The organism is Streptomyces sp. NPDC048275, from assembly GCF_040652275.1.
In the GTDB taxonomy this organism is placed as follows: Bacteria; Actinomycetota; Actinomycetes; order Streptomycetales; family Streptomycetaceae; genus Streptomyces.
Window position 1 is genome coordinate 57,672 of sequence record NZ_JBEZLR010000028.1, and the last position, 42,051, is coordinate 99,722.

The 42,051-nt window shown below is 70.2% G+C and carries 38 protein-coding genes and 1 riboswitch (1 of these 39 cut by a window edge); of the genes, 24 read left to right on the plus strand and 14 right to left on the minus strand.

Going from position 1 to position 42,051, the window contains the following annotated elements:
• Positions 1 to 431 carry the 3' portion of a DUF485 domain-containing protein gene (locus tag AB0D57_RS18820; protein WP_362073494.1) on the plus strand. Its footprint begins 58 nt before the window's first position, so the window shows 431 of its 489 coding nt (coding positions 59-489); the start codon falls outside the window, past its left edge; its stop codon occupies positions 429 to 431.
• Complete coding sequence (locus tag AB0D57_RS18825; protein WP_362073497.1) at positions 428 to 2,020, plus strand: cation acetate symporter; 1,593 nt, start codon at positions 428 to 430, stop codon at positions 2,018 to 2,020. The genes AB0D57_RS18820 and AB0D57_RS18825 overlap by 4 nt, the downstream gene beginning before the upstream one ends.
• Before the next feature lie 146 nt (positions 2,021 to 2,166).
• Here the strand turns inward: AB0D57_RS18825 and AB0D57_RS18830 are convergent, their stop codons facing one another.
• From AB0D57_RS18830 to AB0D57_RS18845, 4 genes are all read right to left on the minus strand, one after another.
• Positions 2,167 to 2,847 (minus strand): response regulator, encoded by a 681-nt coding sequence (locus AB0D57_RS18830; RefSeq protein ID WP_362073500.1) that lies wholly within the window; start codon positions 2,845 to 2,847, stop codon positions 2,167 to 2,169.
• Positions 2,844 to 4,664 carry a sensor histidine kinase gene (locus AB0D57_RS18835; RefSeq protein WP_362073503.1) on the minus strand — a complete coding sequence of 607 codons (1,821 nt, stop codon included), beginning with the start codon at positions 4,662 to 4,664 and terminating at the stop codon, positions 2,844 to 2,846. Before AB0D57_RS18835 ends, AB0D57_RS18830 begins: the two co-directional genes overlap by 4 nt.
• A gap of 204 nt (positions 4,665 to 4,868) precedes the next feature.
• Entirely contained in the window at positions 4,869 to 5,813 is a 945-nt protein-coding gene (locus AB0D57_RS18840; protein WP_362073506.1) for a sucrase ferredoxin, read from the minus strand.
• A 108-nt stretch (positions 5,814 to 5,921) separates the two neighbouring features.
• Entirely contained in the window at positions 5,922 to 7,181 is a 1,260-nt protein-coding gene (locus AB0D57_RS18845) for a citrate synthase (RefSeq protein ID WP_362073509.1), read from the minus strand.
• Positions 7,182 to 7,279: 98 nt separating this feature from the next.
• Between AB0D57_RS18845 and AB0D57_RS18850 the strand changes: the two genes are divergently transcribed.
• Complete coding sequence (locus tag AB0D57_RS18850) at positions 7,280 to 8,455, plus strand: citrate synthase/methylcitrate synthase (protein WP_362073512.1); 1,176 nt, start codon at positions 7,280 to 7,282, stop codon at positions 8,453 to 8,455.
• A gap of 252 nt (positions 8,456 to 8,707) precedes the next feature.
• Here the strand turns inward: AB0D57_RS18850 and AB0D57_RS18855 are convergent, their stop codons facing one another.
• Both AB0D57_RS18855 and AB0D57_RS18860 read right to left on the minus strand, forming a co-directional pair.
• Complete coding sequence (locus tag AB0D57_RS18855; protein ID WP_362073515.1) at positions 8,708 to 8,944, minus strand: hypothetical protein; 237 nt, start codon at positions 8,942 to 8,944, stop codon at positions 8,708 to 8,710.
• Positions 8,945 to 9,159: 215 nt separating this feature from the next.
• Complete coding sequence (locus AB0D57_RS18860; RefSeq protein WP_362073518.1) at positions 9,160 to 9,705, minus strand: DUF6082 family protein; 546 nt, start codon at positions 9,703 to 9,705, stop codon at positions 9,160 to 9,162.
• Positions 9,706 to 10,058: 353 nt separating this feature from the next.
• Here AB0D57_RS18860 and AB0D57_RS18865 point away from each other — a divergent pair, with 353 nt between their 5' ends.
• Positions 10,059 to 11,105 carry a GTP-binding protein gene (locus tag AB0D57_RS18865; RefSeq protein ID WP_362073521.1) on the plus strand — a complete coding sequence of 349 codons (1,047 nt, stop codon included), beginning with the start codon at positions 10,059 to 10,061 and terminating at the stop codon, positions 11,103 to 11,105.
• A gap of 1 nt (position 11,106) precedes the next feature.
• On the opposite strand, the gene AB0D57_RS18870 is transcribed toward AB0D57_RS18865, so the two are convergent.
• Entirely contained in the window at positions 11,107 to 13,566 is a 2,460-nt protein-coding gene (locus AB0D57_RS18870; protein WP_362073524.1) for a DNA topoisomerase IV subunit A, read from the minus strand.
• A 349-nt stretch (positions 13,567 to 13,915) separates the two neighbouring features.
• Between AB0D57_RS18870 and AB0D57_RS18875 the strand changes: the two genes are divergently transcribed.
• The 4 genes from AB0D57_RS18875 (at position 13,916) to AB0D57_RS18890 (ending at position 18,674) form a co-directional block, all read left to right on the plus strand.
• The gene (locus AB0D57_RS18875; RefSeq protein ID WP_362073527.1) at positions 13,916 to 15,262 is read left to right on the plus strand and encodes a pitrilysin family protein; all 1,347 of its coding nucleotides are present in this window, start codon (positions 13,916 to 13,918) and stop codon (positions 15,260 to 15,262) included.
• Entirely contained in the window at positions 15,259 to 16,662 is a 1,404-nt protein-coding gene (locus AB0D57_RS18880) for a pitrilysin family protein (protein ID WP_362073530.1), read from the plus strand. Before AB0D57_RS18875 ends, AB0D57_RS18880 begins: the two co-directional genes overlap by 4 nt.
• Before the next feature lie 192 nt (positions 16,663 to 16,854).
• Positions 16,855 to 17,020, plus strand: a riboswitch (cyclic di-AMP (ydaO/yuaA leader).
• A gap of 12 nt (positions 17,021 to 17,032) precedes the next feature.
• Positions 17,033 to 17,797 carry a M23 family metallopeptidase gene (locus AB0D57_RS18885; protein ID WP_362073533.1) on the plus strand — a complete coding sequence of 255 codons (765 nt, stop codon included), beginning with the start codon at positions 17,033 to 17,035 and terminating at the stop codon, positions 17,795 to 17,797.
• A gap of 181 nt (positions 17,798 to 17,978) precedes the next feature.
• Positions 17,979 to 18,674, plus strand: coding sequence for a GntR family transcriptional regulator (locus AB0D57_RS18890; protein WP_362073536.1), 696 nt, complete (start codon positions 17,979 to 17,981; stop codon positions 18,672 to 18,674).
• Between the two features lie 191 nt (positions 18,675 to 18,865).
• On the opposite strand, the gene AB0D57_RS18895 is transcribed toward AB0D57_RS18890, so the two are convergent.
• Positions 18,866 to 19,147: an HPr family phosphocarrier protein gene (locus tag AB0D57_RS18895; RefSeq protein ID WP_362073539.1), complete on the minus strand. Its 282-nt coding sequence runs from the start codon at positions 19,145 to 19,147 to the stop codon at positions 18,866 to 18,868.
• A gap of 176 nt (positions 19,148 to 19,323) precedes the next feature.
• Here AB0D57_RS18895 and AB0D57_RS18900 point away from each other — a divergent pair, with 176 nt between their 5' ends.
• The 4 genes from AB0D57_RS18900 (at position 19,324) to AB0D57_RS18915 (ending at position 24,773) form a co-directional block, all read left to right on the plus strand.
• The gene (locus tag AB0D57_RS18900; protein WP_362073542.1) at positions 19,324 to 22,146 is read left to right on the plus strand and encodes a GNAT family N-acetyltransferase; all 2,823 of its coding nucleotides are present in this window, start codon (positions 19,324 to 19,326) and stop codon (positions 22,144 to 22,146) included.
• A 149-nt stretch (positions 22,147 to 22,295) separates the two neighbouring features.
• On the plus strand, positions 22,296 to 22,883 hold the full coding sequence (locus AB0D57_RS18905; protein ID WP_362073545.1) for a DUF5998 family protein: 588 nt from the start codon (positions 22,296 to 22,298) through the stop codon (positions 22,881 to 22,883).
• On the plus strand, positions 22,883 to 24,070 hold the full coding sequence (locus AB0D57_RS18910; protein ID WP_362073548.1) for a nucleotide pyrophosphatase/phosphodiesterase family protein: 1,188 nt from the start codon (positions 22,883 to 22,885) through the stop codon (positions 24,068 to 24,070). The genes AB0D57_RS18905 and AB0D57_RS18910 overlap by 1 nt, the downstream gene beginning before the upstream one ends.
• A 55-nt stretch (positions 24,071 to 24,125) precedes the next feature.
• On the plus strand, positions 24,126 to 24,773 hold the full coding sequence (locus AB0D57_RS18915; RefSeq protein WP_362073551.1) for a thymidine kinase: 648 nt from the start codon (positions 24,126 to 24,128) through the stop codon (positions 24,771 to 24,773).
• Positions 24,774 to 24,797: 24 nt separating this feature from the next.
• Here AB0D57_RS18915 and AB0D57_RS18920 read toward each other — a convergent pair whose 3' ends face one another.
• Positions 24,798 to 25,601, minus strand: a complete 804-nt coding sequence (locus tag AB0D57_RS18920; RefSeq protein WP_362073554.1) for a VOC family protein — start codon at positions 25,599 to 25,601, stop codon at positions 24,798 to 24,800.
• Positions 25,602 to 25,924: 323 nt separating this feature from the next.
• On the opposite strand from AB0D57_RS18920, the gene AB0D57_RS18925 reads away from it, so the two are divergent.
• Entirely contained in the window at positions 25,925 to 26,776 is an 852-nt protein-coding gene (locus AB0D57_RS18925) for a sulfurtransferase (protein WP_362073557.1), read from the plus strand.
• Positions 26,777 to 26,977: 201 nt separating this feature from the next.
• Here AB0D57_RS18925 and sepH read toward each other — a convergent pair whose 3' ends face one another.
• Positions 26,978 to 28,030 carry a septation protein SepH gene (gene sepH, locus AB0D57_RS18930; protein ID WP_362073560.1) on the minus strand — a complete coding sequence of 351 codons (1,053 nt, stop codon included), beginning with the start codon at positions 28,028 to 28,030 and terminating at the stop codon, positions 26,978 to 26,980.
• A gap of 472 nt (positions 28,031 to 28,502) precedes the next feature.
• Between sepH and AB0D57_RS18935 the strand changes: the two genes are divergently transcribed.
• The gene (locus AB0D57_RS18935) at positions 28,503 to 29,258 is read left to right on the plus strand and encodes a hypothetical protein (protein ID WP_362073563.1); all 756 of its coding nucleotides are present in this window, start codon (positions 28,503 to 28,505) and stop codon (positions 29,256 to 29,258) included.
• On the opposite strand, the gene AB0D57_RS18940 is transcribed toward AB0D57_RS18935, so the two are convergent.
• Entirely contained in the window at positions 29,182 to 30,501 is a 1,320-nt protein-coding gene (locus AB0D57_RS18940) for a D-arabinono-1,4-lactone oxidase (protein ID WP_362073566.1), read from the minus strand. The two genes, AB0D57_RS18935 and AB0D57_RS18940, sit on opposite strands and share 77 nt — an antisense overlap.
• Positions 30,461 to 31,699 carry an MFS transporter gene (locus tag AB0D57_RS18945; protein WP_362073569.1) on the minus strand — a complete coding sequence of 413 codons (1,239 nt, stop codon included), beginning with the start codon at positions 31,697 to 31,699 and terminating at the stop codon, positions 30,461 to 30,463. Before AB0D57_RS18945 ends, AB0D57_RS18940 begins: the two co-directional genes overlap by 41 nt.
• Before the next feature lie 167 nt (positions 31,700 to 31,866).
• Between AB0D57_RS18945 and AB0D57_RS18950 the strand changes: the two genes are divergently transcribed.
• Together AB0D57_RS18950 and AB0D57_RS18955 are read left to right on the plus strand one after the other, a co-directional pair.
• Complete coding sequence (locus tag AB0D57_RS18950; protein ID WP_362073572.1) at positions 31,867 to 32,994, plus strand: ferrochelatase; 1,128 nt, start codon at positions 31,867 to 31,869, stop codon at positions 32,992 to 32,994.
• A gap of 8 nt (positions 32,995 to 33,002) precedes the next feature.
• A complete protein-coding gene (locus tag AB0D57_RS18955) occupies positions 33,003 to 33,818 on the plus strand; it encodes an inositol monophosphatase family protein (protein ID WP_362073575.1) in 816 nt (271 codons plus the stop codon).
• Between the two features lie 118 nt (positions 33,819 to 33,936).
• Here AB0D57_RS18955 and AB0D57_RS18960 read toward each other — a convergent pair whose 3' ends face one another.
• The gene (locus tag AB0D57_RS18960; RefSeq protein ID WP_362073577.1) at positions 33,937 to 34,107 is read right to left on the minus strand and encodes a hypothetical protein; all 171 of its coding nucleotides are present in this window, start codon (positions 34,105 to 34,107) and stop codon (positions 33,937 to 33,939) included.
• 426 nt (positions 34,108 to 34,533) lie between these two features.
• Between AB0D57_RS18960 and AB0D57_RS18965 the strand changes: the two genes are divergently transcribed.
• From AB0D57_RS18965 to AB0D57_RS18980, 4 genes are all read left to right on the plus strand, one after another.
• A complete protein-coding gene (locus AB0D57_RS18965; RefSeq protein ID WP_010983842.1) occupies positions 34,534 to 35,187 on the plus strand; it encodes a response regulator transcription factor in 654 nt (217 codons plus the stop codon).
• Between the two features lie 6 nt (positions 35,188 to 35,193).
• Positions 35,194 to 36,441 (plus strand): HAMP domain-containing sensor histidine kinase, encoded by a 1,248-nt coding sequence (locus tag AB0D57_RS18970; protein ID WP_362073579.1) that lies wholly within the window; start codon positions 35,194 to 35,196, stop codon positions 36,439 to 36,441.
• Positions 36,442 to 36,832: 391 nt separating this feature from the next.
• On the plus strand, positions 36,833 to 37,129 hold the full coding sequence (locus tag AB0D57_RS18975; RefSeq protein WP_003997302.1) for a DUF4193 domain-containing protein: 297 nt from the start codon (positions 36,833 to 36,835) through the stop codon (positions 37,127 to 37,129).
• 13 nt (positions 37,130 to 37,142) lie between these two features.
• Positions 37,143 to 38,126: a hypothetical protein gene (locus AB0D57_RS18980; protein ID WP_362073582.1), complete on the plus strand. Its 984-nt coding sequence runs from the start codon at positions 37,143 to 37,145 to the stop codon at positions 38,124 to 38,126.
• A 17-nt stretch (positions 38,127 to 38,143) separates the two neighbouring features.
• On the opposite strand, the gene AB0D57_RS18985 is transcribed toward AB0D57_RS18980, so the two are convergent.
• The gene (locus AB0D57_RS18985) at positions 38,144 to 38,605 is read right to left on the minus strand and encodes a DUF3093 domain-containing protein (protein WP_362073585.1); all 462 of its coding nucleotides are present in this window, start codon (positions 38,603 to 38,605) and stop codon (positions 38,144 to 38,146) included.
• Positions 38,606 to 38,663: 58 nt separating this feature from the next.
• Between AB0D57_RS18985 and AB0D57_RS18990 the strand changes: the two genes are divergently transcribed.
• The 4 genes from AB0D57_RS18990 to AB0D57_RS19005 all read left to right on the plus strand — a co-directional run bounded on the left by AB0D57_RS18990 (position 38,664) and on the right by AB0D57_RS19005 (position 41,902).
• On the plus strand, positions 38,664 to 39,248 hold the full coding sequence (locus AB0D57_RS18990; RefSeq protein ID WP_362073588.1) for a PaaI family thioesterase: 585 nt from the start codon (positions 38,664 to 38,666) through the stop codon (positions 39,246 to 39,248).
• Positions 39,245 to 39,760, plus strand: a complete 516-nt coding sequence (dut, locus tag AB0D57_RS18995) for a dUTP diphosphatase (RefSeq protein WP_362073591.1) — start codon at positions 39,245 to 39,247, stop codon at positions 39,758 to 39,760. The genes AB0D57_RS18990 and dut overlap by 4 nt, the downstream gene beginning before the upstream one ends.
• 1 nt (position 39,761) lies before the next feature.
• Positions 39,762 to 40,532 (plus strand): DUF3710 domain-containing protein, encoded by a 771-nt coding sequence (locus tag AB0D57_RS19000; RefSeq protein ID WP_362073594.1) that lies wholly within the window; start codon positions 39,762 to 39,764, stop codon positions 40,530 to 40,532.
• A 155-nt stretch (positions 40,533 to 40,687) separates the two neighbouring features.
• A complete protein-coding gene (locus AB0D57_RS19005) occupies positions 40,688 to 41,902 on the plus strand; it encodes an alginate lyase family protein (protein WP_362073597.1) in 1,215 nt (404 codons plus the stop codon).
• Positions 41,903 to 42,051 lie beyond the last annotated feature (149 nt).

Sequence of the window (42,051 nt, forward strand, 5' to 3'; positions counted from 1 at the left end):
ACGCGCTCGCCTCCGGCTGGGGCGAGTTGGACGGCACGGGAGCGGTTGCTCCCGCTGTGCCGTCCGCGCGCACGGAGCACGACGGCCGGGCGGGCGGGACGGCCGACGTCTATCTGGAGGTGCAGCGTAGCGCGGCGTTTCAGGAGGTGCGCAGCCGGTACCGGAGGTTCGTGGTCCCGGGCGTCGTTGTGTTCTTCACGTGGTACGTGGGCTATGTGGTGACCGCCACGACGGCACCTGCGTTGATGGCCCGGCCTGTCGCCGGCGCCGTGAACGTGGCGATGGTGGCGGGGCTCGGGCAGTTCCTCACCACGTTCCTGTTCACCTGGGCGTACGCACGGCATGCGCGGCTGCGCAGGGACCGGGCCGCGCTCGATCTGCGCTGGGACACCCAGGAGCTGACACGAAGTGTCAGAGGTGGTGAGCTGTGACCGGCAACCATCAGACGCTGGCCCTGCTGCTGTTCAGCGCATTCGTGGCGGTGACGCTGGCGATCACGACGTGGGTGAGCCGCAACCGGCATGGTTCGGCGGAGGAGTTCTATGCAGGTGGGCGGCTCTTCTCTCCGATGGAGAATGGGTTTGCCATCTCGGGTGACTACATGTCGGCGGCGTCCTTCCTCGGAGTCACGGGACTCATCTCGCTCTACGGCTACGACGGGTTGTTGTATGTCGTCGGGTTTCTGGTCGCTTGGCTGGTCGTCCTGTTCCTGGTCGCCGAACTGGTGCGCAACTGCGGCCGGTTCACGCTCGCCGACGTCATCGCTGCCCGAATGAGCGAGCGACCGGTGCGGATCGCGGCGGGAACTTCCTCGGTGACTGTGTCCGTTCTGTATTTGGTGGCGCAGATGGTGGGTGCGGGCAGCCTCGTCGCGCTGCTCCTAGGGGGTACGAGCGAGGCGGCGCGGAACTGGACGGTGGTCGGCGTCGGCGCCCTGATGGTGATCTATGTGTCGTTGGGAGGGATGCGGGCCACCACCTGGATTCAGATCGTCAAGGCGGTCCTGCTGCTGGGCGGCGCCATCGCCCTGACGGTGCTCGTCCTGGTGCGGTTCCACGGGGATGTCAATCAGCTGCTGCGTTCGGCGGCGGAGCGCAGCGGGCACGGCGACGCGTTCCTTGCGCCGGGGCTGAAGTACGGCGGAGACTGGACCGCGCGCTTCGACTTCATCAGCCTGGGCCTCGCGCTGGTGCTCGGCACGGCCGGGTTGCCGCACATCCTGTCGCGTTTCTACACCGTGCCGACCGCGCGGGCGGCACGGCGGTCGGTGGTCTGGTCGATCGGGCTCATCGGAAGCTTCTACCTGATGACGATCGTGCTGGGCTTCGGGGCGGCCGCGATCGTCGGTCCACAGGCGGTGCGCGGGTCGAACGCGGCGGGGAACACGGCGGTTCCACTGCTCGCGCTCGATCTGGGCGGCGGTGCCAATTCAACCGGAGGAACGGTTCTCTTCGCGATTGTCGCGGCCATCGCCTTCGCCACGATCCTCGCGGTCGTCGCCGGCATCACCCTGGCGTCCTCGGCGTCCGTGGCCCACGACCTCTATGCCTCGCTGCGACGCCGACGTGCGAAGCCGCGCAGCGAGGTCGCCGTGGCGCGTACCGCGGCGGTGGGCGTCGGCGTGGTCGCGATCGCGCTCGGGCTGCTCGCCCGCGATCTCAATGTGGCCTTCCTGGTAGGCCTCGCCTTCGCGGTCGCCGCGTCCGCGAACCTGCCGGTGCTGTTGTACTCGTTGTTCTGGCGGAGTTTCACGACGCGCGGCGCGGTGTGGGCGGTATACGGGGGTCTGGTGCCCGCGTTGCTGCTGGTGTTGCTGTCGCCGGTGGTGTCGGGGAGCCCCGAATCGCTGTTCCCGGGTGTGGACTTGCAGTACTTCCCGCTGCAGAATCCCGGCCTGGTGTCGATCCCGCTCGGCTTCCTCGCGGGCTGGCTGGGCACGGTCACCTCGGCCGAACCGCCGGACGAGGCCAAGCACGCGGAGACCGAGGTGCGGTCGCTGACGGGTGCCGGGGCGGTCTGAGGGCGCCTGTCGCGACGTAGGCGATCGCCCCTCAGGGCGTGACCCACGTGTACCGATGCTCCGGTCGCCCCGTGTCCTCGCACTACGGCGTGATGCCCGTGGACAGCCCTGGGACGGTCCTCAAGGCGGTAACGACAACCGTGCCCTCAGGCGCGGGTCACCCAGATGTAGCGGTGCTCCGGGCGGCCCGCGTCTCCGTACTTGAGGGTCAGCCTGGCCCGCCCCGTGCGCTCCAGGAACTTCAGATAGCGCTGGGCGGTCTGCCGGCTCAGTCCGGTCCGCTCCGCGATCTCCTGGGCCGACAGCGGCCCATCGGCGTTCACCAGGACGCGGCGCACGAGCTCCGCGGTCGTGGGGGAGTGCCCTTTGGGCAGGTCCGGCTCCGCACTCGCGGACAGGGCGCCGAAGATCCGGTCGACCTCGGCCTGTTCGGCCTCGCCGCCGCCGTCGAGGGTACGGCGCAGGTTCGCGTACGCCTCCAGCTTGGCGCGCAGGCCCGCGAAGGCGAACGGCTTGACCAGGTACTGCAGCGCGCCCTGCCGCATCGCAGCCTGGACGGTCGAGATGTCACGGGCCGCCGTCACCATGATGACGTCGGTCTGATGACCGCGACGGCGCATCTCCTGGACGACGGCGAGACCCGTGTCGTCGGGCAGATAGTGGTCCATGAGGACCAGGTCCAGGTGCGGCAGCGCCTCCAACCGGCGCAGCGCCTCCGCGGCGCTGTGCGCCTGGCCCGCGACATGGAAGCCGGGCATCTTCTCCACGTACGCGGCGTTGACCCGCGCGACCCGGGTGTCGTCGTCCACGACCAGGACCTCGATCATCGCGACTCCTCCTTGAGGGTCGTCCTGGTGGTGGTTTCCAGGGACGAGGTCGGCTCCGGCCGGCGTTGGGTTTCGGAGGTGGGGACGAGTGCGCCCCGCGGCCCCGGGGCGAGACCTGCCTCCACGGCGACGCCCCTGTCCGACGCGACGCCCGTGTCCGAGGCGAGTTCTGCCTCCGGAGCGGGACCTGCCTGTGGTGCGAGAGCCGCCTCCGTAAGCGCCTCCGGCAGGACGACCATGAACTCCGCGCCGCCGCCGTTCGCCTCGGTGACCTCGGCGCTGCCTCCTTGCCGCTCGGCCAGTCGGCGCACCAAGGAGAGTCCGATTCCGCGCTTGCCGTGTGCCGGCGGCTTCTTGGTCGACCATCCGTCGGTGAAGATCAACTCCCGCCGGTCCGCCGGTATCCCGGGCCCGGTGTCGCGCACCCGCAGCACGGCCGTACGCCCCTCGGCGCGCAATTCGACTTCTACGCGCGCGTGCGGCGTGCCCGCGACGGCGTCGAACGCGTTGTCGACCAGGTTGCCGACCACCGTGACCAGTCCGCGCGGGTCGACCACCCGGTCGGGCAGCAGGGTCCGGTCCGAGATCCACAGGGCCACGCCGCGCTCGGCCGCGACCGTGGCCTTGCCGACCAGCAGGGCGGCGAGCAGCGGATCGTGGATCTTCTCGGTGACCTGCTCCGCGGTGACCCGGTGGTCGCCGACCACCTCGTCGACGAACTCCACGGCGTCGTCGAACATCTCCAGCTCGAGCAGCCCCAGGAGCGTGTGCATGCGGTTGGCGTGTTCGTGGTCCTGCGCGCGCAGGGCGTCGATCAGACCGCGCGTGGAGTCAAGTTCGCGGCCGAGCTGCTCCAGCTCGGTGCGGTCGCGCAGGGTGGCCACGGCGCCGCCGTCGTCGGTCGGCATGCGGTTGGCGATCAGGACACGCTGACCGCGTACCGTCAGTAGATCCGTGCCGGTGACCCGCCCGGTCAGCACATCGGTCGTCCGGCCTGGCCCGAGCACGTCGTCGAGCGGCTGTCCGATGGCCTCCGCGTCGAGTCCCAGCAGGCGCTGCGCCTCGTCGTTGAGGAGGCGTACGCGGCCGACGCGGTCCAGCGCGATGACGCCCTCCCGAATGCCGTGCAGCATCGCCTCGCGCTCTGCGAGCAGCGCCGAGATATCGGAGAAGGCCAGGTCACGGGTCTGCCGCTGGACCCGCCGGGAGAGCAGATACGCGGCGAACGTGCCGACGGCCAGGGCCCCGCCGGCGTACGCGAAGAGCCCAGGGATGGCGTGGATCAACCGGGCGCGCACACTGTCGTACTCGATGCCCACCGAGACCGCGCCGATGATGCGGCCGTCGGTGTCGCGCAGCGGTACCTTGCCGCGGGCCGAGCGTCCCAACGTGCCGTCGTCGATCTGCATGACGTCCTTGCCGGCCAGGGCCTGGCTGGGATCGGTCGAGACGACTCCGCCGATCTGCGTGGTGTCCTTGTGCGACCAGCGCACGCCGTTCATGTTCATCACCACGACGTACTCGGCCCCGCTGGCCTTGCGGATGCGCTCGGCCTCGATCTGTACGGGGCCGTTGACCGACGGCCGCGAAGATTGCAGATCCTCGGCTATCTGTGGCTGGGCCGCCGTGGTCTGCGCGATCGCGAGCGCCCGGCGCATGGCCTGGTCGTCGAGCTGCGCGCTGAGCGGGGCCAGGAACAGCCCGGTGGCGAGCACGGCGACTCCGGCGGCGATCGCCACCTGCATCAGCAATACCTGCGAGAACACCCGCCGCGGCAGACCGAGGCGCAGTCGTCGTGCGGGGGGAGTGGGGCTCATACCCATGACGGTACGGGGGAGGGCGCGCCGCGTCGTGGTTGGTGTGGCGCGGATCTCTTGAACGCGATGTGTGGGAGCTGCGGCAGGCGGGGCGCAGGGGTGCGCGGAGCGGATCTGCGGTCAGCCGCGTACGGGGCCTCTGGGCATGGGTCTGTGGTCAGCTGCGCGTCGGCTCGGCCGCAGGCCCCCGTACAAGCCCCGAGTTCAGCAGGGCACGGGAAGAGTCACCCGGGGGAGCTCCCGTACGGCCACCACGTCCATCCGGGCCGGGGAACCCAGCGCCGAGCCGCAGCTCTCCTGGCGGGGTGGCAGCGAGGCGCCCCGCGCGACGATGACGCGCCAGAGGCGCCCGTCGGTGTGGGCGACGGTCACCTCCCAGCGCGGCGCCGTGCCGTCCGTGCGGACGACGCTGAGGGCGTCCGCTGTGTGTTCCCCTGCGGCTGTGCGCACGGCCAGCTCGGCCGCCTGAGCGGGGCGCTCCCACGTGGAGCGCCCGCGGCACCCCTCGGTGACGACACGCCCCTCCTGGACGCCCTGGAGGATCTCCTTGACGGCGTGGGCCTCGGCCCGCCCGTACGCGTATCCGTACGGCAGGACGAGCAGCGTGGGCGAGAAACGGTGACCGCCGAGGTGGGTCACCTCCCACGCGCCCTCCACAGCGGAGGCGGCGAGCTCGGCGGCGAGGGGCCGACCGAGGAGGGCGCAGCAGCGGTCCCGCTTGCCGTTGGTGCAGACGAGGGCGAGCGGGTCGCCCGTATGGGGCCGACCCCCGAGAGCCGCGTCGAAGGTATGAGGGTCACCCATGCCGAGCGCCGTGAAGTCGAGGTTGAGCAGCTGCTCGGGGTCGTTCGTCATGGCGCTGTGCAGCCAGACGTTTCCCGGCGTGGTGTGGGCCGCGTACACATGGCGTTCGGAGGGCGCTCCGCAGTCGGCGTGCCGTCCGGGGCGGCGGATGAGCGCGATCCGTACGCCGGTGTCCTGGGCGGCCGCTTCGAGCGCACGGCCGAGCGTGGGGTCCAGGTGGCTCGACGTGAGCGCTTTGACGCCCCATGGCCCGGGCTGTTCAAGGAGCAGCCATGTCCTCGCGGTCGCCGCGGTCCCCGCGAGGGGCTCGTCGAGGTCCCGGGACGCGGTCGTGCAGGTACTCACAGAGGTGAGCCTAACCTGACTTCGGCGGGGCGACTTCCAGCTGCTCCTACGGGGGCGCACTTTGGGCGCATTCGGCGCGCGGTGGGGGCGTGGGGAGCGTGGGGGCGCTCACTCTGGCAGTGGCTGCGGCGGCCGCAGCCCTACGTACTGACCGCTCGGGCGCATGCGCAAGGGGCGCTCCCCGTACTCCTCCAAGGCGTGGGCGATCCACCCCGCCGTGCGGGCGACGGCGAAGACCGTCTCTCCGGCGGAGGAGGACATGCCGGAGGATGCCGTGAGCACGGCCAACGCGAGGTCGACATTGGCGTGCAGGGGGGTGTGACGGGCGGTGGTGTCCACGATGTCCCGGGCCGCGGCCAGGGCGGGCGCCGCGCTGGGAACCTCCTCCAGTAGGGCGAACAGGGCACGCGCGCGTGGGTCCTCGCCGGGGTAGAGCCGATGGCCCAGCCCCGGGACTTGGCGCCCGGCGCGCAGTTCGTCGGCGACCACAGGGGCCGCGGTGCCTCGGTCCAGGACGTCGAGGAGCAGTCGGTGGGCCAGCCCGCTGGCCGCGCCGTGCAGGGGCCCTTCGAGCACGCCGAGGCCCGCGGACACAGCGGCGTACGCGTGCGCCCGGGCCGACGCGGCGACCCGGACCGCGAGCGTCGAGGCGGCCAGGTCGTGGTCGACGAGCAGACCTAGTGCCGTGTCCAGCGCGCGCAGTGACGCCTCGTCGGGGGTCCGGCCGGTGAGCCGCGCCCACAGGCGGTGCGCCAGTGGGCCCTCGTCGCGGTGGTCGTACCGCATGGGTGGGAGGGCCGTGACGAGGGTGGGGATGAGGGTGCGCGCGGTGCCGAGGACGGCGTTCTCCGAGAGGTCGAAACGCAGCGGGTCGGCGGCCGACGCGGCGATCGTCGCGACGCGCAGCCGGTCCGTCGGCCCGCTGTGCTCGGGCAGCGAGTCGACCGCTCGGCGGGCGGCGGCGACCGACTCCCGCGGAGCCGTGAACGTGACACCAGGGCGCAGCTCCCCGGTCCACAGCCACTCGGCGATCTCTTCGTAGGAGTGGCGCGCGGCCAGTTCGGTCGCGTCGACGCCGCGGAAGTAGTACCGGTCCTTGTCGATCAGAGTGATGCGCGTACGGACGGACAGCTCACCGGTGGTGCTCGAACTCCCGCCGGAATCGCGCCTGTTGCGCCGTACGAGTGCCTCCACCTCGTTGGCGTCGAAGGTGCTGCCGCGACCGCCGGGGTTGCGGCGGCTGCTGAGCTGGCCGCGGCTCACATACGCGTACACGGTCTCGGGCTTCACGCCGAGCAGCTCGGCGGTCTCCCTGGTGCTGAGCCGTCGGCCCTCGTGTGCTCCCACTGCCGGTTCTTGATCCCTCATGGACGCCACCGTATCCGTGTATCGGCATATTGATCGAATCAATATTGACAGAGATTGAGTCAAGCATGGACAGTTGAATCAAGTTCAGGGAGGAAAGCATGTCGAACAATCGGGCCGCAACCGCGTCCACCGCCCCCGTTGACGTGCCGCGAGGACTCGCGGGCGTCGTCGTCACCGATACCGCGCTGGGTGACGTGAGGGGTTTGGAGGGTTTCTATCACTACCGCCAGTACTCGGCCGTCGAGCTCGCGCAGAGCCGCGGGTTCGAGGACGTCTGGTACCTGCTGGTCCACGGTGAGCTGCCGGACGCGGTTCAAGGCGCCGCCTTCGCCGCGCGGACCGCGGCGCTGCGCAGGCTGCCGGACGAGGTGCGCGCCGCGCTGCCCGTGATCGCTGCGGCGACCGGGCTGTCCGGGCCGCTCGCCGGACTGCGCACCGCGTTGTCGCTGCTGGGCGCGTCGTCGGGCTTCCGGCCGGTGTACGACATCGGCGCCGACCGGCGCCGTGCGGACACGCTCGCGGTGTGCGCGGCCGTGCCGACGCTGCTCACCGCGCTGTACCGGCTCGGACAGGGGCTGGAGCCGGTGGAGCCGCGCGATGACCTTCCGCACGCTGCGAACTACCTCTACATGTTGACAGGTTCGGAGCCGGACGCCGAGCGGGCCCGCGCGGTCGAGCAGTATTTGATATCAACCATTGACCATGGATTCAATGCGTCAACGTTCACTGCGCGGGTGATCGCGTCGACTGGAGCGGACGTGGCCGCATGCCTGGTGGGAGCGGTGGGGGCACTGTCGGGTCCTCTTCACGGCGGTGCGCCGAGTCGTGCCCTGGACACCCTCGATGCGATCGGCGGCCCCGACCGTATCGACAGCTGGATCCGCGAACGTGTCCTCGCGGGTGACCGCATCATGGGCTTCGGTCACCCCGTCTACCGCACCGAGGATCCCCGTTCCCGCATGCTCCGTGGCATCGCCCGGCAATTCGGTGGCCCTCTGGTCGACTTCGCCGTCGAGGTCGAACGCCAGGTGGAAGCGATCCTGGCCGAGCTCAAGCCCGGCCGCGAGCTCCACACCAATGTCGAGTTCTATGCCGGCGTGGTCATGGAGCTGTGCGGTCTGCCGCGCGAGATGTTCACCCCCACGTTCGCCGCGGCCCGCGTCGTCGGCTGGAGCGCCAACATCCTGGAGCAAGCGGAGGACCCGAAGATCATCCGCCCGGCGGCGCGGTATGTCGGGCCGGTTCCGCCGGTGGCGGTGCCGGCGATGGCCTGAGAGGTTGCGTGAGGTCCGGTGTCGGTCCGGCTCCGGACCTCACGAAAGCAGTGGTCGAGCGTCGTTGGGCACGGTGAGCGCCTGGCTGCTCGGAGTGGCCCCGTGGCATCAATGGGTCGTGCACGGGGCGAAGGCGGTTTCATGGTGGCACGGACGTGCTGGGCGCCGCTTCCGGAGGTCGAGCCTCAACGGGGGTGACCGGGTTGACCTCAACGGTTGACGGAGCAGTCCATGTGTTGTCGTGCGGTGGTGTTACATGTCGGGAATGTCGGCCTTGGCGCGCAGGAGTGTCTCTCTGCTGACGATGACGATGCGTTCGTAGTCGGCTCGGGCTGCGTCCGAGGGGAGCTCCTTGTCGAGCGCCGCCGTGGCTTCGGTCCCGATGACGGCGAAATTGCCGTCGCTGAGCTCGAAGATGTCCGGGCATGAATCGCCGGACATGCTGCCTCGTTCGCGTGGGGACGCACCGATCCGACGCACGATTTTCAAGATCCCTGTCCTCGTTTCTAGACGATGAAGGACCCCGGGGCCTCACGTCTGAACGGTCGAGGGCGGGGTCATTGTAGCCCGTTGAGGGCGGGGTCAGGGTATCCACAGTTTGTTGCCGGGACTGTCATTGTTGACTGTGCCGAGTGGGTCTGTTGACCGGACGATGCAGCTCTCTTGACTGTGGTGACAGGAGGTACGCGGCGGATCAACCGTCTCTACTCGTGGGGTGGTTCACCCACCACCCACCACTCTTCCGTGTCGGCCTCGTCCAGATCGCGGATCAGGCCATCCACCATTCGGCCCACACGTGCTTCCGTCGAGTTGCCTTCGAGGCTCGCGCGATGAGGGCGGTGGGCGTCCCAGTAGGCGCGAAAGATCGGGTTCTGGCAGAACATCCGAAGGTGACCGTGCAGTTCCTCCCAGCTGACGACGCCGACGCGGTAGGCGAGGAGGGCATTGGTGTACATGGCGTTCGCGAAGAGGTACTGGCGCTGCCGCGTGGGCGAGTCCACCTGGACCGTGCTGTACACCGCGGCCAGGTCCGCGTCCTCCATGGCCTTGCTCAGCAGATACTGCTGGGCGCGCTGCTGGTCGAGTATGGCCCGTTGTTCGTCTCCCCGCTCCACCTCGGCGACCCGCAGGCGCAGTTCCTTGTGGCGTCGTTGCTGGGCGGCCAGGGCGACCAGTGCCCCCGCCGTGAAGGCGAGCCCCGCGACGGTCGCGGAACCCCACCTCCGTACCCCAAATTTCAGTGTGACCATGTCAACCCCCGAATCAGGCGACCGTTCAGCCGGCCGTCGGGTGTGGGGCGACAGGGAGCGGACCGGCGAGCGGTGGGCGGCGCGCTTGCCGTCTCCCAGTCTTGCCGAGCGGCTCTGATCGGCAGGGAGGCGGAGAAGAGGCGCACGGAGGGAAGTGCGGGTCGCGTTTCCCGGCGCCATGCCCAACGTGTGCCCCGTGAGCGCCGCTAACAATCGTTCACTTCGGGGTGTTTCCTCCCCCTCGTATCCTGGGTCGGCAGTCATATGGCGTGCGAGCGCCGGTCCACGAGCCGCCCTCGCACAAGAGCCGGTGCACGCGCCGGCGCACGTACAGGTTTTGGAGAGGGCGCACGTTGAGTCAGTCGAGTCCGCAGCAGATTCCGGTCGTCGTGCTTGCCGGCTTCCTGGGATCCGGCAAGACCACTCTGCTCAATCACCTCCTGCACCGCAGCGGCGGCAGCCGTATCGGGGCTGTCGTCAACGACTTCGGGGCGATCGAGATCGACGCGATGGCGGTGGCGGGCGCGCTCGGGGACTCCACCGTGTCGCTCGGGAACGGATGCCTGTGCTGCGCCGTCGACGCCAGTGAGCTCGACATCTATCTCGAGCGGCTCGCCCGGCCCTCGGCCGGCATCGACGTGATCGTCATCGAGGCGAGCGGCCTCGCCGAGCCTCAGGAACTCGTGCGGATGGTGCTCGCCAGTGAGCATCCGCGGATCGTCTACGGCGGCCTGGTCGAGGTCGTCGATGCCGCAGAATTCGACGCCGCGCGCGAGAAGCACCCCGAGATCGAGCGGCATCTCGCCCTCGCCGACCTCGTCGTCGTCAACAAGATCGACCGGGCCGATGACGGTGAGCGGGTGCTCCGCGCGGTACGGGATCTCGTCGACCGGGCTGCCGTGGTGCCCGCCACCTACGGCAGTGTCGACCCCGAGTTCCTCTTCGACTGCAGGCCGACCGAGGAGCGGATCGGACAGCTGTCCTTCGACGACCTCCACCGGCACGAGGGGAGTGATCACCACGACCACCTGCACGCCGCCTACGAATCCCTCTCCTTCACCGCCGAAGTCCCCCTCGGCCCGCGGCGGTTGATGGACTTCCTCGACAGCAGGCCCGAGGGGCTCTACCGCATCAAGGGGTACGTCGACTTCGGTGCCCACGACCGCGGCAATCGCTACGCCGTGCACGCCGTCGGGCGTTTTCTGCGGTTCTACCCGCAGCCCTGGGCAGCCGCCGACGAGCGCCTCACCCAGCTCGTGCTGATCGGCTCGGACATCGACACCGGCGCCCTCGGGAAGGAACTGGAGGCGTGCAAAGAGGACGCCCCACACGCCGATGAGCACAGCATGTGGGGCGTCCTTCGATACGCACAACAGCCGGAGCCCGAAGAAACCGGCTGAGCTACACGGGGCCCGCCACCACCGAGACCGTCTTTGCCAGGGACACGCCCGAACCGTCGCGGCGCGGGTCGATCTCCGGCAGTTCGGCCGGTGTGCCGTTCTTCTGGGCGGCCCGTGCCGGAACCGCGCCCGCCCAGGCCAGCGCGAGGCAGTCCTCGCCCTTCAGGAACCGCTGGCAGCGCACGCCACCCGTGGCGCGTCCCTTGCGCGGGTACTGGTCGAAGGGGGTCAGTTTGGCCGTGGTCTGGACGGAGTCGTCCAGTGTGCCGCGTGAGCCCGCCACCGTGAACACCACCGCGTCCACCGCCGGGTCGACCGCGTTGAAGGAGATCACCTTCGCACCGTCGGTGAGTTTGATGCCCGCCATGCCGCCCGCCGCGCGGCCCTGCGGACGGACCTGCGAGGCCTGGTAGCGCAGCAACTGGGCGTCGTCCGTGATGAAGACCAGGTCCTCCTCGCCGGTGCGCAGCTCGATCGCGCCGACGATCCGGTCGCCGTCCTTGAGGGTGATGACCTCCAACTCCTCCTTGTTCGAAGGGTAGTCGGGGACGACACGCTTCACGACGCCCTGCTCGGTGCCGATCGCCAGGCCGGGCGACGACTCGTCGAGCGTCGTCAGGCAGACGACCGTCTCGTCCGCCTCCAGGGAGGACAGGAACTCCGAAATCGGCGCGCCCCCGGAGAGGTTGGGCGCCGCCGCCGTCTCCGGCAGCTGCGGCAGATCGATCACACTCAGGCGGAGCAGGCGGCCCGCGGACGTGACCGCGCCGACCTCGCCACGGGCCGTGGCCGGCACCGCGGAGACGATCAGGTCGTGCTTGGTGCGCCTGCCCTCCTCGGCCTCCCCGAAGGGCTCGCCGTTGGCCGTACGGGCGAGGAGGCCCGTCGAGGACAGCAGCACCCGGCACGGGTCGTCGGCCACCTGGAGCGGGACCGTCGCGGCGACGGTGCCCGCGGACTCCAGGAGCACCGTGCGCCGGTCGGTGCCGAACTTCTTGGCCACCGCGGCCAGTTCGCCGGAGACCAGCTTGCGCAGCTCCGTGTCCGAGTCCAGGATTCCGGTCAGCTCGTCGATCTCGCCGTTGAGCCGGTCGCGCTCCGACTCCAGCTCGATGCGGTCGAACTTGGTGAGGCGGCGCAGCGGCGTGTCCAGGATGTACTGCGTCTGGATCTCGGAGAGGGAGAAGCGCTCGATCAGGCGCTCCTTGGCCTGAGCCGAGTTCTCGCTGGAGCGGATGAGGCGGATGACCTCGTCGATGTCCAGCAGGGCGACGAGAAGGCCCTCGACCAGGTGCAGCCGGTCCCGCTTCTTGCCGCGGCGGAACTCGCTGCGGCGGCGTACGACGTCGAAGCGGTGGTCGAGATAGACCTCCAGGAGCTCCTTGAGGCCCAGGGTGAGCGGCTGCCCGTCCACCAGCGCCACGTTGTTGATACCGAAGGACTCCTCCATCGGCGTCAGCTTGTAGAGCTGCTCCAGGACCGCTTCCGGCACGAAACCGTTCTTGATCTCGATGACCAGGCGCAGGCCGTGCGAGCGGTCGGTGAGGTCCTTCACATCGGCGATGCCCTGGAGCTTCTTCGAGCCGACCAGGTCCTTGATCTTCGCGATCACCTTCTCCGGGCCGACGGTGAAGGGCAGTTCGGTGACGACGAGGCCCTTGCGGCGCGCGGTCACATTGTCGACGGTGACGGTGGCGCGGATCTTGAAGGTGCCGCGGCCGTTCTCGTACGCGTCCCTGATCCCCGTGAGGCCGACGATCCGGCCGCCGGTGGGCAGGTCGGGGCCCGGGATGTACCTCATCAGGGTGTCGAGGTCGGCGCCCGGGTACCGGATGAGGTGGCGGGCGGCGGCGATGACTTCGCCGAGGTTGTGCGGCGGCATGTTCGTCGCCATGCCGACGGCGATGCCCGACGAGCCGTTGACCAGGAGATTCGGGTACGCGGCCGGGAGGACGTCCGGTTCCTGCTCCTGGCCGTCGTAGTTCGGCGCGAATTCGACGGTGTTCTCGTCGATCGACTCCGTCATCAGTGACGTGGCGTCGGCCATCCGGCACTCGGTGTAACGCATGGCGGCCGGCGGGTCGTCATTGCCGAGAGAGCCGAAGTTGCCATGGCCGTCCACCAGGGGCAGGCGCATGGAGAACGGCTGGGCCAGGCGCACCAGCGCGTCGTAGATCGACGCGTCGCCGTGCGGGTGGAGCTTACCCATGACCTCGCCGACGACGCGGGCGCACTTCACATAGCCGCGGTCGGGGCGCAGCCCCATCTCGTTCATCTGGTAGACGATGCGGCGATGCACGGGTTTGAGGCCGTCTCGGGCATCCGGCAGGGCTCGCGAGTAGATGACCGAGTACGCGTATTCGAGGAAGGAGCCCTGCATCTCGTCCACGACGTCGATGTCGAGGATCTTCTCCTCGTACGAGTCGTCGGGCGGCGGGGTCTTCGTGCTGCGGCGGGCCATCGCTGCTGCGGCTCCTTCACAGTCTCTGCCGGGGCATGAACGGGATCTGACGCGGACCATTGTGGACCGCCCCACTGACAACGCCGACCGCGACCCGTCCGTACGGGCCTCGCGGAGCCCGTTTCCGATCGCTCTCGGCGAACGGAAACCAGGCCTTCCCGCCTACGGAAGTCCGGGTTTCCCGGCTTACGGAAGTCACGCCTCCCGGCCCGCGGAGCCCGGTCTCCCGTCCACGTGATTCTCGCTCTCGGCGTACGAGGTGCGGGAACTTCGCCAGCTGTCGGCACGCTTGCATACAGTGGCAGGACAGGCAGGGAATTCTGCATTTTCCGCGATCGAAGGGACGTACATGCCCATGGGTCACACGGCCACAGCTGAGGCAGGCTCCGGCGGCCTGACAGCGACCGAGCACCGCCTGGCCAACGGCCTGCGCGTGGTGCTCTCCGAGGACCACCTGACCCCGGTCGCGGCGGTGTGCCTCTGGTACGACGTCGGCTCGCGCCACGAGGTCAAGGACCGTACCGGACTTGCCCACCTCTTCGAGCACCTGATGTTCCAGGGTTCGGGTCAGGTGAAGGGCAACGGTCACTTCGAACTGGTGCAGGGCGCGGGCGGATCGCTCAACGGCACGACCAGCTTCGAGCGCACCAACTACTTCGAGACGATGCCCGCCCACCAGCTGGAGCTCGCTCTCTGGCTGGAGGCCGACCGCATGGGCTCGCTGCTCTCCGCGCTCGACGACGAGTCCATGGAGAACCAGCGGGACGTCGTCAAGAACGAGCGTCGCCAGCGCTACGACAACGTCCCCTATGGCACGGCTTTCGAGAAGCTGACCGCCCTCGCCTACCCCGAGGGCCACCCGTACCACCACACCCCGATCGGGTCGATGGCGGACCTGGACGCGGCGACCCTGGAGGACGCCCGCGCCTTTTTCCGGACGTACTACGCGCCCAACAACGCCGTGCTGTCGGTCGTCGGCGACATCGACCCGGAGCAGACGCTCGCCTGGATCGAGAAGTACTTCGGTTCCATCCCCGGGCACGACGGGAAGCCCGCGCCGCGTAGCGGCGCCCTGCCCGACATCATCGGCGAGCAGCTGCGCGAGGTCGTCGAGGAAGAGGTCCCGGCACGCGCCCTGATGGCTGCCTACCGGCTCCCGGAGGACGGCACGCGCGCGTGCGACGCGGCCGACCTAGCCCTGACGGTCCTCGGTGGCGGCGAGTCCTCCCGGCTCTACAACCGGCTCGTACGCCGCGACCGCACCGCCGTCGCGGCCGGGTTCGGCCTGCTGCGGCTCGCCGGAGCGCCCTCCCTGGGGTGGCTGGACGTGAAGACGTCCGGCGACGTCGAGGTCCCGGTGATCGAGGCCGCCGTCGACGAGGAGCTCGCCCGGTTCGCCGAGGAGGGCCCCACCGCCGAGGAAATGGAGCGCGCCCAGGCCCAGTTGGAGCGCGAGTGGCTGGACCGGCTCGGCACCGTCGCGGGCCGCGCCGACGAACTGTGCCGGTACGCCGTCCTGTTCGGCGACCCGCAGCTCGCCCTGACCGCCGTGCAGCGCGTCCTCGACATCACCGCCGACGAGGTCCAGGAGGCCGCCAAGTCCCGCCTGCGCCCCGACAACCGGGCGGTGCTCGTGTACGAGCCGGTCGCCGACGCCGCTGCCACCACCGATGACGACGAGGAGGCGGCGAAATGACCGAGCTCGCCACCATGGACTTTCACCAGCAGCCCCAGGCCGGCAAGGCCAAGCCGTGGGCCTTCCCCGCCCCCGGGCGCGGCGCCCTCGACAACGGCCTGACCGTGCTGCACTGCCATCGCCCCGGCCAGCAGGTCGTCGCCGTCGAGGTGCTGCTCGCCGCGCCGCTGGAGGCCGAGCCCGCGGGCCTCGACGGCGTTGCCACGATCATGGCGCGCGCCTTCTCCGAGGGCACCGACAAGCTCTCCGCCGAGGAGTTCGCCGCCGAGCTGGAGCGCTGCGGCGCCACGCTCGACGCGCACGCCGACCATCCCGGTGTGCGGCTGTCGCTCGAGGTGCCCGTGTCGCGGCTGCCCAAGGCGCTCGGTCTGCTCGCCGACGCTCTCAGGGCACCGGCGTTCGCCGAGAGCGAGGTCGAGCGGCTGGTGCGCAACCGGCTCGACGAGATCCCGCACGAGACGGCCAACCCGGCTCGCCGCGCCGCCAAGGAGCTCTCCAGGGAGCTGTTCCCGGCCACCTCGCGCATGTCGCGCCCGCGCCAGGGCACCGAGGAGACCGTCCAGAAGATCGACTCGGCGGCCGTACGCGCCTTCTACGACCGGCACGTACGCCCCGCCACGGCCACCGCGGTGATCGTCGGCGACCTCACCGACGTGGGCCTCGAAGCCCTGCTCGCGGAGACGCTCGGCGCCTGGAGCGGCTCGTCGGCCGAGCCGCGCCCCGTGCCGTCGGTGACCGCCGACGACACCGGCCGTGTGATCATCGTGGACCGCCCCGGCGCGGTCCAGACGCAGCTGCTCATCGGACGCGTGGGTGCCGACCGGCACGACCGCGTCTGGCCCGCCCAGGTCCTCGGCACGTACTGCCTCGGTGGCACCCTCACCTCGCGCCTGGACCGCGTCCTGCGCGAGGAGAAGGGATACACCTACGGTGTGCGGGCGTTCGGCCAGGTACTGCGCGCCGCGGCGCCTTCTCCCTCCGGGGGGGCTACGGGCATCGCGATGCTGGCGATCAGCGGCTCCGTGGACACCCCGAACACCGGCCCGGCGCTCGACGACCTGTGGAAGGTGCTGCGCACCCTCGCGGCCGAGGGCCTGACGGACGCCGAGCGCGACATCGCCGTACAGAACCTGGTGGGTGTGGCGCCCCTCAAGTTCGAGACCGCGGCCGCGGTGGCGAGCACGCTCGCGGACCAGGTCGAGCAGTACCTGCCGGACGACTACCAGGCGACGCTGTACCGGCAGCTGGCCGCGACCGGCACCGTGGAGGCCACCGCGGCCGCCGTGAGCGCCTTCCCGGTGGACCGTCTGGTGACCATCCTGGTGGGTGACGCCGCGCAGATCGAGGAGCCGGTCAAGGCTCTGGGAATCGGTGAAGTGAGCGTTGTGACCGCCGAGTAGGACAGCACGGCCCATGGGGGCCCAGGAGGCCGCAGAGCCTCCTGGGCCCCCATTTGTCCGTATTGGTAGGGAGGTTGCCTGTCTGCCCTGTGGCATGCGCTACAAAAGCCGTGATCCGTTTGTTGATTGAAAGATGTCCCGTTTAGCGTCGGTCCGGCTGTTCGTCAGGCAGTGCGCCGCGCCCGCGGCACCGGACAGTCATCGCCGAGTCCCCGTACGGCGCGAGCCAGGGGAGCCGGGGACCCATACGCAGTCCCTGGGGTGAATCGGACGCCCTTCATGATCCGAAGGGGGTCCGTAGGAGACCTTCCTGCTCCGAACCCGTCAGCTAACCCGGTAGGCGAGAAGGAAGGAAAGGACCAGCCCCTACATGGCGTTCACCTGTGGCTCAGGGAAGCACCGCCGTCCGAGCCGCGTGAAGCGCACGACCACGAACGCCGTCGGCGTCGCGGCGCTCACCAGCACCGGTGTCATCGGAACCCTGGCCGCCCCGGCGTTCGCCGCGGACACCTCCGCCGACCGGACTGGACTGACCCAGGCCGTCTCGATCGGTGACTCGGTCGCCGAGCAGATAGACGCGCAGGCCGCCGCCCAGCAGCGCGCCGCCAAGGAGGCCGCAGCGCGGAAGCAGGCCGAGGAGGCCGCGCGGAAGCAGGCCGCGGAAGAGGCCAAGAAGGAGCGTGAGGCGGAGGAGCGCGCCGCCCGCGCCGCCGAACGCAAGCGTCTGAACTCCTTCGTCCCGCCGATCACCGGCTCCTACGTCTCCACCGGTTACCAGGCCGGCGGCAGCCTCTGGTCGTCCGGCAGCCACACCGGCGTCGACTTCCACGCGGCGTCCGGGACCTCGGTCCACGCGGTCGGCTCCGGCACCGTCGTCACGGCCGGCTGGGGCGGCGCCTACGGCAACGAGATCGTCATCAAGATGAACGACGGCACTTACACGATGTACGGCCATCTGTCGTCCATCGCCGTCTCCGTGGGGCAGACGGTCACCCCGGGCCGACAGATAGGCCTCTCCGGAGCCACCGGCAACACCACCGGACCGCACCTCCACTTCGAGGCCCGCACGACGGCGGAGTACGGCTCCGACGTCGACCCCGTCGCCTACCTCCGCTCGCACGGAGTGAACGTCTGACTTGCGGCAGTACTTCCGAAGCCCCGGCTCACCCAGCCGGGGCTTCGTCGTTTCGAACGACTCTGTCCAAAAAATATCCATGGATTCCGGCCCGCCATCGGAAATTCCGAGTCTCTGCAATAGAGTCACTGAACAAGCGTCAATCGACGGCGTTTCACGGGGATTAAAGCGGAGGTCCGGCATGCGTGTTCCTGCGCACTCGGTATGCACAGCGATCCGCGACGACATCGTCGCGGGTGTCTACGAGCGCGGCAGCCGGCTCACCGAGGAACTGCTCGCGCGCCGCTACGGCGTCTCGCGGGTTCCGGTGCGCGAGGCCCTGCGCACCCTGGAGGCCGAGGGCTTCGTTCTCACCCGTCGACACGCGGGCGCATGCGTCGCGGAGCCCACCGAGCAGGAGGCCGCCGATCTCTTGGAGATGCGCATGCTCCTGGAGCCGCTGGGTGCCGCCAGGGCCGCGCAGCGCCGCACCGAGGCCCACCTCAAGGTGCTTCGAGGCCTGGTCAGACTGGGTCAGGAGCGGGCCAGGAGGGGCAACAGCGAGGATCTGCGCTCGCTGGGCGGCTGGTTCCACGAGACGCTCGCACAGGCCTCCGGAAGCCCCGCACTGACCTCCACGCTGGCTCAGCTGCGGCACAAGATCGCCTGGATGTACGCGGTCGAGGCGCCGGCCGATCCGGCCGAGTCCTGGGCCGAGCACGGCGGGATCGTGGACGCGGTGGCGCGCGGCGACAGTGAGCGGGCCAGGGCGGTCACGGCGCTGCACACCGAGCGCGCGGCGGGCGCCCACCGATTGCGCTTTCCCGCCGGGGGAGATCGCCAGGATCGTGTGAGGACTTCGCAACATCCCGTAAACATGACGGGCCTGCGTCATTAACACGGGGGCCGTATACAAAGAGGAGTAATTCGCGGGGATTACTTTTTGCTGCCCTGGAGACGAAATGGCGAAGGGCTCGCCCGGTATTCCGGACGAGCCCTTCGATTTGTTCCTGGGTGGTGTTTTGCGTAGCGGCGAACACTCCGCCATCCAGCGACGAATAACGCCACCGTCGCTGGAGGGGCTGTTCCTCAGACGGTCTCGGGGAGCTCCTCGAGACCCTCCGCCACCAGCTTCGCCAGCCGGTCGAGCGCGGCGTCCGCACCCTCGGCGTCCGAAGCGAGGACGATCTCCTCGCCGCCCTGGGCGCCCAGGCCGAGGACCGCGAGCATGGAGGCCGCGTTGACGGGGTTGCCCTCCGTCTTGGCGATCGTCACGGGGATACCGGAGGCCGTGGCCGCCCGGACGAAGATGGAGGCGGGACGGGCGTGGAGGCCCTCGGCCCAGCCGACGTTGACGCGGCGCTCAGCCATGTGATGCTGCCCTTCAGTGTTCAGGGTTGTCTAGACCAGTGTTCCATAACGTGAAGCGTGTCCGGAGCGGGCGTTGGTCCGCCCCGGACCCGGCGTCGGACCCCGGCCTGGATCCGACTTCGGTGCCCCTAGCCTGCCTCGCGCCGTTGTCCGACGCGAGCCGTACTCTGGGGCCCATGCAGACCTCGTCGGACCGGCACGAGTACCCCTCCCACTGGGAGGCCGACGTGGTGCTGCGCGACGGGGGTACCGCACGCATCAGGCCCATTACCGTCGACGACGCAGAGCGCCTGGTCAGCTTCTACGAGCAGGTCTCGGACGAGTCGAAGTACTACCGCTTCTTCGCGCCCTACCCGCGCCTGTCCGCCAAGGACGTCCACCGCTTCACGCACCACGACTTTGTGGACAGGGTGGGACTCGCGGCCACGATCGGCGGCGAGTTCATCGCCACCGTACGCTATGACCGGATTGACGCCGACGGCCTGCCTGCCCCCGTCCCCGCCGATGAGGCCGAGGTCGCCTTCCTCGTGCAGGACGCCCACCAGGGGCGCGGCGTCGCCTCGGCCCTCCTCGAACACATCGCGGCGGTGGCCAGGGAACGTGACATACGCCGCTTCGCCGCCGAGGTGCTGCCTGCCAACAGCAAGATGATCAAGGTGTTCACGGACGCCGGGTACCAACAGAAGCGGCACTTCGAGGACGGGGTCGTACGCCTGGAGTTCGACCTCGAGCCGACCGACCGGTCGCTCGCCGTGCAGCGCGCGCGGGAGCAGCGCGCCGAGGCCCGGTCCGTGCAGCGGCTGCTCGCCCCCGGCTCGGTCGCCGTCATCGGCGCGGGCCGCGTGCCCGGCGGGGTGGGCCGCAGCGTCCTCACCAACCTCCGCGACGCCGGTTTCACCGGCCGCCTGTACGCGGTGAACAGGGCGCTCCAGGAGAAAGAACTCGACGGAGTCCCCGCGTACCGCTCGATCCGCGACATCGCGGAGCCCGTCGACCTCGCCGTCGTCGCCGTACCCACGCGGTACGTCCCCGAGGTCGTCGCCGAGTGTGGCGAGCACGGTGTGCAGGGGCTCGTGGTCGTCTCCGCCGGGTACGCCGAGAGCGGCGCCGAAGGGCGCGAGCGCCAGCGCGATCTCGTCCGTCAGGCGCGTACGTACGGGATGCGCATCATCGGCCCGAACGCCTTCGGGGTCATCAACACCTCCCCCGACGTGCGGCTCAACGCCTCGCTCGCGCCCGAGATGCCGCGCCCCGGCCGGATAGGCCTGTTCGCCCAGTCCGGCGCGATCGGCATCGCGCTGCTGTCCCGGCTGCACCGGCGCGGCGGCGGCGTCACGGGCGTGACCGGCGTCTCCACCTTCATCTCCTCCGGGAACCGGGCGGACGTGTCCGGCAACGACGTGCTCCAGTACTGGTACGACGACCCTGACACCGACGTCGCCCTGATGTACCTCGAATCCATCGGCAACCCGCGCAAGTTCACGCGCCTCGCGCGGCGGACCGCGGCGGCGAAACCGCTGGTCGTGGTGCAGGGCGCACGGCACGCGGCCGCTCCACAGGGGCACGCGGTACGGGCGACGCGGCTGCCGCACGCGACCGTCTCCGCCCTGCTGCGGCAGGCCGGGGTGATCCGGGTCGACACGATCACCGAGCTGGTCGACGCGGGACTGCTGCTGGCCCGCCAGCCGCTCCCTCCGGGCCCCCGGGTGGCGATCCTCGGGAACTCGGAGTCGCTGGGGCTGCTGACGTTCGACGCCTGTCTCGCGGAGGGACTGCGCCCGTCGCCGCCGCTGGACCTGACCACGGGAGCTTCGGCGGAGGACTTCCGGCGCGCGCTGTCGACAGCCCTGGCCGACGACGGGTGCGACGCCGTGGTGGTGACCGCCATCCCGGCGGTGGGGGAGACGTCGGCGGCGGACGAGGCCCTGGCACAGGCGCTCCGCTCGGCAGCCGCGGTGGCTCCCGAGAAGCCGGTGCTCGTGGTCCATGTGGAGCTGGGCGGTCTCGCCGAGGCCCTCTCCGCTGCCGCCAGTACGGCGCCGCAGGCGACGGCACCCGCACCCGCAGCCTCGGCCGATGCCCGCCGGCCCGGCCCCGAGGAACACCCGCCCGCCGCGGTGGAAGCTCCTGACGAAGCCCGCCTCATCCCCGCCTACCCCGCCGCCGAGCGCGCCGTCCGTGCCCTCGCCGAGGCGGTGAAGTACGGCCAGTGGCGGCGGGAGGCGGCCCAGCCCGGCAAGGTGCCCGAGTACGAGGACATCGACGAGAAGGGCGCCGCCGAGCAGATCGACCATCTGCTCGCCCGGGGCGAGGGGCTGACGCTCGGTACACAGGACGCCTGCGCCCTGCTCGGGCGGTACGGCATCGACGTACGCCGTGCGCTGCCCGCGCCCACGCCCGACGAGGCCGCCGCGGCCGCGCACACCCTCGGCTACCCCGTGGCCCTCAAGGCCACCGCCCCGCACCTGCGCCACCGCGCCGACCTGGGCGGCGTACGCCTGGATCTGGCGGACGAGGAGCAATTGCGCAGGGCGTACGCGGAGTTGACCGACCTCTTCGGGACGCCGACGGAGCTGCGCCCGGTCGTGCAGGGCATGGCACCGCGTGGCGTCGACACGGTCGTACGAACCGTCATCGATCCGGCGGCCGGAGCGGTGCTGTCGTTCGGGCTGGCCGGCGCCGCGTCGGACCTGCTCGGAGACACGGCCCACCGGCTGATTCCGGTCACCGACCGGGACGCGACCTCGTTGGTCCGGTCGATCCGGACTGCGCCGCTCCTGTTCGGCTGGCGCGGCTCGGCACCGGTCGACACGGCGGCCCTCGAAGAGCTGATGCTGCGGGTGTCGCGGCTGGTCGACGACCACCCGGAGGTCGTGGCCGTCTCCTTGGAGCCCGTGGTGGTCGCCACGAGCGGCCTGAGCGTGCTCGGCGCCACCGTACGGCTGGCCCGCGCGCCCGTCCGCGACGACCTCGGCCCGCGGACGCTTCCGGTCGTCTGAGCCGCGCCGGATCGGCCGGGTCGCGCTTGATGGGTGCCCGACGCGCGCTCGACGCATGCCTGAGGTGTGCCCGGTTCGTATCTGATCCGTCCACGACAGACACCGCGAGCGGTGCCTCGCAGTCAGTGGGCCACCGTAGGATGGACGTCATGGCCAAGACCAGTACGACGACCCAGGGGCTGCGAGCGGCGATCGAGCGCAGCGGCTACTACCCGGCCCTCGTGGCCGAGGCGGTGGAGGCCGCGATCGGCGGCGAGACCATCCGGTCGTACCTGGTCCACCAGGAGACCACGTTCGACGCGAACGAAGTGCGTCGGCATGTCACGGTGCTCGTCCTCACCGACAATCGCTTCATCGTGAGCCACACCGACGAGCAAGCGGCGGACACCACCTCGCCGACGCCGTACGCCACGACGTCGACGGAGTCCGTGAAGATCGGCCGGATCTCGTCGGTCGTCGTCAGCCGTGTCGTCGCCAACCCCGAGTCGTACAAGCCGGGCACCCTGCCCCGCGAGGTCGTCCTGACCATCGGCTGGGGCGCGGTCTCCCGCATCGACCTGGAGCCCGCGGCCTGCGGCGACCCCAACTGCGAGGCGGACCACGGCTACACGGGCAATTCGACGGCGGACGACCTGAGCCTACGCGTCAGTGAGGCCGGTGACGGCCCGGAGACGGTGCGCCAGGCCCTCGCCTTCGCCCAGTCCCTCTCCGAGGCGACCGCGGACACCACGCGCTGATGGCCCTGCCGACCTGGGATCACCCGGAACCACTCGCACTCGACTCCGCACCCGTCCCCGAGTACGGCGCCGGTTCGCTCGCTGACCTGCTGCCCACGCTCGCCGCGGGCATGGCGGTGCCCGGCATGACCGCCGCCATACCGGAGCTGACCGGAGCCGATCGGAACTGCGTCTTTCTGATCGACGGTCTCGGCTGGGAGCAGCTGAAGGCGCACCCCGACGAGGCCCCCTTCATGACGTCACTCCTGGCGTCCTCTCGCGGGGGCACCGGGCGGCCGATCACCGCCGGCTACCCGGCGACCACCGCGACCTCCCTCGCCTCCGTCGGCACCGGCTTGCCGCCCGGCGCGCACGGCCTGCCCGGCTACACCGCGCGCAACCCGAAGACCGGCGAGCTGATGAACCAGCTGCGCTGGAACCCGTGGACGGAGCCGCGCGCCTGGCAGCCGTATCCCACGGTCTTCCAGCTGGCGCACGCGGCCGGCGTGCACACCGCCCAGGTCTCGTCCCCCGCCTTCCAGAGCACCCCACTGACCAAGGTCGCCCTCAGTGGCGGAACGTTCCACGGGCGTCTGAGCGGCGAGGAGCGCATGGACCTCGCGGCCCAGCAACTCGCCGCGGGCGACCGCTCCTTGGTCTATACGTACTACGCCGAGGTGGACGGCAAGGGCCACCGCTTCGGCGTCGACTCGGACCCCTGGCGCGGCCAGCTGATGTATGTCGACCGCCTGGTCCAGCGCCTCGCGGAGCAACTGCCGTCCCGCACGGCGCTGTACGTCACCGCCGACCACGGCATGATCGACATCCCCTTCGACGAGCAGCACCGCATCGACTTCGACGAGGACTGGGAGCTGCGCGCCGGGGTCGCCCTACTCGGCGGCGAAGGCCGCGCCCGGCACGTCTACGCCGTGCAGGGCGCCGAGGCGGATGTCCTGACCTGCTGGCGCGAGGTGCTCGGTGAACAGTTCTGGGTGGCGTCGCGAGACGAGGCCATCGCGGCGGGCTGGTTCGGCCCGCACATCGACGAGCGGGTGTACGCCCGGATCGGCGATGTCGTCGCGGCGGCACAGGACGATGTGCTGATCATCGCCACCGAGCGCGAGCCGAAGGAGTCGGCGATGGTCGGCAACCACGGTTCGATGACACCGGTGGAGCAGCATGTGCCGCTCCTGGAAGTCCGTTCCTGATCCCACCTCCCTGCCTCCCCACCTCCCCTTCTTGCCGAAAGGTGCTCAACTCGCCATGCCCGAGCTGGTGTTCTTCTCCGGAACGATGGACTGCGGGAAGTCGACGCTGGCTCTCCAGATCGAGCACAACCGCTCGGCCCGGGGCTTGCAGGGCATGATCTTCACGCGTGACGACCGTGCGGGCGAGGGCAAGCTCTCCTCGCGGCTGGGCCTGGTCACGGACGCGGTGGAGGTCGCGGACGACCAGGACCTGTACGCGTATCTCGTCGACCATCTCTCCCAGGGCGGCCGGGCGGACTACGTGATCGCGGACGAGGCGCAGTTCCTGGCTCCCGGGCAGATCGACCAACTGGCCCGTGTGGTCGACGACCTGGGCGTCGACGTCTTCGCCTTCGGCATCACCACCGACTTCCGCTCCAAGCTCTTCCCGGGCTCCCAGCGCCTCGTGGAGCTGGCCGACCGGGTCGAGGTCCTCCAGGTCGAGGCCCTGTGCTGGTGCGGCGCCCGCGCCACCCACAACGCCCGCACGATAGGCGGTGAAATGGTCGTCGAGGGTGCCCAAGTGGTCGTCGGCGACGTCAACCAGGCGGAGGACATCGGCTACGAGGTCCTGTGCCGCCGACACCACCGCCGCCGGATGACCGCCGCCACAGCCCATGCGGGCGCCCTGTCGCCGGACGTGCTGCCGATCGCCTCCGCCTGATCCCGCCGATTCTGGGTCACCGGCTCAGCGCACGGTGTGGATCACCGAGAACACCGCGCCCTCCGGATCCGCCACCGTGGCCACCCGCCCGTACGCCGAGTCGTGTGCGGCCTTGAGGAGGTGCCCGCCGAGGTCGGTGACCCGGACGACGGCGTCGTCCACGTCCGCGACCTCGAAGTACGTCAGCCAGTGCGGGCCCCGGTCGCGCGGCAGGCCGTGCCCGACGCCGTGGATACCGGCCACCGGGCGGCCGCCGACGTTGAGGGTCAGATAGTCGAAGTCGGCCGAGACGACCGGCTCCTGTTCGTGGCCGAAGACCCCCTGGTAGAACTTGACGACGCTCTCGGTGTCGCGGGTCAGCAGCTCGATCCAGGCGGGGCTGCCGTGCACCCCGTGGATCCCGGTGCCCAGATGGGCCGCCGCCTGCCAGACCCCGAAGACGGCACCCGTCGGGTCCGAGGCGATCAACAGCCGGCCGGCCTCGCCGGCGTCCAGCGGACCCACGCCCACGGTGCCGCCGCAGTGCCGTACCGATTCGGCGGTCTGGTTCACGTCCTCCGAGGCGAAATACGGCGTCCAGGCGATCGGCAGATGCCGGTCCGGCGGTAGTTGTCCGATTCCCGCCACCTCGTGGCCGTCGAGCAGGGCTCGTACGTACGGGCCGAGTTGCTGTGGTCCGGGCTGGAACTCCCAGCCGAACAGTTCCCGGTAGAAGTCCTGGGTCGTGGCCATCCCGTGCGCCATCAGGCTTACCCAGCAGGGTACGCCGGGCGCGTGCCGAGCGTGCGTGGTGCTGTTCGGGCCGGCCGACTCCCGTGCCTCGGTCATCGTCACTCTCTCCTCGGCCCCTTGCGGTGGCCGTTCACCTTCCGCCTACCGACACGCGTATCACAGCCGCGTGCGTGCGCGCCCCGTGCCGATGCTCGCACCACCCGTCACCCCGTGCGTTCCGGCCGCGCCGTCATGCGCGGTCCACGGCCGGAGGATGCCTGATTTGCGGGTTCCCGTCCGTTTCCGCGCCATTGCCGCAGGGTGTCCATCGGCTGTACAGCATGTGCCCGATCCCGTACGCCTCGTGATCGGACGTGTCCGGCCGAGCACAGTAGTCGGACCTGGGCGCCGCGGCCACCCCGTGCGCAAGGATGGTGGCCATGAACGTCATCATTTCCGCATCCGAACTCGCGAGCGAGCTGGCCGGGCCGAACCCGCCGGTCGTGCTCGACATCCGCTGGCAGCTCTCCACGGCCACGGCCGCCGGGGCCGCCCCCTTCGACGGTCGGGCCGCCTACGAGGCGGGGCACATCCCCGGTGCGGTCTTCATCGACCTGGACGCCGAACTGGCCGGGAAGCCGGGCGACGGTGGCCGCCATCCGTTGCCCGACCTCGAGGTCTTCGGCCCGGCGATGCGGGCCGCCGGGGTGTCCGCGGACCGCGATGTCGTCGTGTACGACGGTGGCGTCGGGTGGGCCGCCGCGCGCGCCTGGTGGATGCTGGGTTGGACGGGGCATCCGTCGGTACGGGTGCTCGACGGCGGGCTGGCCGGCTGGAGTGGGCCGGTGTCCACCGAGGTCCCGACGCCCGCGGCCGGAAGTTTCGTGCCGGTGCCGGGTGCCCGGCCGCTGCTCGACGCGGACGGGGCCGCAGCGCTCGCCCGTACGGGACTGCTGCTCGACGCCCGGGCCGGTGAGCGTTACCGGGGCGAGGTCGAGCCGATCGACCCCGTCGGCGGGCACATCCCGGGCGCGGTCTCCGCGCCGACCACGGAGAACGTCACGGAGGGCGGCCGGTTCCGGCCGGCCGCCGAGCTCGCCGACCGCTTCAAATCCCTCGGCGCGACCGGCACTGGCGAGGTCGGCGTGTACTGCGGCTCGGGAGTCTCCGCTGCCCATGAGGTGCTGGCGCTCGCCGTCGCGGGCATCCCGGCCGCGCTGTACGTGGGTTCCTGGTCGGAGTGGTCCCGGGGCGGAAGCCGTCCGGTCGCCGTGGGCCCCGACCCGCAGTGACGAGGATCGGGCCCGATCCCCGGTGCTGACGATGCGGCGCGCGCCGGTGGTGACGACGATGCGGCGTGCGCCGGCGGTGACGACGAGGGGCGTGCGGGCGTGACGACGACGGGGCGCGGGCCGTGAAGACGATGGGGCGTGCACCGGTCCGGTGCACGCCCCATCGCTCGTACGGGTGACCCGCTGTCGCCTGTTCCCGCGCTACTCCTGCTTCTTGCGCCGCGTCCCGAAGACGATTTCGTCCCAGCTCGGTACCGCTGCTCTACGGCCCGGGCGGACGCCGTCGGCCTCGGCCTGGCGGTCGGTCGCACCGACCAGGCGGTCGCGGTGGCTGCCGACCGAGCGAGGCATCAGCACGTCCGCGTAGGCGGAACCGGCCGAGGCCGCGGGAGCCGGGGGCTCTTCCGCCTCGGGTTCGGCGGGAGGCTCCTCCGGGGCCGGACGTTCCGTGGTGGAGGGCCGCTCGGGCACCACCATGTCGCCCCGGAAGCTGGGCACCGCCTCCAGGAGGCTGGTGAGTGAATCGCGGTCGCCCGCGCTCTCCTCGACCGGCTCGGGGGGCGGCGCCGGCAGGCTCGGCCGCTCCATCTGCCGGTCCAGGGCGCGATCCAGCGGGCGATCCCGGGGCAGCCGTGCGATGCGCGGGACGAACGGAAAGCTCGGCTCGGGCGACGCCGCGAGGTCGTCGGACTCGCCGATCAGCGAGCGCGCCTCGTCGTCGACGGCCTGGACGAGTCGCCGGGGCGGGTCGTAGGTCCAGCTCGCCGAGTGCGGTTCGCCGGCGACCCGGTAGACCAGCAGCACTTCCCAGGTGCCGTCGTCGCGACGCCACGAGTCCCACTGGACGGTGTCCTTCTCGGCCCCCCGGATCAGTAGCCGCTCCTGGACGGCCTCGCCGAGCTGGGGTCCGGCGTTCTCGCCGGGGCGGCGGACGGGAGTCTTCCTGGCCCGTTCGGCCATGAAGGCGCGCTCGGCGAGGACGGGGCCCTCGAAGCGGCGCACCCGGTCGACGGGGATTCCGGCGAGCTGGGCGACTTCCTCCGCGGAGGCGCCTGCGCGTATCCGCGCCTGGATGTCTCGGGGGCGGAGATGGCTCTCCACCTCGATCTCGATCTGGCCGAGGCGGGGACGGTCGCCGCGTACAGCGGCGCGCAGACGCTCGTCAATCGGAAGCGTGTACTCCGTACTGTCCGCAGCCTTCAGCACCAGCCGTGTGCCGTCGTTAGAGACGGCCACGACACGCAGTTCCGGCATGGGGACCTCCCGGGTGGTGCCTGCCGACGTCACGTGCGTCGCTGCTTCCGCTAGTCGAGTGTGGCCTGCCCGGGTGCAGCCTGCCACAACCTTGCCCAGTTGCCCGGCGTGTCGGGCACAGGCCCGGGATCGCCGTTATGGCACGGTTACCTATTTGCAACGCTAAGTGACGAACTCCATCACCCTGTGCAACGAGCCCCCTCCCGGCGGTCCTGCAAGGCCCCGGACACCCTGGCGGGAGTCCGGACCCAGGGCTGGCAACAGTACTCCATTCGGGCCACGTGCGTGGATCGGCGCGCCGCCCAACTTCTAGCGGGGGGTGGTAGTTGGCCGCCCGATGTGCACTTTTCGTGACCAGGAAACGTGGCACATTTCACGTAATCATCGGAAACGGAACTTTTTGTTTCGCCCGTACGTCCCCTTCTCGTGCTGTCGGTCGATCAAGTACGGGAAAGGTAGGCAAGGTCCGGGGATGCGTGAGAAGTCGGATGTCCAGGAGGAGCCGAAGAAGAAGTGGGTGGATCTGAGCGTTCCGCAAGTGGCGGGCAGTGCCGTCGCCGCGGTGGTGGCGGCCAAACTCGCCTCCTACTTCGGGGTGTACGGGACGATCCTGGGCGCCGGCGTGGTGAGCGCGATCGCCACCTGCGGGGGCACCGTCTTCCAGCACTTCTTCAAGCGCACGGGCGAGCAGATACGCGATGTGACGATCCAGGCCAAGCCGAGGACCGAGCAGGCGCCCGCCGTGGGGGAGTTCACCGAAGGGACCGTCTATCGGGCTCGGGTCAAGAGCTGGAAGCGGCCGGTGCTCGCCGCGGCGCTCGTCTTCGGTGTCACCATGGCGGGCATCACCACGTACGAGACGGTGTCGGGGCAGAGTTTCAGTGGCGACGGGAAGAGCACCACAGTCGGTGACGCCCTGAAGGGGAGCGGCTCCAGCGCCGGTTCCGGGTCCGGCTCCACGCCGGAGCCCACTACTTCCCGTACGACGACGCCTTCGGCCGGATCGTCGCAGCAGCCCTCCGGCGACGGTGGCGCCGCTGCCACCGAGGACGGCGCCGCCGAGGACGACGGCAGTGCCACGACGCCGACGCCGAGTTCCAGTGCAGCCTCGCAGGCGCCGGCCGGCACTCCGACGCCCACGACCGGCGCGCCTACGGACCCAGCACCCGACGCAAGTAGTCGTTCCCAAAGCGCCGATCCGGGTCGAGTCGCCCCCTCAGGGCAGTGAACTCACCGAAGCGCGGATACACCTTGCGGAAGTACTCCGCGTCACGCGTGTGCACCTTGCCCCAGTGCGGGCGGCCGTCGTGCGCGGTGAAGATCCGCTCGGCGGCGGTGAAGTACGCCTGATAGGGGGTGCCCTTGAACATATGGACGGCGATGTACGCGCTGTCCCGTCCGGACGCGGTGGAGAGCGCGATGTCGTCGGCGGGGGCCGTGCGGACCTCGACGGGGAAGCTGACTCGAAGAGGTGAGCGTTCGACCATCCTCTTCAGCTCACGCAGCGTCTCGACCAGGGCCTCGCGCGGGACGGCGTACTCCATCTCCACGAAGCGCACCCGGCGCGGAGAAGTGAAGACTTTGTACGGAATGTCGGTGTAGGTCCGCGCGGACAGCGCTCGGCTGGAGATCTTCGCGATCGTCGGGATGGTGGCGGGCACGGCGCGACCGAGCAGATTGGCCACCTGGAAGACGCCGTTGGAGAGGAACTCGTCCTCGATCCAGCCGCTCAGCTGCCCGATCGGCCTCTCGGGACCGACGCTGCGGTTGTTGCGCTTGGTGTTGCAGTTGCCGGTGTGCGGGAACCAGTAGAACTCGAAGTGCTCGTTCTCGGTGAAGAGTTCGTCGAAGTCGGCGGTGGCCTTGTCGAAGGTCATCGGCTCCTCGCGGGCGGTGAGCAGAAATATCGGCTCCACGGAGAAGGTGATCGCCGTGACGATCCCCAGGGCGCCTATGCCGACGCGGGCGGCCGCGAAGACCTCGGGATTGTCCTTCTCCGAGCAGGTGAGGACCGAGCCGTCCGCCGTGACCAGCTCAAGTCCCTTGATCTGCGCGGCGATCGAGGCCGAGTCGCGGCCCGTGCCGTGCGTTCCGGTGCTGGTCGCCCCCGAAACCGTCTGCTCCATGATGTCGCCCATGTTCGTGAGCGACAGCCCCTCGCGCGCGAGAGCCATGTTCAGACGCTTGAGCGGGGTACCCGCCTCAACAGTGACGGTGCCGGCCTCGCGATCAATGCGGCGGATGCCGGTCAACAGTTGAGGGCGGATCAATACGCCATCGGTCGCGGCGGCGGCCGTGAAGGAGTGCCCGGTACCGACGGCCTTCACTTTCAGGCCGTCTTCCGCGGCCTTCCGTACGGCGGCGGAAAGTTCCTCGACCGAGGCAGGGGTGACCTCCCGTACGGGACGGGCGGTGACGTTCCCCGCCCAGTTACGCCACGTGCCGCTCTTCCCGCTCACTGTGGTGCTCATGGGTCCCCTCCCGCTGCGGAACCGGCCTGCTCAGCCGGCGATACCCGAGGAAACCCACCGCGACCGCGACGGCCCCGGACACCGCCGGAACCCCGTACCCGGCCTTCGCGCCGGCGGCGTCGATCACCCAGCCGGCCACGGAGGATCCGAGCGCGACCCCGACCGCGAGTCCGGTGCTCACCCAGGTCATGCCTTCGGTCAGTTTCGCGCGTGGTACGTGCTGTTCGATGAGGGACATCGTCGTGATCATCGTGGGAGCGATGGACAGCCCCGCAACGAACAGCGCCACAGCCAGAAACGGCAAGTTTCCGACCAGTAGGAGGGGGATCATACTCACGGACATCGCGCATATGCCCAGCAGCCACCGGCGTTCGGGCGCCCCCGCGAAGCGCAGCAGTCCGAACACCGCTCCCGCCACGCAGGAACCCGCCGCGTACAGGGCCAGGACGACGCTCGCGGCGCCCTTGTGGCCCTGCTCCTCGGCGAAGGCCACGGTGACCACGTCGACGGCCCCGAAGATCGCCCCGGTCGCCACGAACGTGGCCACCAGGACCTGGAGTCCGGCCGAGGCCAGCGCCGAACCGCTGGTGTGCTGCTCGCGCGGGTGCGGCACCGGCTCGGTGCCGCGCTGGGCCGTCAGCCAGAAGACACCGGCCGCGAGGAAGCAGGCGGCGAGCAGCGGCCCGGCCTCCGGGAACCAGACCGTGGACAGGCCGATGGAGATGATCGGTCCGAAGATGAAGCAGATCTCGTCGACCACGGACTCGAAGGAGTACGCGGTGTGCAACTGCGGCGTGTCCCGGTAGAGGGCCGCCCAGCGGGCCCGGACCATCGCGCCGATGCTGGGTACGCAGCCGATGCCGGCCGAGCAGACGAACAGCACCCAGTCCGGCCACTCGAAGTGCGCCGCGAGCAGCAGCCCGGCGGATGCGGCCAGTGCGAACAGGGTGACGGGGCGCAGGACCCGCCGCTGCCCGTACCGGTCCACCAGGCGTGAGACCTGCGGGCCCAGCGCCGCGGCCGCCAGGGCCATGGTCGCCGACAGCGCGCCCGCGAGCCCGTACCGCCCGGTGAGCTGGGAAATCATCGTCACCACGCCGATGCCCATCATCGACAGCGGCATCCGGCCGACGAAGCCCGCGGCGGAGAAGCCCTTGGAGCCGGGGGCGGCGAACAGGGCGCGGTACGGGCTGGGCACGGAGGACTCCGGTCGGCTCGGCTCGGCCGCCCTGTCACCACGGGCGGTCCGAACTTCGGTAAGGCGTGAAGGTGGCCGATACAGCTTACGGGTCAGAAAACCCTGAAAGCACGCTCGGGCGCAGGCCGGGATCCTGGTCGTCGGCGCCGGATGGCAGGATCGGAGGTATGCCAGATGCGCTCGATGCCACTCCCTACGACGCCCTGCTGCTGCTCTCGTTCGGCGGCCCGGAAGGCCCGGACGAAGTCGTTCCGTTCCTGGAGAACGTGACGCGCGGGCGCGGCATCCCCAAGGAACGGCTCAAGGAAGTGGGGCAGCACTACTTCCTTTTCGGCGGGGTCAGCCCCATCAACGACCAGAACCGCGCCCTGCTCGACGCCCTCCGCAAGGACTTCGCGGACCACGGCCTGGACCTGCCCGTGTACTGGGGCAACCGCAACTGGGCGCCGTATCTGACCGACACCCTGCGCGACATGGTCGCCGATGGCCGCCGCCGCATCCTTGTCCTCGCCACCAGCGCGTACGCGTCGTACTCGGGCTGCCGCCAGTACCGCGAGAACCTCGCCGAGTCCCTGGCCACGCTCGAAGCCGAAGGCCTGGAGCTGCCGAAGGTCGACAAGCTGCGCCACTACTTCAACCACCCCGGCTTCGTGGAGCCCATGATCGAGGGCGTCCTGAAGTCCCTCGCCGAACTGCCCGAGGACGTACGCGAGGGCGCACACCTCGCCTTCACGACGCACTCCATCCCCGACGCGGCGGCCGACACCTCCGGCCCGGTCGAGGACCACGGCGACGGCGGCGCGTACGTCAAGCAGCACCTGGACGTGGCGAGGCTGGTCGCCGACGCCGTGCGCGAGGAGACCGGGATCGAGCACCCCTGGCAGCTCGTCTACCAGTCGCGCTCCGGAGCCCCGCACATCCCGTGGCTGGAGCCCGACATCTGCGACCACCTGGAGGAGCTGCACGGCGCCGGGGTTCCGGCCGTCGTGATGGCCCCCATCGGGTTCGTCTCGGACCACATGGAGGTGCTGTACGACCTCGACACGGAGGCGAAGGCCAAGGCCGAGGAGCTGGGTCTGCCGGTGCGCCGCTCGGCCACCGTGGGCGCCGACCCGCGGTTCGCCGCAGCGATCCGTGACCTCGTCCTGGAGCGTGCCGCGACCGAGAACGGCCGCCAGGTGACCCCGTGCGCCCTCGGAGCGCTCGGTGCCGGCCGGGACCTGTGCCCGGTGGGCTGCTGCCCGGCCCGCGCCCCCAAGCCCGCCGCCGCGGGCGCCGACAGCCCGTACGCATGAGGAGCCCCGTGACCCAGCCCCTGCACACCGAACTGCTTCAGCTCGCGCACGAGGCCGCCCACCGCGCCGGTGAGCTGCTGCGGGACGGCCGCCCGGCGGACCTCGCGGTCGCCGCCACCAAGTCCAGCCCGATCGACGTCGTCACCGAGATGGACATCGCCGCCGAGAAGCTGATCACCGACCTGATCTCCACGCGCCGCCCCGCCGACGGCTTCCTCGGCGAGGAGGGCGCCGCCACGGAGGGCACCAGCGGCATCCGCTGGGTCATCGACCCGCTCGACGGCACGGTGAACTACCTGTACGGGCTGCCGACCTGGGCCGTGTCCATCGCGGCCGAACAGGACGGCGAGACCGTCGTCGGAGTCGTCGCGGCACCGATGCGCGGCGAGACATACTCCGCGGTCCGCGGCCGTGGCGCCCGGGCCACCGGAGCCTGGGTCGGCGAGCGACGGCTGACCTGCCGTCCGTCACCGCCCCTGGACCAGGCCCTGGTCTCGACCGGCTTCAACTACGTGACCGAGGTCAAGGTCCACCAGGCCGACGTCGCCCAGCGGCTGATCCCGCTGCTGCGCGACATCCGGCGCAGCGGCTCGGCGGCGGTCGACCTCTGTGACGTCGCGGCGGGCCGCCTCGACGGCTACTACGAGCGCGGGCTCCACCCCTGGGACCTCGCGGCGGGCGACCTGATCGCCCGTGAGGCGGGCGCCCTGACCGGTGGGCGCCCCGGAGAGCGCCCCGCGGGCGATCTGGCGGTGGCGGCCTCCCCGGGCGTCTTCGAGCCCCTCCAGCAGCTGCTGGAGGAGTTCGGCGCCTGGCATGACTGAGGACGTCTGAGCTCGGCGGTACGTACAACAGACGCCTGCACTCGACCGTAGGCACAACAACAGAGCGGGACCCCGGCACTGGATCGATGCCGGGGCCCCGCTTTGGTACGAACCGATCTCAGACGCGCGCGCCGACCTCCACACCGTGCTCGGCGGCGAGGCGGTGCAGGTCGTCGAGCTCGGCCTGCTCGACCTCCGCGAGGAAGTCGTCGCCCGTTTCGCGAGCCCGCGTCAGGTCGGACTCGGTTGCCCTTATGCGCTGCAGAAGTCCTGCGGTGAATGCGTCCATGCTGCGCCCCCTCGTCCTGGGTCGTGGGTCGGTGGCACGGGGGTGTGCCGTTCGGAAGGGGCGATCACGTCTCCGGATGGGTGCCCAGCGCTGCCCGTGCTGGGCGGCGACGGTGCCGGACACCCACGCCCGCTCTGCGGAAGCGGCCGGGCGTACCACAAGGTGGCGTGCCCAAAGCAGAGCGTGATCGCGGGGTGTAAATCCGTCCTCCCCCCGCTCCCTTCCGCGGAAACCTCAACCCGACAGGAAAATCTCGTATTCCCCGGCCCCGGGACCGTCGTACCGGCTGCCTCCCACCCTGCGTCCCACCCGCCTTACAGCCGGTTTATGGCCGAAAAGGGCAGGATGGAGGCTCTCACCCGTGAAGATCCTGCCCGCGTGCGCCGAAGAGGCGCTACGCGGGTGGACAGAGGAAGGACAAGCGACGTGCGCGTACTCGTCGTCGAGGACGAGCAGCTGCTCGCCGATGCGGTGGCCACCGGACTGCGCCGGGAGGCCATGGCCGTCGACGTCGTGTACGACGGTGCGGCCGCCTTGGAGCGCATCGGCGTCAACGACTACGACGTGGTCGTCCTCGACCGCGACCTCCCGCTCGTGCACGGCGACGACGTCTGCCGCAAGATCGTCGAGCTGGGCATGCCCACACGCGTGCTGATGCTCACCGCGTCCGGCGACGTCAGCGACCGTGTCGAGGGCCTGGAGATCGGCGCCGACGACTACCTCCCGAAGCCGTTCGCGTTCAGCGAGCTGACGGCACGCGTGCGTGCCCTTGGACGCCGTACGAGCGTGCCGCTGCCGCCCGTGCTGGAGCGCGCCGGGATCAAGCTCGACCCGAACCGCCGTGAGGTCTTCCGCGACGGCAAGGAAGTCCAGCTCGCGCCCAAGGAGTTCGCCGTCCTGGAGGTGCTGCTGCGCAGCGAGGGCGCCGTCGTCTCCGCGGAGCAGCTCCTGGAGAAGGCCTGGGACGAGAACACGGACCCCTTCACCAACGTCGTGCGCGTCACCGTGATGACCCTGCGCCGCAAGCTCGGCGAGCCCCCGGTGATCGTCACCGTGCCCGGCTCCGGCTACCGGATCTGATCCGCGGTGGCCACGACTCCCGCGCCGCCGACGGCGCCCCCGAAGCCCACCTGGGACCCGCGAAGGCAGGAGCCGCCGTTCCCCTGGCTGCGCCCGACCATCCGGATACGACTCACCCTGCTGTACGGCGGCATGTTCCTGATCGCCGGCATCCTGCTGCTGTCGATCATCTATCTGCTCGCGGCGCAGGCGCTGAACACCGGCTCCGCGCCGCTCTTCAAGATCGTCGGCGGCACCGACATCAAGGTCACCAGCGACAACTGCCCTGGCGTCAACGCGAGCAACATCCCGCTCACCACGTTCAACGACGCGATCAGCGCGTGCATCGACCATCAGCGCCAGGCCGTCCTGGACGACCTGCTCAGCCGCTCCCTGCTCGCCCTGCTCGGCCTCGCCATCATCGCCTTCGCCTTCGGCTACGCGATGGCGGGTCGGGTGCTCTCGCCGCTCGGCCGGATCACCCGCACCGCGCGCGCGGTGGCGGGCTCGGACCTGTCCCGGCGAATCGAACTGGACGGCCCGGACGACGAGTTGAAGGAGCTGGCGGACACCTTCGACGACATGCTGGAGCGGCTGCAGCGGGCCTTCACCGCCCAGCAGCGCTTTGTCGGGAACGCCTCGCACGAACTGCGCACCCCGCTCGCGATCAACCGCACACTCCTCGAAGTGCACCTCTCCGACCCCGCCGCGCCGGTCGAGCTGCAGCAACTGGGCAAGACGCTGCTCGCGACGAACGAGCGCAGCGAACAGCTGGTCGAGGGCCTGCTCCTGCTCGCCCGCAGCGACAACCAGATCGTGGAGCGCAAGCCCGTGGACCTCGCCGAGGTCGCCTCGCAGGCTGTCGACCAGGTGCACGCCGAGGCCGAGGCCAAGGGGGTGCTCATCCGCGGGAAGCGCGCCGAGGCGGTCGTCCAGGGCAACGGCGTCCTGCTCGAGCGGATCGCCCTGAACCTCGTCCAGAACGCGGTGCGCTACAACGTGCCGGAGGACGGCTGGGTCGAGGTCACGACGCAGGTGCAGCACGGCCAGGCGGTGCTGGTGGTCTCGAACACGGGGCCGGTGGTGCCGGCGTACGAGATCGACAATCTTTTCGAGCCGTTCCGCCGGCTGCGTACGGAGCGCACGGGCAGCGACAAGGGCGTGGGCCTCGGCCTTTCGATCGCCCGGTCGGTGGCCCGTGCCCACGGTGGTCACATCGTCGCGGAGCCGCGTGAGGGGGGTGGGCTCGTGATGCGCGTCACCCTGCCGATCTGAGACCATGTCGCCAACGCGTGGCGATGTTCGCTTTGCGCGGAATTTTCTGGTCACCCATCCGGGAGGCTCATGTGTGATCGATCACAAGGGCGAATTTCCGGCCATCTACTCTCCGTGGTCACGCAGGCCGTCGGAAAGCCGGGAAAATCCGGGTTTTCGGGGGTCGAGATCACGGGAAGTACACGGTGGGGCCCTTTGAAGTGCGGCATTGGGACCGTGTACGGTCCCGTTCGCCATCCAAGCCGATCACTCTTGAGGTGTCCGGTTGGGTGTCGATTGAGTAACAGACCTTGATGTGAGGCAAAATCTCCGCCTCAGGTCGGGCACAAGTCCGGCCTCTCACGCGTTACGTGCGCTGAGACACCGCAGACACCCAGAGGGGGAGAGCGACATGGCAACGGATTACGACACCCCACGCAAGACCGACGACGACGTCGACTCGGACAGCCTTGAAGAACTGAAGGCTCGCCGGAACGACAAGTCCACGTCGTCCGTCGACGTAGACGAATTCGAGGCCGCGGAAGGCCTCGAACTGCCCGGAGCCGACCTCTCGAACGAGGAGTTGGCCGTCCGGGTGCTGCCCAAGCAGCAGGACGAGTTCACTTGCATGAGCTGCTTCCTGGTGCACCACCGCAGTCAGCTGGCCCGAGAGAAGAACGGTCAGCCGATCTGCCGCGACTGCGACTGAGGCAGGGTCGGCCGTGACTGGCTCGACCCCTCCTTGGAAGCGCCGCTTCCTCTCGCGGGGAGCGGACGTAGGGCCCTCAGACGGCCCTGAAGGCGTGCGTGACGACGAGCGGGGCTCTTCCCGACCAGGATCAGCCTCGCTCGAGCGGGCGCCCGCCACAGCGCCGACAGGCGCCTTTGCGCATGCCGGCGATCTGACGCCGGCCGATGCCCCGGTACCGACCGACGCCCCGGCGCCGGTGGACGCTCCCGCGCCCGCCGCAAGGCGCCGAGCGGCGGTCGTTCGGGACGGGGTCATCAGGGGCGTCCAGAAGGGCGCCCACATGGGCGGCAGCAGGGCCAGGGCGGGCCTGGCCCACCTCGCCGACCGGATCATCGACATCGCCCCGCGGGTCCCCGTACGGGATCTCGCGACCCTCCGTAGTCAGTTCCCCGGTCTCACCGCCGAGCAGCTCGCGGACAAGCTCGTCGCGGGCGCGGCCAACGGGACGTCCACGGTGGGCGCCGGGATCGGCGCGGCCGCGATGCTGCCGGTGCCGCCCGCGATGCCCACGGAGCTCGCCGCCGAGATCACCGGCGTCGCCGCGATCGAGCTGAAGCTGATCGCCGAGCTCCACGAGGTCTACGGTCTGCGGCCGCCCGGCAATCTCAAGCAGCGCAGCACCGCGTATCTGAACTCCTGGTCCTCGGAGCGCGGGATCGACGTGACCAAGCCGATGACGATCAACGCCGCGTTGGGCGGCCAGATGAAGCGCGAACTGCGCCAGCAGATCATGAAGCGCATGGTCCGGGATCTGCCGAACCTGATGCCGTTCATGGTGGGCGCGGCGGTGGGGGCGGTCATGAACCGCCGCGACACCAAACGCCTCGCCACGCGCATCCGCAAGGACCTGCGCAAGTCCCAGGTGTCCTGGGACGCGCTCGCGGAACTGCCACCGCTGGAGAAGCCCGCGGAGCCGTTGCGGATGGGGGAGATCCCCAAGGAGCTCGGGCACTGAGCCCGTAGCGACGTCCCTTACGCCGACGCGCGCGCCGCCTCCAGTGCCGCCACCAAGCGCTCCGGCTCCCTGGTCGACAGGTACAGGTACGGGGTGGGGTCGGCCGGGTCCGTGACCGGGATGCGAAGAGCTGTCGGGATGTACGCGCGCAGCAGCATGAAGGCGCGCGGGTCCGCCTTGGAGGTGCGCCAGGCGCGCGCCTCCTCCTGGTTCAGGATCTCGCCGTCGCCCAGGGCCGCGACCGGGATCTTGGCCTCGCCCGCGATCAGGGAGTCGCCGACGACGCGGATGCGGATCGAGCCGTACGAGCTCGCCACGACGGCCGAGACGGCGGTGCCGCCGATCAGCCCGCCCAGCAGGGGCAGCGTGCCGAACGGCAGAAAGATCAGGGCCATCGCGACGCCGACCAGGAAGCACACCAGCCACCAGGTGCGGGGTGCGGTGAGGCGTTCTTCGTACGGGGAGGCGGAGAGCTGCATGAAGCCAAGCTTGACACGGTGCCGGGGGAGGGCCGACGCGCGGGTAAGGTCTGCGGCTGTGAGTGGTACTTCCGCAGCTCTGACACCTCCCGCCGACGCCGTCGCGCCGGTGCGGCACCCCGACGCGCCCGCTCCCGGCGAGCTCCTGGGTGCGCACTACGAACAGTGTTTCGGGTGTGGCGGGGAGCAGCCGCACGGGCTGCATCTGGCGGCACGTGCGGGGGACGGGGTCCGCGTCACGGCGGAGTTCACCGTGCGGTCCGCCCATCAGGGCGCCCCCGGCCTCGCTCACGGCGGAGTGCTCGCCACCGCGCTCGACGAGACGCTCGGTTCGCTGAACTGGCTGCTGCGCACCATCGCCGTCACCGGCCGACTGGAGACCGACTTCGTGCGGCCCGTCCCCGTGGACACCGTGCTGTATCTGGAGGCGGAGGTCACGGCGGTGACCGGCCGCAAGATCTACTCGACCGCCACCGGCCGGATCGGCGGCCCGGACGGGCCCGTCGCCGTCCGCGCCGACGCCCTCTTCATCGAGGTCAAGGTCGACCACTTCATCGACAACGGCCGCCCGGAGGAGATCCGGGCCGCCATGAACGACCCGGACCAGATCCGCCGTGTCCGTGCCTTCGAGGTGAACCCGTGACCCGTAACCCTGTGGACGTGCTGATCCGGCGCGTCGACCCGGAAGTCCCGCTTCCCGAGTACGCGCACCCCGGTGACGCGGGAGCCGATCTGCGCACCACCGAGGGCTGTGAACTGGAGCCCGGCGAGCGTGCCGTGCTGCCCACGGGAGTGTCTATCGCGCTGCCCGAGGGGTACGCGGCCTTCGTGCACCCGCGGTCCGGGCTCGCCGCCCGCTGCGGTGTCGCCCTCGTGAATGCCCCGGGGACGGTTGATGCCGGGTACCGTGGGGAGATCAAGGTGATCGTGGTGAATCTCGACCCGCGCGAGTCCGTGCGGTTCGAGCGCTTCGACCGGATTGCCCAACTGGTCGTCCAACAGGTCGAGAAGGTTCGCTTCCAGGAGGTCGCGGAACTTCCCGATTCGGCGCGGGCCGCAGGGGGCTTCGGGTCCACTGGCGGTCATGCCGCGGTGGGCGGCACAGCGGGTGGGAATCGATACGCTTCGGTCGTATCCGACCGGGAAGGACAGTGACGTGTTCGGACGTCGCAAGAAGGGCAGTGCCGCCGAGGACGCGGCGGGCGAGGCCGAGCAGGTCGTCGACAGTGTCGACACTGAGGCGGACGAGGCGGACGAGGCCGAGCGGCAGCGCGTGAGGCTCGAGCCGGAGCCGCGGCCCGACGGACCCTGGGACGACTCGGAGGTGCGGGACCCCGCCGAGGGCCGCGTGGACCTGGGTGGTCTCTTCGTGCCCGGAGTCGACGGCATGGAGCTGCGGGTCGAGGTCGCGGGTGACGCGATCGTCGCGGCGACCGTCGTCCTCAAGGACAGCGCCATTCAGCTGCAGGCCTTCGCCGCTCCCAAGCGTGAGGGCATCTGGGGTGAGGTGCGCGAGGAGATCGCGTCGGGCATCACGCAGCAGGGTGGTGTCATCGACGAGGTCGAGGGCCCGCTGGGCTGGGAGCTGCGGGCGCAGGTGCCGGTGCAGTTGCCGGACGGCACGGGCGGTTTCCAGGTCGTGCGGTTCGTCGGTGTGGACGGCCCCCGCTGGTTCCTGCGGGGAGTGATCTCCGGCCAGGGCGCGGTGCAGCCGCAGGCCGCGGGTCTGCTGGAGCAGATCTTCCGGGACACGGTCGTCGTACGCGGTGAGGGCCCGATGGCCCCCCGCGACCCGATCGTCCTGAAGCTGCCGAACGACGCGCAGATGGTTCCCGAGGGTGTCCAGCAGGAGGAGCAGAGCGGTTCGCGCTTCTCCGGTGGCATGGGACAGCTGCAGCGCGGGCCGGAGACCACCGAGGTCCGCTAGACGGCGCGTTGAAAGGGCCGCACCTCCACTGGGGGTGCGGTCTTTGTCGTTGCGTGACCTCTTGACGGGCGGTTGGTCTATACCTAAGGTCCCGGCCATCACGTGTGTCCAAACACGCGTTCATCGTTCACATACGAGAACGGATGGCACCCCACATGCCCGAGACCCCCGCAAGGCATCGCCGCAGACCACGTCCCGTCCTGCTCGCCACCGCCGCGACCGCGGCCCTCGTGGGCGGCCTCCTCGCCTGGCCCACCGCCCAGCGTGCCGACGCCGCCCCCGCCGCGTTCGCGCACCCCGGAGTCACCGTCTCCAAGAGCCAGCTGGACTTCGTCCGCACCAAGGTCAACGCGGGAGCCCAGCCATGGAAGGGCGCGTACGACCAGATGATGGCGAGCAAGTACGCCTCGCTGACGCGCACCCCCAAGCCCCGGGCGACCGTGGAGTGCGGCTCGTACTCCAACCCCAACTACGGCTGCACGGACGAGCGCGAGGACGCGATAGCCGCGTACACCGACGCTCTCGCCTGGTACATCACCCGCGACGAGCGGTACGCGAAGAAGTCCATCGAGCTGATGGACGCCTGGTCGGCCGTGATCAAGGAGCACACCAACAGCAACGCGCCCCTGCAGACCGGCTGGGCCGGTTCCTCCTGGCCCAAGGCCGCCGAGATCATCAAGGCGACGTACACCGGGACCTGGACGAACTCCGGCCGCTTCGCGACCATGCTGCGCGACGTCTACCTGCCCAAGGTGATCAACGGCTCCAACTCCAACGGGAACTGGGAGCTGTCGATGATGGAGGCCGCCGTCGGCATCTCCGTCTTCCTCGACGACAAGACGTCGTACGACAAGGCCATGGCCAAGTTCCGGACGCGTACGGCCGCGTACGTCTATCTCTCGTCCGACGGCTCCGTGCCGAAGACCGTGCCGAGCCAGAACCTCGACACGACCGCGAAGATCGTCAGCTACTGGCAGGGGCAGTCCACCTTCGTCACCGGGCTCACCCAGGAGACCTGCCGCGACTTCACGCACACCGGGTACGGCATCTCGGCCATCTCGCACATCGCCGAGACCAGCCGCATCCAGGGCGAGGACCTGTACGGCACGGACGTGGGCGAGCGGCTGCGGCAGGCGCTCGGATTCCAGTCGAAGTACCAGCGGGGTGAGGCGGCGCCGAGCTGGCTGTGCGGGGGCTCCCTCAACCTCGGGCTCGGACCGGTCACCGAGGTCGGCTACAACGCCCTGCACAACCGTCTGGGCATCGCGATGACCAACACTCAGGCGCTGACGGAGCAGAACCGGCCGGCCGGCAGCAACAACCTGTTCGTGGCCTGGGAGACGCTGACCCACGGGGACAACCCGAGCTGACTCCCAGGGCCTGTTGTTTGGGTCAGGTCGCGGGGAATCGGCGATGCCTTGTCTGCGCCGGTGAGCGGGGTCTGGTGCGTGCGGCTGCAAGGCGGAGGAGGGCGTCGATGCGGAGCATCGGCAACCGACGACAACGCCGCAGATGCGCG

What these genes read in the sequence shown, in the direction of transcription:
- AB0D57_RS18935 (WP_362073563.1), top strand. Translation starts at nt 28,503, where the DNA reads ATGCGTGAGAAGTCGGATGTCCAGGAGGAGCCGAAGAAGAAGTGGGTG.
- AB0D57_RS18940 (WP_362073566.1), bottom strand. Translation starts at nt 30,501, where the DNA reads ATGAGCACCACAGTGAGCGGGAAGAGCGGCACGTGGCGTAACTGGGCG.
- AB0D57_RS18915 (WP_362073551.1), top strand. Translation starts at nt 24,126, where the DNA reads ATGCCCGAGCTGGTGTTCTTCTCCGGAACGATGGACTGCGGGAAGTCG.
- AB0D57_RS18950 (WP_362073572.1), top strand. Translation starts at nt 31,867, where the DNA reads ATGCCAGATGCGCTCGATGCCACTCCCTACGACGCCCTGCTGCTGCTC.
- AB0D57_RS18830 (WP_362073500.1), bottom strand. Translation starts at nt 2,847, where the DNA reads ATGATCGAGGTCCTGGTCGTGGACGACGACACCCGGGTCGCGCGGGTC.
- AB0D57_RS18960 (WP_362073577.1), bottom strand. Translation starts at nt 34,107, where the DNA reads ATGGACGCATTCACCGCAGGACTTCTGCAGCGCATAAGGGCAACCGAG.
- AB0D57_RS18910 (WP_362073548.1), top strand. Translation starts at nt 22,883, where the DNA reads ATGGCCCTGCCGACCTGGGATCACCCGGAACCACTCGCACTCGACTCC.
- AB0D57_RS18850 (WP_362073512.1), top strand. Translation starts at nt 7,280, where the DNA reads ATGTCGAACAATCGGGCCGCAACCGCGTCCACCGCCCCCGTTGACGTG.
- AB0D57_RS18895 (WP_362073539.1), bottom strand. Translation starts at nt 19,147, where the DNA reads ATGGCTGAGCGCCGCGTCAACGTCGGCTGGGCCGAGGGCCTCCACGCC.
- AB0D57_RS18870 (WP_362073524.1), bottom strand. Translation starts at nt 13,566, where the DNA reads ATGGCCCGCCGCAGCACGAAGACCCCGCCGCCCGACGACTCGTACGAG.
- AB0D57_RS18905 (WP_362073545.1), top strand. Translation starts at nt 22,296, where the DNA reads ATGGCCAAGACCAGTACGACGACCCAGGGGCTGCGAGCGGCGATCGAG.
- AB0D57_RS18920 (WP_362073554.1), bottom strand. Translation starts at nt 25,601, where the DNA reads ATGACCGAGGCACGGGAGTCGGCCGGCCCGAACAGCACCACGCACGCT.
- AB0D57_RS18975 (WP_003997302.1), top strand. Translation starts at nt 36,833, where the DNA reads ATGGCAACGGATTACGACACCCCACGCAAGACCGACGACGACGTCGAC.
- AB0D57_RS18900 (WP_362073542.1), top strand. Translation starts at nt 19,324, where the DNA reads ATGCAGACCTCGTCGGACCGGCACGAGTACCCCTCCCACTGGGAGGCC.
- AB0D57_RS18890 (WP_362073536.1), top strand. Translation starts at nt 17,979, where the DNA reads ATGCGTGTTCCTGCGCACTCGGTATGCACAGCGATCCGCGACGACATC.
- AB0D57_RS18845 (WP_362073509.1), bottom strand. Translation starts at nt 7,181, where the DNA reads ATGAGGGATCAAGAACCGGCAGTGGGAGCACACGAGGGCCGACGGCTC.
- AB0D57_RS18925 (WP_362073557.1), top strand. Translation starts at nt 25,925, where the DNA reads ATGAACGTCATCATTTCCGCATCCGAACTCGCGAGCGAGCTGGCCGGG.
- AB0D57_RS18875 (WP_362073527.1), top strand. Translation starts at nt 13,916, where the DNA reads ATGCCCATGGGTCACACGGCCACAGCTGAGGCAGGCTCCGGCGGCCTG.
- sepH (WP_362073560.1), bottom strand. Translation starts at nt 28,030, where the DNA reads ATGCCGGAACTGCGTGTCGTGGCCGTCTCTAACGACGGCACACGGCTG.
- AB0D57_RS19005 (WP_362073597.1), top strand. Translation starts at nt 40,688, where the DNA reads ATGCCCGAGACCCCCGCAAGGCATCGCCGCAGACCACGTCCCGTCCTG.
- AB0D57_RS18880 (WP_362073530.1), top strand. Translation starts at nt 15,259, where the DNA reads ATGACCGAGCTCGCCACCATGGACTTTCACCAGCAGCCCCAGGCCGGC.
- AB0D57_RS18985 (WP_362073585.1), bottom strand. Translation starts at nt 38,605, where the DNA reads ATGCAGCTCTCCGCCTCCCCGTACGAAGAACGCCTCACCGCACCCCGC.
- AB0D57_RS18860 (WP_362073518.1), bottom strand. Translation starts at nt 9,705, where the DNA reads ATGGTCACACTGAAATTTGGGGTACGGAGGTGGGGTTCCGCGACCGTC.
- AB0D57_RS18885 (WP_362073533.1), top strand. Translation starts at nt 17,033, where the DNA reads ATGGCGTTCACCTGTGGCTCAGGGAAGCACCGCCGTCCGAGCCGCGTG.
- AB0D57_RS18835 (WP_362073503.1), bottom strand. Translation starts at nt 4,664, where the DNA reads ATGAGCCCCACTCCCCCCGCACGACGACTGCGCCTCGGTCTGCCGCGG.